Here is a 46740-nt window from a genome sequence, read left to right on the forward strand (position 1 = left end):
TCACAGGCCTCACTGGCCCGAAACAAACGTAGGAGCGAGCGCCAGCTCGCGATGCGCCGCGCGTGCGGCGCTCGATCTCCCAGGCGCTGAAGATGCCGTGGCGAGCAGCCCCGGTGTTCGGAAAGGCAGATCAGATCTTGTCGAACAGGCTTAGCTGCGAAATGCGCGCAAACGCCAGTTGCGAGGCTTCGAGCATGGCCTGCTGCAAGGTCAGCTGGATGGTCGCCGAGGCCATGTCAGTATCGCCAATGGCACTCTGGGTGCTCTTGTTGGCCAAACCCAGGCTTTCGTTTTCCTGCGCCTGGATCTCCAGCGAGTTGCCCCGTGCACCGATCGAACCGCGGGTGATGTCGATACGGTCTCGGGCACTGGCCAGGTTGGAGATCGCCGAGTCGGTCGCCGCCTTCAGCGCAGCCTGCGCCTCTGGCGAGTCGAGTGGCTTCTCCAGGGCGCTGCGCAACTGCCCCAGGGTGTCCAGCACGTTCTGCGTACGGTGGGTATTGGCATTCACCGAGAACTGGTCACCCTGCTTCGGCGCGCTGTCGAACTGGTAGGTAACGCCTGCCACCGTGACCGCGTCGCCAGCCCCTACCGTACCTGTGGCAATCGGCTTGCTGTCGGCACTGTACGGCTGCGCATACAGCGAATACTCGGTATCACTGGTGAAGCGGATGACCGCGCCGTTGCTGGGGAAAGTGCTGCGGTAGGCTTCAGGGTCGGTGACGCTGGTGCCAGTCACCTGCGCCGTCGACGGGTTGCCGGCGCTTCGCGTGGCGGTGAGGGTGTCCGGTTTGGCTTCGAGGGTGAATACATGGCCGGCCACGACCGCGTCGGCATCGTCACCTTCTGCCAGGTTCAGGTTGATCTCGAAGTCTACGCCACGCAGCGAAATCATCTTGCCGCCTTCGGTATTGACGTCGAACTTGCCCTTGCCGGCGGTTTCATTGGTGATGTCATTGCCGGCGGCATCCTGCACGCTGTACTCGGTGGCGCTGGTGAAGGTGATGGTGTAAGGCTGGCCAGCGGCGAACTGGTTGCTGTAGGTGGTGGCCGAGGTCAGCAGGCCACCAGACAGCAACACCTTGCCGTCATCCGGCAAGGGTGCCTGCAGGCTCGATTGGGTGCGGCTATTGTTGGTGGCCTGGTCGAAAATGCTGTAGCCGGTGTCGTTGGTGGCCAGGCGCAGGGTGTCGGACACCTGCAAGCTCAGCTGGGTCTGGTCGCCCTGGTAGCTGTAGGTGCCGTCGGCGTTGCGCACATAAGGTGGGTTGGCGTTCTTCGAGCCGCCGAACATGTACTCGCCATTGGCGTCACGCGAGTTGAGCAGGCCGAATACGTTGGCCTCGATTTCCTTGATCTCGCTGGCGATCGAGGTGCGGTCGGCATCGCTCAGGCCACCGTTACCGGCCTGGATGGCCAGTTCGCTGGCGCGCTGCAGGGCGTCGTTGATGGTAGAGAGCACGCTCTCCTCCTGCAGCAGGGCATTCTTGACCGTGGTCATGTTGCCGCTGTACTGATCCAGCAAGGCGCTTTGCTGCTGCAGCAACAGCAGACGGGCAGCACCGACCGGGTCGTCGCCAGCCGTCTGGATACGTGACTTCGAGGTGATCTGTTCGGTGGTCTTGGCCAGGTCCGAGTAGTTTTTGGAGTAGCTGTTGGCGCTGGTCTCATAGAACTGAGCAGTTGAAATACGCACGGTCCGCTACTCCTTACAGGGCGTTGATCAGGGTGGAGAAGGTTTCTTGCGCCGCCTTGATGATCTGCGACGACGCCGTGTAGTAATGCTGGAACTTCACCAGGCTGGCCGCCTCGTCATCGAGGTTCACGCCCGACACCGCACTGCGGCTTTCGGTGGCGGATTTAAGCACTGCCTGGGTCGCAGTGGTGTCGATGGTGGCCTGGCTGGCCTTGGCCCCTACCCGCTCGACCAGCGAGGCATAGGCGGAGGTAAAGCTGGTGCCAGTACCGGAGTTGGTGCCCACGGTCGACTTGGTCTGCAGGTCCAGCAGGGCGTTGGCGTTGCGGTTATCGGCCTTGCCGTCGGCATTGAACGACAGGGTGAAGCTGTCGTTGGCCGCCGGGCTGCCGCCGATGGTGGTTTCGACGGCGAAGGTACGCGGATTGCCGCTGGCATCGAGAATCGGATTGCCGGAAGCATCGAGCATCGGCACAGCCACCGACAGCTTGTTGTCCTGGCCAGGCACCACGCTGCCGGTGCCGATCTGGGTACCCTTGGCATCGTACAGCTTGTAGCCCTGGGAGCCGCCGCTGGCGGCATCGAACACCACGCGCACTGGCATCGAGTCGCGAATCGCCTGCTGTACCAGCACGGTGTCGGCGCCGCCGTAGATATCCAGCGTTTCGCCCAGCGATGGCTGAGTGATGGTACCGGTGCCGCTGTTGCCACTGCCCGCCGTAGCACTGATCGGCCCGGCGAAGGCAAGCTTGTTGGCATCGGTCAGGGTGGTGGTGATGCTGCCCGCCGCCGAACGGGTGGGGATCACTTTGAAGCTGTCCCCCGCCGCCAGGCCGCCGCCCTTCAGCGACAGGCTGAAGCCGTCGATCACCGGCGCCGGGTCGGCGTTGAGGTCGAAGCTCCCCATGTCGGTGCCGTCGGAGCGGCGTACGCTGTACTGGTTGGCGCTGGTGAACTTCACCTCGTAGTCATAGGTGGTCAGCGCGCCGCTGTTGGCGATGGTGACGTCAAGGTTGCCGGAGCCGGCGCTATTGCTGGACGAAGCCAGGCTGCGCTGGGCAATGGCGGTGGCGCTGTTGATGCTGGAGAACAACGAACTGCCGAACTGGCCATTGGCATCCAGACCCTGGCCCAGCTGACTGTTGATGCTGTCGGCCACTACCAGGGCGACGCGACCGAGCTCGTTCATCGACGGTGTCAGCACATCCTGGCGATAGCGCAACAGGCCGCCGATAGCGCCACCGGTAACCACCGAGGTCACGTCGGAACTGAACGACTCGTAGTTGATGCGCAGGCTGGCCTGGCTCTTGTCGGCAACGCCCGGCTGCACCGATAGGGTGTTGGCCTTGTTGCCGGTGACCAGCGACTGGCCGCTGCCCAGGTATACGTCGTAGTTGCCGTCACGCTCCTGCACGGTCACCCCGACCAACTCGTTGAGCTGGCGCACGGCTTCGTTGCGCGCATCCAGCAGGCTGTTGGGGGTGTTGCCAGTGGCGGTGGCAGCGGCGATCTGCTTGTTGTACTCAGCGATATTGGCGGTTAGCTTGTTGACCTGGCCGGCCATGGTGTCGAGCTGGGAGTTGATCGTTTCGTTCTGCTGGGTGAGCTGGGTGCTCACCGCATTGAAGCGGTTGCTCAGGGTCTGCGCCTGGGTCAGCAGCAGTTGCCGCGAGGCGACGTCGCCGGGCTTGGCCGCTGCGGTCTGCAGGGCCGAGAAGAATGCGGTGAGAACCGAGCTGATGCCGGTGTCGCGGTCGGCCAGCAGCTTGTCGACGCTGGTGATCTGGTCCTGGAAGGCGACCGAGTCTGCCTGCAGCGAGGTGGCGGTCTGCAATTGGTTGTCCAGGTAAGCGCTGTAGATGCGGCGCACGTCCGACAGCGTGGTCCCGGTACCCAGGAAGCCCGCGCCGATGTTGTGCGAAGGGCCAGCCGCCTGGATCGTCTGCTGGCGCGAATAGCCACTGGTCGCGGCGTTGGCGATGTTGTTACTGGTAACCGACAATGCCGCCTGGCTGGCATTCAGGCCGCTCAGGCCGATCGAAATCAGGCTCGACATGATTTAGTCCTTTTATAGATTCGTGGTTCTGCCAGCCATGGCGTACTGCGGGGTTGACTGCATTTGCTGGGCGATGCTGATGATCTTCTTCGCATAGCCCGGGTCGGTCGCATAACCTGCCTTTTGCAGCTCTCTTGCAAACTGCTCCGGGTTATCGGCCGAGTTCAGTGCTTCTTGATAGCGGGAATTGTTCTGCAACAGGCTCACCAGGTCGTGGAAGCTGTCCTGGTAGGAGTCGTAGCTGCGGAACGCCGCCGTTTCCTTGACGAACTGGCCATCGCGGAACTCGCTGGTGATCGCCCTCGCCTGCTCGCCCTGCCAATTGCCGGTGGCCTTGATGCCGAACAGGTTGTGGCTGCTGCTGCCGTCGCTGTTGCGCATCACCGACTTGCCCCAGCCGGTTTCCAGGGCGGCCTGGGCGACCAGGTAGCGTGGGTCGATACCAATGCGCTTGGCAGCCTGTTCGGCCATCGGCAGCATGGTGGCGACAAATTCGTCGCTGTCGGCGAAGGCCTTTTTCGGCGCCAGCGGTGGCTGGGCTACGGCACGGCCGAGAATGCGCAGGCCGTTGTCCGGCACGGCAAAGGCCTTGGCCACCTGCTGGCCATCGCGGGCAGGCACGGCAGCGCTGTTGGTGCTGGCCGCCGAGGGCACGATGCCGGCTAGCAGGCGGTCGGTGAGCTTGCTCGGCAAGGCCAGGCGCCGCGAGTTGAGCGCGGCGACATCATTGCGGGTAGCGGCCGTGCCGTCGGCATGCACCGGTTCAGCCACCTTGTTGCCCCACAATGCCGGGCCACCGGCCTCGCCCCGCGGGAACGGGCTGGTGTTGATCGACGCACTGCGGCCCTTGGTCAGCTGGCGCACCAGCACGTCCTGCAGGCCAATACCGCCACCTTCGCGGGACATGCTCACGGCCAACTGCTGGTCGTACATATCGCGGTACTGCTTGACCGTTTCGGTGTTCATCGGATTGTCGTCGGCCAGCACATCGCTGGCCTTGCGCGAGGCCTTGAGCATTTCGCTGACGAACAGCGACTCGAACTCCTGGGCCACCTTGCGCACGTTGGCGTCGCTGTCGCGATCCCCATGCTTGAGCGAGCTGAGGCGGTTGAGGTCGGTGTAGGCGCCGCTGTCGGCGCTGCCGGAAACCAGGCTTTTGCTGTTCATCCGCGCCGTCCTCAGATCACGATCAGGTCGGCCTGCAAGGCGCCGGCCTGTTTCAGGGCTTCGAGGATCGCCATCAGGTCGCTGGGCGCTGCGCCCACCTGGTTCACCGCACGGACGATTTCATCCAGCGTGGTGCCCGGGCCGAACTTGAACATCGGCTTGGCTTCCTGCTCGGCGTTGACCCGCGAGCGTGGCACCACGGCAGTCTGGCCGTTGGAGAACGGCCCCGGCTGGCTGACGATCGGGTCTTCGGTAATGGTCACGGTCAAGCTGCCGTGGGTCACCGCTGCCGGCGACACCTTGACGTTCTGGCCGATGACGATGGTGCCGGTACGCGAGTTGATGATGACCTTGGCCACCGCCTGGCCCGGGTCGATTTCGAGGTTTTCGAGGATCGACAGGTAGTCCACGCGCTGGCTTGGGTCCATCGGTGCACTGACCCGCACCGAGCCACCATCCACGGCCTGTGCCACACCTGGGCCGAGCAGGTCGTTGACCTTGTCGACGATGCGCTTGGCAGTGGTGAAGTCGGGGCGGTTGAGGTTCAGGGTCAGGGTATTGCCCTGGTTGAAGCCGCTCGGCACGGCACGCTCGACGCTGGCACCACCCGGGATGCGCCCGGCCGACGGAACGTTGACGGTGATCTTCGAGCCGTCACGGCCCTCGGCGTCAAAGCCCCCCACCACCAGGTTGCCCTGGGCGATGGCGTAGACGTTGCCGTCGATACCCTTGAGCGGGGTCATCAACAGGCTGCCACCGCGCAGGCTCTTGGAGTTGCCGATCGACGACACGGTAATGTCCACCACCTGGCCAGGCTTGGCGAACGCCGGCAGGTCGGCATGCACCGACACCGCCGCGACGTTTTTCAGCTGCACATTGCCGGAGCCGGCCGGCACCTTGATGCCAAACTGCGACAACATGTTGTTGAAGGTTTGCAGGGTGAACGGCGTCTGCGTGGTCTGGTCACCCGTGCCGTTCAGGCCCACCACCAGGCCGTAACCGATCAGCTGGTTGGAGCGCACGCCAGAGATGCTGGCGATGTCCTTCAGGCGTTCGGCCTGGGCAGCGAAGGCACAGGACAGGAGCAGGGTTGCGGCAATCAGCTGCCTCACGTTGAACATGGTCATCCGTACTCAGAAAGGCCAAAGCGGGCTGATGAAGAAGCGGTCCAGCCACCCGGGCTGGCTGGCATCGGCGAACGAGCCGGTACCGGAATAGGTGATGCGCGCGTCGGCCACGCGGGTGGACGGCACGGTGTTGTCGGTGGCGATGTCGTCGGCGCGGACCATGCCGGCGATGCGCACCAGCTCTTCGCCGGTGTTCAGGGTCAGCCACTTCTCGCCGCGCACGGCGATGATGCCGTTGGGCAGCACTTCGGCCACGGTCACGGTGATCGAACCGGTCAGGGTGTTGCCCTGGGTGGCCTTGCTGTCGCCCTTGGTGGCGCGCTCGCCGCTGTAGCCGGCTTCCAGCGACAGGTCACCACTACCGAACGGGTTGTTGGTGCTGGGCGTGCTGCCGAACAGCGAGCTCAGGCCGATGTTGGCGTTGCTGTTCTTCTGGATCTGGGAACCGGCGTTCTTGCTCGCCGAGGTTTTCTCGTTGAGGGTGATGGTGATGATGTCACCCACCCGGAACGCCTTGCGATCGCTGTACAGGTTCTGCTCGAAACCGGCCTGGTAGATCGAACCGTTGTTGGCCGCTGCCGGCAACGGGGTGCGCGGCAGAACCGGCGCGTAATACGGGTCGTTGGGCTTGGGCGTCGGCGCGACGCAACCTGCCAGCAACACCGCCCCCCCCAGGGCGAAAACGGACAACAGACGATTCATGACGCTTACCTCACGGGTGCAATAAAACTGCCAGGCTTAGAGCTGCCGGCCTTAGAGCTGTTGAGTAACGAACGACAGCATCTGGTCGGCGGTGGAGATGACCTTGGAGTTCATCTCGTAGGCGCGCTGGGTGGTGATCATGTTCACCAGCTCTTCCACGGTGCTGACGTTGGAGTTTTCCAGGGTCTGCTGCTGGGTGGTGCCGAAACCGTTCAGGCCCGGGGTGCCGACTTGTGGCGCGCCGCTGGCAGCGGTTTCCAGGAACAGGTTGTCGCCGATGGCCTGCAGGCCGGCCGGGTTGATGAAATCGGCGGTCTGAATGTTGCCTATCACCTGTGCTGCCGGGTTGCCGGCGGTAGTAATCGACACGGTGCCGTCCTGGCCGACGGTGAAGGTCTGCGCATCGTTCGGGACCACAATCGCAGGCTCCAGGGCAAAGCCCTGAGCGGTGACGATCTGGCCGTCGGAGTTCAGGTGGAAGGTACCATCACGGGTGTACGAAACCGTGCCGTCCGGCTGCAGGATCTGGAAGAAACCACGGCCGTTGACTGCCATGTCCAACGGGTTGTCGGTGGTCTGCAGGCTGCCGGCGGTGAAGCTCTTCTGGGTACCGACGACGCGCACACCGGTACCGACCTGCAGGCCCGAAGGCAACTCGCTGTCCTGGGTGGACTGGGCGCCGGGCTGACGCTTGACCTGGTACAGCAGGTCCTGGAACTCGGCACGGTCACGCTTGAAGCCGGTGGTGGAGACGTTGGCCAGGTTGTTGGAAATGACCGTCAGGTTGGTGTCCTGGGCGGACAGGCCGGTTTTAGCGACCCAAAGAGCCGGAAGCATGTAAGTTCTCCTCGTGCGCCTGTTTTACGGCACCCGTTCAAAAGTGATTAGCCGATTTGCAAAACCCGAGCCATGGCTTCGTCGCCTTCCTTGGCCGCGTTCATCATCTTGACGTGCAGTTCGAATTGACGGGACAGCGCCAGCACCGAGGTCATTTCCTCTACGGCGTTGACGTTGCTGCCCTCCAGGAAGCCTGCTACCACCCGCACGTTGACGTCGGCGTCGGCCGGCTGGCCGTCACGGGTATGGATCAGACCGTCCAGGCCCTTGGTCAGGCCTTTGGTATCGGGATTGACCAGCTTGATACGATCGACCTCGGCCATCACTCGCGGGTCTTCACCCATGGAGCGAATGCTGATGGTGCCGTCGGCACCCACTTCCACCTTTTGCTCTGGCGGAATGGCGATCGGGCCACCATTGCCGATCACCGGCATGCCGTTGCCGGCACGCAGCACGCCCAGGGCGTCGATATTCAGGCTGCCGGTACGCACGTAGGCTTCGCTGCCGTCCGGTGCCTGCACAGCAATGAAACCCTTGCCAGTCACGGCCACGTCCAGGTCGCGACCGGTTTCGACCATCGGCCCTTCACTGAAGTCGGTGGCCGGGCGTTCAGTCATCGCAAAGGCGCGCGCCGGAAAGCTGTCGCCGAACACCGGCATCGAACGCGCCTGCTCCAGGTCGCGCTGAAAACCGTTGGTGGAAACATTCGCCAGGTTGTTGGCGTGGGCCTTCTGCGCCAGCGCGTTCTGGCTGGCGCCGGTCATGGCCACATAAAGCAGTTTGTCCACAGCATCTCCTCTGCGCGTTCCTGCCGCGCTGTCACTGGGCAGATCCAAAGCAATAATCGAACCAAGTCTGAAACGCCCGGTTTACGGGGCTTGCAGCTCAGCCAGGGGCAATGACCGTCAGTTTGTCGGCGGATATTTGCCGCCTGCGGCAAGGGTTTGTTCAATGGCTGCGGCAGGCCGCGTTGTTGTAGGGGCCGGCATGGCGCACCCAGCCTTTGCCCGGGTTATGGGCCGAGCACATATAGCGGCCGGTGACCAGGCTTTGCCATTGGTAGAACGGGGCGGGCGCCGCGGGGGCCGGCAGAACCAGCGCCAGCAACGGGAAGAAGGCCAATAGTGACAGCCGTTTCATTAGCGTTAGCCTTTTAGAATTTGGGGCCGCTTTGCGGCCCTTCGCAGGCAAGCCAGCTCCTACACAAGCGAAGGGCTGCAAAGCAGCCCCTTTACACATTGAAAACAACCATCAGGTCATCTGGATGATGGTCTGCATGATGGTGCTTTCGGTGGAGATGGTCTTGGCGTTGGCCTGGTAGTTACTTTGCGCCTTGATCAGGTTGACCAGCTCGCCGGTCAGGTCGACGTTGGAATCTTCCAGCGCACCGCCGGCAATCTGGCCCAGGGTGCCGGTGTCCGGGGCGCCGATCACCGGCACGCCCGAGGCGTAGGACTCTTTCCAAGTGGTGCCACCCATCGGGGTCAGGCCCTGCAGGTTGGCGAAGTTGGCGATGGCCACCTGGCCGATAACTTTGTCCTGGCCGTTGGTGAAGTTGGCGAACAGATTACCGCTCTGATCGATGGTCAAGCCCGACAACTCACCAGTGGCAAAACCATCCTGGCTTTTGGCGGTGGTGGCGGAAGCGGCGTTGTACTGGGTGGTACCCAGCATATCCATGTTCACCCCGGAAGCATGCGCGATCGCGCCGTTGGCAGCCCATACGCCGGCGGCATTTTTTTGCGCCGGAATCCAGCCATCCAGGTTGAAGGACTTGTTGGCATTGATGGCCAGACCACCAGGCACCGGCCCCGCAGTCATCGCAGCGGTATCCAGGGTGCCATCGGACTTGAACGGCAGGGTATTGACCAGCGGCGTCGTCTGAGTCGGATCAGCCGGGTTGCGCCCATCGACGGTGGTATACATGGTCCAGGAGTTGCTGCCGGCATCCTTGACGAAATACTGATTCAGCTGGTGCGCATTGCCCTGGCTGTCATACACGTCGGTGTTGAATGTGTAGTTGTACGTGTTGACGTTGGTCGGGTCGAACGGCGTCTCGGTCGGCGCAGTTGCGCTGGAATTCAGGTTGACCGTCTCGGAAATACGCCCAGTCGGGTTCGGCGTCAGGTTCGAAGTATCGATCTGCAGGTCGGTGAGAACACCCTGGATGATCTTGCCGTTGCCATCTACTGCATAACCTTGCAGCTTGGCACCCGAGGAGCTGACCACATAACCATCTTTGTCACTGTAGAAGGCACCGGCACGGGTGTAGATTTTCGAGCCGTTGTCGTTCAGGGCAAAAAAGCCGTTGCCATCGATGGCCATGTCCAGCGCCTGGCCAGTGCCATTGATGTTGCCCGGGGTGAACAACTGCGACACCGCAGCGGTCTTCACGCCACTACCAATCACGGTCTTGCCCGCGCTGGTACCACGGACGGAGTTGGAATACTGATCAGCGAACTCGGCGCGCGACGATTTGAAACCGGTGGTGGCGACGTTGGCAATGTTGTTGCCGGTAACGTTCAGGGCCTTGTTCGCTGCGTAGAGGCCGCTAAGGCCGATGTTGAAAGACATGTGCTACTCCTGTCGGTGTGCTTGGGCCCTAGATGCCAATGCTCTGAATTTTGGAAAGCGCAATACTGCCCAGCCCTGCGAGGTTGAGCGTCATTTCCGAACCGTTGGTGCCCATGGTCACGCTGGTGACCGTGGCTGGCAGGTTGGTGGTCATGGTCGTGGCCGTGCCCTCGATCGAAGCGGTGGCCTTGAAGGTGTAAGTACCCGCGGCCAGCGCCTCGCCATCGTCATCCAGGCCATCCCAGGTAAAATCGATCTTGCCGGCCTTCTGGCTACCCAGGTCGATGGTGCGCACCAGCTTGTCGTCCTTGTCGTACACACCCACCGAGGTGGCAGTGCTGGACGAGGTCAGGTTGACCGAGCCTTGGAAGTCCTTGCTGGTGTCGACCACGGCCTTGTCGGTCTCGACGATCACATTGCGCCCGACCAGCGACGAGGCCTGCAGAGCCTGGGAAGATTGCAGCCCGGCAGCGATATACAGCACCGAATCATTGAGCGACTGCATGCTTTCGAGGCTGCTGAACTGCGCCAGCTGGGCCACGAACTCGCCGTTTTCCTGCGGATCGAGCGGGTTCTGGTTCTGCATCTGGGTAACCAGCAACTGCAGGAACGCATCCTTGCCCAAGGCACTGCCGGCAGCGCCGGTATTGTCATTGCTCTTGCTTTGCTGTTTCTGCAGCGAGGTCAGGTAAGCGCTACCGACATCGCTGGTGGAATTGGTGGTGGTCATGTCGGCTTCCTATCACTGCCCCAGGGTCAGCACTTTCTGCATCATGCTCTTGGCCGTGTTCATCAGCTCGGCGTTGGTCTGGAACGCACGGCTGGCGGAGATCATGTCGGCCATCTCCTCGACCACGTTGACGTTCGGGTAGTAGACGTAGCCGTCCTTGTTCGCCGCCGGGTGATTGGGCTCGTAGCGCGCTTCCAGGTTGCTCTGGTCCTCGACGATGCCTTTTACCTGCACGCCCTGCCCTGCTTCGCCCTGGTCTTCGAACAGCGACTGGCTGCTGCCGGCCTGGGTATTCTGGAAGGTGGTGGCGAACACCGGGTGGCGCGCGCGGTAGGTCTGGTCGATGCTCGAAGACACGGTCTCGGCGTTGGCGATGTTGGAAGCGACGGTGTTCAGGCGCGTGTTCTGCGCACTCATGCCGCTACCGGCAATGTTGAAGACACTGGAAAGGGACATGGTCATTCTCCCCGCAGGGCCGAAACCAGCCCTTTGAATTTACTGTTGAGCAAGGTGAAGCTGGCCTGGAAGCCGATGGCGTTTTCGGTGTAGTTCGATTGCTCGATCTGCGCGTCCACGGTGTTCTGGTCGATCGAAGGCTGCAGCGGCGTGCGGTACTTGAGGGTATCGTCGGCCATGGCCAGGCCATCGGCCTCGATGTGGCGGCTGTTGGTACGTTCAAGGCTGAAGCGGCCGCTCTGCTGCTTGTCGCTTTCGGCGGCGAGCACCGAGGCGAAGTCCATGTCACGCGCCTTGTAGTTGGGCGTGTCGGCGTTGGCGATGTTGTTGGCCAGCACTTCAGCGCGCTGGGCGCGGAAGCCCAGGGCCTTTTCGTGAATGCCAAGCGCCTTGTCGAAGCTGATGCTCATGTCGGGGAAACCTTCGGAGGTTGACCGGAATATCGTTGGGCAAGGTATAGCAAGGGCTGTGCCAACCAATGAAAAGCCCGTAAATACAGGGTTGCGAGACGGAATGCTGTCAGGGTGATGCCAGAAAAGCGGCAAAGGCCTTCCGCCTTGAGCGGCGAAAGCGGCAATTGATAGGCGGCAAAAGCGGCAAAACAAAAAATTGACGTCAGCTATTTTCCTCCACCGGCCTCTTCGCGGGCATGCCCGCTCCCACCTCGACCGCATCAGCCTCAAGCCCTGTGCAGTATCTGTGGGAGCTGGCTTGCCGGCGATGAGGCCAGCACAGGCAAACAAAAAGGCCGGCAACTTTCTCTGCCGGCCTTCTGCCCTACTTGGCCTGGTAGATGATCCCCGGGCTGCACTGCACCATCTGGTAATGGTCCGGCAACCCATTCAGCGCCTCCGAAGCCCCCAGAAACAGGTACCCCCCCGGCTTCAAGGTACTGTGAATGCGCAACAGGATGTCCTTCTTCACCTGTGCCGAGAAGTAGATCAGCACGTTGCGGCAGAACACGATGTCGAACTTGCCCAGGCTGGCATAGCTGTCCAGCAGGTTGAACGAGCGGAACTCGACGCGGCTGCGAATGGCCGGCTTGACCGCCCAGCGCCCCGGCCCCTTGGGGTCGAAGTAGCGCTGCAGGCGCTCCTGGGACAAGCCGCGGGCAATCGCCAGGCTGTCGTACTCGCCGGTCTTGCAGTTGGTCAGCATACTGCCGGACAGGTCGGTGGCGACGATCTGTGCACCCATCTTCAACTGGCCGAGGTTGCTGCGCTCGAACTCGTCGATGGCCATCGAGATGGAATACGGCTCTTGCCCCGACGAACAGGCCGCCGACCACATGCGCAGGCGCTGGCCGGGGTTGTTGCGGATGAACTCCGGAATCACCTTGTTCTTCAGCACTTCGAACGGGTAGGTGTCGCGAAACCACAAGGTCTCGTTGGTGGTCATGGCATCGACCACCTGCTCGCGCAAACCGCCGCGCGGTTGGGCCTGGATGCGCTGCACCAGCTCGCCCAGGCTCTTGATGCCCTGTTGCTCCATCAGCTTGTTGAGACGGCTGGAGACCAGGTACTGCTTATTCTCGCCCAGCAGGATGCCACAGGCTTTCTCCAGGAAGACCCGGAACTGTTCGAAATCCAAATTACCCGTAGACACTACTGCCGCCTCTTTTCAATCACTGGTGCCAGGGCCTGCCCCGGCTGCTTCAATGCGTTGCCTTGATCCGGTCGACCACCCGCTGGGCCAAGTCGTCCGGCTTGAACTTGGCCAGGAAGTCATCGGCACCGACCTTCTTGACCATCGCCTGGTTGAATACCCCGGAAAGCGAAGTATGCAGGCAGATGTGCAATTTTTGCATGCGCGGGTCGCTGCGGATCTCTGCCGTTAGCGTATAGCCGTCCATTTCCGGCATTTCAATGTCCGAGATCATCATCAGGAACTCTTCTTCCGGCTTTTTGCCCTCGTCCACCAGCTGACGCAGGTAGTTCAGGGCCTGGCGGCCGTCATTGAGCGCCACCACCTCGACCCCCACGGTCTGCAGGCAACGGCTGACCTGCTTGCGCGCCACCGACGAATCGTCGACGGTCAGCACCCGCAGCAGCACGGCCTTGTCCTGCACCTCGGCATCGATCACCCCGGCCGATACCGCCTCGGACGACGGCGACACTTCGGCCAGCACCTTTTCCACGTCGATGATCTCGACCATGCGGTTGTCCACCCGGGTGACCGCGGTCAGGTAGTGGTCACGGCCGGTGCCCTTGGGTGGCGGATGGATTTCTTCCCAGTTCATGTTGACGATGCGCTCCACCGAGTGCACCAGGAAGCCCTGGGTCTTGGTGTTGTACTCGGTGATGATCACGAAGCTGTTGCGCGTGTCTTCCTGCAGTGGCCGCAACCCGGTGGCCATCGACAAGTCGAGGATCGGGATGGTCGCCCCGCGAATATTGGCAACGCCACGCACCACCGGGTGCGCCTTGGGCAACAGGGTAAGCGCAGGGCATTGCAGCACTTCCCTGACCTTGAACACGTTGATGCCGTAAAGCTGCTCGCCATTGAGGCGGAACAGCAGCAATTCCAGGCGATTCTGCCCCACCAGTTGCGTGCGCTGGTTGACCGAATCCATAACACTCGCCATGCCAGACTCCTTTACATTTCAGCCTTTCGTTGCAACTCAGGTAGCGAGTCGGCACGGGCTTTGCTTTTTTGAGCGTCATGTACACGAAAACGACATTTTCCCGACGATTGACGCGCCTGCTGACTGGCTCGCTGGCCACGCTGTGCCTGCTGGCGCCCGGCGTTCGCACTGTAGCGGACGCGTTCACCATGCCTGAACAGCTTATCGGTGTCACCCAAGGGTTTCTTGAATTCACCGTCGAAGATTACCTTGCCAGCACCCAGACCGCCGGCCGCTACGAGATCCAGGTCAACCCGCTGGATCCGCGCCTGCGCATGCCACTGTGCAGCCAGCAACTGGACGCTTCGCTGGAAAGCCCGGCCCAACCACTGGGCCGGGTGACGGTACGGGTGCGCTGCAACGGCACGGCGCCATGGACCGTGTTCGTGCCGGCCACCGTGCGGCTGTTCCGCGACGTGGTGGTGGTGACCCGCCCGCTCAAGCGCGACAATGTGGTGGGCGAAGGCGACGTGGCCCTGCGCGAGCGCGATGTCGGCACGCTGGGCCAGGGCTTTCTGACCGAACTGGACCAGGCAGTGGGCATGAAGATGCTGCGCCCCACGGTGATCGACCAGGTGCTCACCCCGCAACATCTGGAACAGGCCGAAGTGGTGCGCAAGGGCGACCACGTGGTGATCATCGCCCGCAGTGGCAGCCTGAGCGTGCGCATGCCCGGCGAGGCCCTGAGCAAGGGCGGCCTGAGCGAGCAAATCCGGGTACGCAACCTGAATTCCAAACGGGTGGTCAAGGCCAGGGTAACCGGCCCCGGCCAGGTCGAGGTGAGTATGTAGCCAGCCGCCAGATTGCGCTGGCGATGAGGAACCGCTTTTCCTAAACTGTGTCAGAAAACGGGTTGGCGAGCTTGCTGACAGGCAGCGATGCATTTGTGCCTAAAGTTTTTTTCGGGTTGGCCGAAAACAAGGCAAGCGTCCAAATACCCAGAGGTTTCTGATCATGGTCATCGACTTTAGTCGTTTGAATAATTCTCCGTCCGTAACGGGCGGCGTGCGCGGCAACAACGCGCCTGGCAGCGCCGAAAAACCGGCAGCCAGCCAGGAAGCAGCCAGCGGCACCAGCGCCAGCGGAGAAGCGGTACACCTCAGCCAAGAGGCCCAGCAGTTGCAGAAGATCAGCGACAAGCTGCGCGACGAGCCAGTAGTCAACAGCGCCCGTGTGGCCCAGTTGAAACAGGCGATCGCCGATGGCAGCTACCAGGTCGATGCCGGCCGGGTCGCCAGCAAACTGCTCGATTTCGAAGCCCAGCGCTGACCGTACGGCGCGCTGACTTCACGGACGCTAGAAAAGCCAAGAGTTAGCCATGCACGACACCACCTTGCTGCAACTGATCGAAGATGACATCGCGCCGATGCAGGAACTGCTCGACCTTCTACATCAAGAAGCGATCGCCCTGCATGGCCGCGACATGCCGCTGCTGGAGCAGATCCTGGCGCGCAAGCAGTCGTTGATCATCTTGCTCGAGCAGCACGGCCAACGCCGCAGCCAACTGCTCGGCAGCCTGGGCCTGAGTGCCGACCGTGCCGGTGTGCAGGCGGTGGCCGCGCAATCGCCGCATGGCGAGGCGATGTTGCAGCGGCTGGACATGCTGTCGCAACTGATGGACAACTGCCAGCAGGTCAACCAGACCAATGGCCGGATCATCCAGGTGCAGCAGCACGTCACCAGCAACCAGATCAGAATCCTTCAGGGTGGCGATTCACCGTCGCTCTACGACAGCCGCGGCAGCACCTCGCCGCTGGCCAAGCCACGGGCCCTCAGCCAAGTGTGATTTTTTCTGTCAAGGCACGGAACATACTGGCAAAATGCCGTTAATTGCGTGTGTTGCTTTTGCCTGGAGAACGATAAGCCGTGTTCAATGAATCCGATGCCCCGCAGCCGCCAAAGGTGTTGAACACCCCCTTGGAAATTGCGGCCAACTTGCGGCAATTGCAGGAAAGCCACGACCCGCTGATCATCACCTTCCATGACCGCAGCCAGCGTTTCCAGAGCTACGTGGTGCACGTGGACCGCGAAAGCAACACCCTGGCGCTGGACGAGATGATCCCCCGCGATGGTGAGAAGTTCATCGAGAACGGCGAGCACTTCCGCGTCGAAGGCTTCCACGATGGCGTGCGCATCGCCTGGGACTGCAACCACGAGCTGAAGATTACCGAAGTCGACGGCCACCGCTGCTACCGCGGCGCCCTGCCGCAAGAGATGACCTACCACCAGCGCCGCAACGCCTTCCGTGCCGCGCTGAAGCTGTCGCAACTGGTCGATGTCATCCTCGATGGCACCCACCTCAAGGGCAACGGCGCCCTGCGTGGCAAGCTGCTGGACATCTCCGCCACCGGCTGCAAACTGCGCTTCGAAGGCAATGTAGGGGATCGCCTGCAACTGGGCCAGGTGTACGAGCGCTTCAAGGCGGGCAACCCGCTGGGCCTGGTCGATACCATGGTCGAGCTGCGCCACCTGCATTTCGAAGAACGCATCAACACCACCTTTGCCGGCGTGCGCTTCCACAACCTCAGCGGCCAGGGGCAGCGCAAGGTCGAGAGCTTTGTGTACCAGTTGCAGCGCGAGGCGCGGCGGTTCGACAAGGACGACTATTGATCGTTGGCTGAATGCAAAAACGCCACCTGTTCAGGTGGCGTTTTCATTTGTGTTTCTCCTGTGCTGGCCATTGGGGCCGCTACGCGCCCCATCGCCGCGGTTCGTCGCCACGACAAGCCAGCTCCCACAGGGACGGCGCCAGTCCTCAGGTTATGAGCTGCTCCTGTGGCAGCTGGCTTGCTAGTAAGGAAGCCAGCAACCTAACCCTTGCAGGAAGGATGCAAAGCCTGAGGCTGGCACTGTACCGGTGGGAGCTGGCTTGCCGGCGATGAGGCCAGTGCAGGCTTACACCGACTTGCTGACCTCGCCCTCCGCTTCAGCCGCCGGTTGCTCAGCCCCTTTCTCTTCCGCCTCGGTATCCTCCGCCGCCACCGGCGCCTGCATCACTTCCTGCACGGTCTGCTCATCCACCCGCGGGTCCAGTGCCGCCGACAACGGCGAACCGGCCGCCGGCATCGCCACGTGGCCCAACGGCGCGTCCTGCACCTGGTGCAGCCCGGTGACCGCTTTCGGCCGGATGCGCCATACCAGCACCAGGGCGAAGAACACGAAGAAGGCATACAGCATCTGCGCGCCCAGCACCTTCATCAGCACACCCGCCGCCAGCGGCCCGATGCACGCGCCCACGCCATAGGTCACCAGCAGCATCGCCGTCAGCGACACCCGCCGCTCGCTTTCCACATGGTCGTTGGAAAACGCCACCGCCAGCGGGTACAGGCAGAACTGCAGCAGCGAAATCAGGAAGCCGACGCCGAACAGCAACTCCAGCGGCACACTGGGCATTATCGCCAATGGCGCCGAGGCCAGCGCCAGGCCCACCGCCACGCTGCGGATCAGCACCGCCCGGTCGTAACGGTCGGACAACCAGCCCAGCGGCCACTGCACCAGCAGGCCGGCAAAAATGCAGCTACCCATGAACAAACCGATCTGCTCGGTGCTCAGCCCCTGGCCGGCGGCATACAGCGGCGCCAGGCCATAGAACGAGCCAACGATCAGCCCCGACCCCAGCACCGTGCTAAGCGACTGCGGTACGCGCTTGATGAAGAACTTCGGCTCCATCGGTGCCGGCCGCAGCGGCGCCGGGTGGATACGCCGGGTCATCGCCACCGGCACCAGGCACAGGGCAAAGCACATCGCCACCAGCATCAGCAGCTCAGGGCCAAGCTGGGGATGTACCACCAGGATCAGCTGGCCGAGCACCAGCCCCAGGTACGAGGCGATCATGTAGCCGCTGAAAACCGCGCCGCGGTGCTTCACGTCGGCCTGCTCATTCAGCCAGCTTTCGATGACCATGTACTGGCACATCATCCCCAGGCCGACGATCATCCGCAGCCCGACCCAGGCCGGTAGCCAGTTGGTCATGCCATGGCCGAGCACCGCCGCGCAGACGATGCCAGCGCAGGTGGCGTAAGCGCGGATGTGCCCTACTCGGCCGATCAACCGGTGGCCGACCTTGCCGCCAACGGCCAGGCCAAAGTAGTTGGCCGCCATCAACGCACCCACCCACAGGCTGTCGACATGGTCGGCCGCCAGGCGCAGGGCCAGGTAGGTACTGAGCAGGCCCGAGCCGATCAACATCATCAGCGCGGCGAAATACAACGACTGAAACGGCTTCCAGATATTTCGCATACGTCCCGTGAAGCTCCCTGGTCAACTGGCGGCTGGGTGCTAGAAGCATAAGGGCAAAAACCGCCTGGCGCAGGCCCCCAGTAACGAAATCGCGCTATGGGGGCGTGTCCGGTGCAGGTCGTGTCGCGATCAGGCCTGTGCCGCCAGCACCCGGCGCTCCCATGGGGTGATCTCGTCGAAGAAATCGGTCAGTTCCAAGGTCTTGCTGGCGATGTAGCCCTCGATGAACTCGCTGCCGAACAGTTCCCGCGCAAGCGTGCTGCGCTTGAGCCGTTCGAGGGCAGCATGCAGGGTGCAGGGCAGGCTCAGGTGCTCCGGGACCTCGAACTCACCCTGGATGGCCGGCGACGGCTGCAGGCGCTGCTCAATGCCGTGCAGCCCGGCGGCCAGGCTGGCGGCGATGGCCAGGTACGGGTTGGCGTCGGCACCGGGCAGGCGGTTTTCGACCCGCCGCGCCACTGGGGCACTGGCAGGGATACGCAGGCCTGCGGCACGGTTGTCCTCGGACCAGCAGGCGTTGTTCGGCGAAGCATAGGGGTGGCACAGACGCTGGTAGGAATTGACGTTGGGCGCGAACAGCGCAGTGAAGTCGGCCATGCATGCCTGCAGGCCGCCGATGAAATGGTGGAAGGTATCAGTCGGCAGGCCTTGCTTATCGCTGAACACGTTACGCCCGCTGCCGACCTCCACCAGGCTTTGGTGAATATGCATGGAACTGCCGGGTGTGTGCGCCAGCGGCTTGGCCATGCACACCACGCTCAAGCCGTGCTTGAGCGCCACTTCCTTGAGCAGGTGCTTGAACAGGAAAGTCTGGTCGGCCAACAGCAGCGGGTCGCCATGCAGCAGGTTGATCTCGAACTGGCTGACGCCCATTTCGTGCATGAAGGTGTCGCGCGGCAGGCCGAGCGCAGCCATGCACTGGTAGACCTCCTTGAAGAACGGGCGCAGGCCGTTGTTGGAGCTGACACTGAATGCCGAATGGCCGAGCTCGCGGCGGCCATCGCTGCCCACCGGCGGCTGGAATGGCTGTTGCGGGTCGCTGTTGGGGGCGAAGACGAAGAACTCGAGCTCGGTCGCCACCACCGGCGCCAGGCCCAGCGCCGCGTAGCGGGCGATCACCGCCTTGAGCTGGCCACGGGTGGACAGCGCCGAGGGCCGGCCATCCAGTTCATTGGCATCGCAAATGGCCAAGGCGCGGCCGTCGGTGCTCCAGGGCAAGCGGTGGACCTGGCTGGGGTCGGCCACCAGCGCCAGGTCGCCGTCGTCGCTGCCGTAGTATTTCGCCGGCGGGTAGCCGCCCATGATGCATTGCAACAGCACCCCTCGGGCCATCTGCAAGCGCCGGCCTTCGAGGAAGCCTTCGGCAGTCATCACCTTGCCGCGCGGGACGCCGTTGAGGTCGGGGGTGACGCATTCGATTTCATCTATGCCCTGGAGCTGAGCGGTGCTCATGACGCTTGTCCTTGTTGTTATAGGCTGACAACAACATAGGCTGGGGGTGTTTAAAATATCAAGCACCCTCTTTACCGCCTGTGCTGGCCTCTTCGCGGGTAAACCCGCTCCTACAGGGATGGCGCGATCGTTGTAGGAGCGGGTTTACCCGCGAAGAGGCCAGCACAGGCAACCACTATTCCCGCAAGGTCATGCCATTGGCCGGCAACGGCAAGGCGGTCTTGTAGCGCACCTGCTTGAGGGCAAAACTCGAGCGGATATTGGCCACCCCCGGCAACCGTGTCAGGTAATCGAGAAACCGCTCCAGCGCCTGGATGCTCGGCAACAGCACCCGCAACAGGTAATCCGGGTCGCCGGTCATCAGGTAGCACTCCATCACCTCGGGCCGTTCGGCAATTTCTTCCTCGAAGCGGTGCAACGACTGCTCCACCTGCTTTTCCAGGCTCACATGGATGAACACGTTCACATCCAGCCCCAATACCTCTGGCGACAACAAAGTCACCTGCTGGCGAATCACCCCCAGCTCTTCCATGGCCCGTACCCGGTTGAAACAGGGCGTGGGCGACAGGTTTACCGAGCGGGCCAGCTCGGCGTTGGTGATACGGGCGTTTTCCTGCAGGCTGTTGAGAATGCCGATATCGGTACGATCGAGTTTGCGCATGAGACAAAATCACCGGTTTTTTGTGTTTATGCGGAATGTTTATCTGGCCCGCTCGGCAAAGGCAATCAACTTGAGAGAAAAATTCTCCTGCCGGGCCACTAAGATGTAGATGACGCTGACCTACCAGTCACAAGCCGGTACTCAGCGGCGGCCGCTTCAGAGCTCACAAAAACAAATACCCGAGCGAGCGTAAAAAGCATGAACGAGTACGCCCCCCTGCGTTTGCATGTGCCCGAGCCCACCGGCCGGCCAGGCTGCCAGACCGATTTCTCCTACCTGCGCCTGAACGATGCAGGTCAAGTCCGTAAACCGCCTGTCGATGTCGACGCTGCCGACACCGCCGACCTGTCCTACAGCCTGGTCCGCGTGCTCGACGAGCAGGGCAACGCCCAAGGCCCCTGGGCCGAAGATATCGACCCGAAAATCCTCCGCCAGGGCATGCGAGCCATGCTCAAGACGCGGATTTTCGACAGCCGCATGGTGGTCGCCCAGCGCCAGAAGAAGATGTCCTTCTACATGCAGAGCCTGGGTGAAGAAGCCATCGGCAGCGCCCAGGCCCTGGCGCTGAACCGCACCGACATGTGCTTCCCTACCTACCGCCAGCAAAGCATCCTGATGGCCCGCGACGTGTCGCTGGTCGAGATGATCTGCCAGTTGCTGTCCAACGAGCGCGACCCGCTCAAGGGCCGCCAGCTGCCGATCATGTACTCGGTGCGCGAGGCCGGCTTCTTCACCATCAGCGGCAACCTGGCGACCCAGTTCGTGCAGGCGGTCGGCTGGGCCATGGCCTCGGCGATCAAGGGCGATACCAAGATCGCCTCGGCGTGGATCGGCGACGGCGCCACCGCCGAGTCGGACTTCCACACCGCCCTCACCTTCGCCCATGTGTACCGCGCCCCGGTGATCCTCAACGTGGTCAACAACCAGTGGGCCATCTCCACCTTCCAGGCCATCGCCGGTGGCGAATCGACCACCTTCGCCGGCCGTGGCGTGGGTTGCGGCATTGCTTCGCTGCGGGTTGACGGCAACGACTTCGTCGCCGTGTACGCGGCTTCGCGCTGGGCCGCCGAACGCGCCCGCCGCGGCCTGGGCCCGAGCCTGATCGAGTGGGTCACCTACCGTGCCGGCCCGCACTCGACCTCGGACGATCCGTCCAAGTACCGCCCTGCCGATGACTGGAGCCACTTCCCGCTGGGCGACCCGATCGCCCGCCTGAAGCAGCACCTGATCAAGATCGGCCACTGGTCCGAGGAAGAACACCAGGCCACCACTGCCGAGTTCGAAGCCGCGGTGATCGCCGCGCAGAAGGAAGCCGAGCAGTACGGCACCCTGGCCAACGGTCACATCCCGAGTGCCGCCTCGATGTTCGAGGACGTGTACAAGGAAATGCCCGAACACCTGCGCCGCCAACGCCAGGAACTGGGGGTTTGAGATGAACGACCACAACAACAGCATCAACCCGGAAACCGCCATGGCCACCACTACCATGACCATGATCCAGGCCCTGCGCTCGGCCATGGATATCATGCTTGAGCGCGACGACAACGTGGTGATCTACGGCCAGGACGTCGGTTATTTCGGCGGCGTGTTCCGTTGCACCGAGGGTTTGCAGAACAAGTACGGCAAATCCCGCGTGTTCGACGCGCCGATCTCCGAGAGCGGCATCGTCGGCACCGCCGTGGGCATGGGCGCCTATGGCCTGCGCCCGGTGGTGGAAATCCAGTTCGCCGACTACTTCTACCCGGCCTCCGACCAGATCGTTTCCGAGCTGGCCCGCCTGCGTTACCGTTCGGCCGGCGAGTTCATCGCCCCGCTGACCCTGCGCATGCCTTGCGGCGGCGGCATCTATGGTGGCCAGACCCACAGCCAGAGCCCGGAAGCGATGTTCACCCAGGTGTGCGGCCTGCGCACCGTCATGCCGTCCAACCCGTATGACGCCAAAGGCCTGCTGATCGCCTCGATCGAATGCGATGACCCGGTGATCTTCCTCGAGCCCAAGCGCCTGTACAACGGCCCGTTCGACGGCCACCACGACCGCCCTGTCACCCCTTGGGCCAAGCACCCGCAAAGCGCCGTGCCCGACGGCTACTACAACGTGCCGCTGGACAAGGCGGCCATTACCCGCCCCGGCAATGACGTGACCGTGCTGACCTACGGCACCACGGTGTACGTGGCCCAGGTGGCCGCCGAAGAGACCGGCGTCGATGCCGAAGTCATCGACCTGCGCAGCCTGTGGCCGCTGGACCTGGACACCATCGTCGAGTCGGTGAAGAAGACCGGCCGCTGCGTGGTGGTGCATGAAGCCACCCGTACCTGCGGCTTCGGCGCCGAACTGGTGTCGCTGGTGCAGGAGCACTGCTTCCACCACCTGGAGGCGCCAATCGAGCGCGTCACCGGCTGGGACACCCCCTATCCTCACGCACAGGAATGGGCTTACTTCCCAGGGCCTTCGCGGGTAGGCGCGGCATTGAAAAAGGTCATGGAGGTCTGAATGGGCACGCACGTCATCAAGATGCCGGACATTGGCGAAGGCATCGCGCAGGTCGAGTTGGTCGAGTGGTTCGTCAAGGTCGGCGACCTGATCGCCGAGGACCAGGTAGTGGCCGATGTCATGACCGACAAGGCCACCGTGGAAATCCCTTCGCCGGTCAGCGGCAAGGTGCTGGCCCTGGGTGGCCAGCCTGGTGAAGTGATGGCGGTCGGCAGCGAGCTGATCCGCATCGAAGTGGAAGGCAGTGGCAACCATGTCGATGTGCCGCAGGCCAAGCTGGTCGAAGCCCCGGCTGCCGTGACCGCCAAGCCGGAGCCAGCAGCAGCGCCACAACCGGCGGCGTACAAAGCCCCCGCCGAACACAGCGCAGCCCCGATCGTGGCGCGCCAGCCTGGCGACAAACCCCTGGCCTCGCCAGCGGTGCGCAAGCGCGCCCTGGATGCCGGTATCGAACTGCGTTACGTGCATGGCAGCGGCCCGGCCGGGCGCATCCTGCACGAAGACCTCGACGCTTTCATGAGCAAGCCGCAGAGCGCAGCCGGGCAAGCGCCGAATGGTTATGCCAAGCGCACCGACAGCGAGCAGGTGCCGGTGATCGGCCTGCGCCGCAAGATCGCCCAGCGCATGCAGGACGCCAAGCGCCGGGTCGCGCACTTCAGCTATGTGGAAGAAATCGACGTCACCGCCCTGGAGGCGCTGCGCCAGCAGCTCAACGGCAAGTACGGCGACAGCCGCGGCAAGCTGACCCTGCTGCCGTTCCTGGTACGCGCCCTGGTCGTGGCCCTGCGTGACTTCCCGCAGATCAACGCCACCTATGACGACGAAGCCCAGGTCATCACCCGCCATGGCGCGGTGCACGTGGGCATCGCCACCCAGGGTGACAACGGCCTGATGGTGCCGGTGCTGCGCCACGCCGAAGCCGGCAGCCTGTGGGCCAATGCCGGCGAAATCGGCCGCCTGGCCAACGCCGCGCGTAACAACAAGGCCAGCCGCGAGGAGCTGTCCGGCTCGACCATCACCCTGACCAGCCTGGGCGCCCTGGGCGGTATCGTCAGCACGCCGGTGGTTAACACCCCGGAAGTGGCGATCGTCGGCGTCAACCGCATGGTCGAACGGCCAGTGGTGATCGACGGCCAGATCGTCGTGCGCAAGATGATGAACCTGTCCAGCTCGTTCGACCACCGGGTGGTCGATGGCATGGATGCCGCCCTGTTCATCCAGGCCGTACGTGGCCTGCTCGAACAACCCGCCTGCCTGTTCGTGGAGTGAGCATGCAACAGACTATCCAAACTACCCTGCTGATTATCGGTGGCGGCCCTGGCGGCTATGTTGCCGCCATCCGCGCCGGGCAACTGGGCATCCCCACCGTGCTGGTGGAAGGCCAGGCACTGGGCGGTACCTGCCTTAACATCGGCTGCATCCCGTCCAAGGCACTGATCCACGTGGCCGAACAGTTCCACCAGACCTCGCGCTTTGCCGGGCCGTCGGAGCTGGGCATCAGCGTCGCTTCGCCACGCCTGGACATCGGCCAGAGCGTGGCCTGGAAGGACGGCATCGTCGACCGCCTGACCACCGGTGTCGCCGCCCTGCTGAAAAAACACGGGGTCAAGGTGGTGCATGGCTGGGCCAAGGTGCTCGACGGCAAGCAGGTCGAGGTCGATGGCCAGCGCATCCAGTGCGAGCACCTGTTGCTGGCCACCGGCTCCAGCAGTGTCGAACTGCCGATGCTGCCGCTGGGCGGGCCGGTCATTTCCTCGACCGAAGCCCTGGCGCCGAAAGCCCTGCCACAGCACTTGGTGGTGGTGGGCGGTGGTTATATTGGCCTGGAGTTGGGCATCGCCTACCGCAAGCTGGGTGCGCAGGTCAGTGTGGTGGAGGCGCGCGAGCGCATCCTGCCGACCTACGACAGCGAACTGACCGCCCCGGTGGCCGAGTCGCTGAAGAAGCTGGGTATTGCCCTGCACCTGGGCCATAGCGTCGAAGGTTACCAGGATGGCTGCCTGCTGGCCCGCGATGGCCAGGGCGGGCAACTGCGCCTGGAAGCCGACCAGGTACTGGTGGCCGTGGGTCGCAAGCCGCGCACCCAAGGCTTCAACCTGGAATGCCTGGACCTGAAGATGAACGGCGCTGCCGTTGCCATCGACGAGCACTGCCAGACCAGCATGCGCAATGTCTGGGCCATCGGCGACGTGGCCGGCGAACCGATGCTGGCGCACCGGGCCATGGCCCAGGGCGAGATGGTCGCCGAGATCATCGCCGGCAAGGCTCGGCGCTTCGAGCCGGCGGCGATTGCCGCGGTGTGCTTCACCGACCCGGAAGTGGTGGTGGTCGGCAAGACTCCGGAGCAAGCCAGCCAGCAAGGGCTGGACTGCATCGTCGCGCAGTTCCCGTTCGCCGCCAACGGCCGGGCCATGAGCCTGGAGTCGAAAAGTGGTTTCGTGCGTGTGGTGGCGCGGCGTGACAACCACCTGATCCTGGGTTGGCAAGCGGTTGGCGTGGCGGTTTCCGAGCTGTCCACGGCGTTTGCCCAATCGCTGGAAATGGGTGCGTGCCTGGAGGATGTGGCCGGTACCATCCACGCCCACCCGACGCTGGGAGAAGCGGTACAAGAAGCGGCATTGCGCGCCCTGGGCCACGCCCTGCATATCTGACACTGAAGCGGCCAAGGCCGATTTGGCCCGCTGCGCCGAGAGGCGCCGCGGGTCTTTTTTCATGCCGTCACCGAACCTGCACGATCCCTGTGGGAGCGGCCTTGTGTCGCGAAAGGGCTGCAAAGCAGCCCCAGGAACTCGGCATCATGCATAGATTGCTGGGGCCGCTTTGCGGCCCTTTCGCGACACAAGGCCGCTCCCACCTCGACCACACAGGCCTCAAGCCCTGTGCAGTACCTCCCACAATGATCGCGGTTTACTCCGCTATGGCATTCTTGCCAGCCCCCTTGGCCCGGTACAGCGCCTTGTCGGCACGTACCAGCAACGCCTGTTGGTCTTCCCCTTCCTGCCACTGCACCACGCCGTAGCTCATGGTCAACCGGCAATCACCCACCGGCTCCACCCGCTCCATCACCCGACGCAAGCGCGCCGCCACCTCCAGTGCTTCACCCAATGTGGTCTGCGGCAGCACGATGACGAACTCGTCCCCGCCCCAGCGCGCCAGCAGGTCCAGTTCACGCAGGCAGGTACGCAGGTTGTCGACCACCCGCACCAGCGCCGCATCGCCACGGGCATGGCCATAGCGGTCGTTGATCGGCTTGAAATCGTCCACGTCCATGGCAATCAGCGACAATGGCTGACGAAAGCGCTGGGCGCGCTCGCACTCCAGTTGCAACGCTTTCTCCAGCCGATAGCGGTTGGCAATGCGGGTCAATGCATCACGCTCGGCCAGCTCGCGGTTTTCGTCCAGTTGCCGCTGCAACTGCTGGTTCACCCAGGACAACTCGCGGGTGCGTTCGGCCACCAGGCTTTCCAGCGACTGGTTCTTCTGCTGTAGCTGCGCCACCAGGCGCTTGCCGGCGTCGATATTGCGGTGGGCGCCGAGCATGCGCGCCACCGAACCGTCCTCGTTACGGGCAATGATGTAGCCCTTGTCTTCGATCCACAGGTAGCTGCCATCCTCGCACCGGCACCGGTATTCGACGAGGTAGCGCTCATTGCGCTGGTTGATGTACGCCTCGAAATGCGCCATCACCCGCGGATAGTCCTCCGGATGGATCACGCTTTCCCAGGTCAGCACCGAATTGGCCATGGAGTGACTGGGGTAGCCGAGCATGGCGTACCAGCCCGGGTTGCGATAGACGTAGCCGGTGTTGGCGTTCCAGTCCCAGATGCCATCGCTGATCAACTCGAACAACATATGCAACTGCTGCTCACTGAAGCCGGGGGGTACCGGCCGGGTTTCCTGACTCATGGACGCTCTCCCTGATGCCCAGCAACTGCGCTCCGGTGAGGGGCTGCCGACAGTGGTGGTAATTGCCGCAGACGGCAAGGCAATGCCTCTGACGGCCAAGGATATGCCGGCCAGTTTGCAAGCGGAATAGCACCGGCGCTCTATATTTTCAAAGCCAGGTGTGAGGCAACGGCTCACGCCAACTGCAACAGCGCCTCCTCCACTGCGGCAACCACCTGGTTACCCTTGGCGCCAGGCAGCCGCCACGCGGCGATGGTCATGCCCAGTGGCACCGCGCGCTCGACCGGCGCGACCAGTTCGCCGCTGTCCAGGTAGCGTTGCACCAGGCTTCTACGCCCCATCAGTACCCCTGCGGCCAGCAAGGCTTGCTGCAGTGCGATCGAGTACAGGGAAAACCCCGGCCCGCGGGCGACGAACTTGTGCCCGGGCATCACCGCACCGGTCCACACCGCCCAGTCGTTCCAGCCCACGTCGGCGATGCAACGGACGTCGGCAAGGTCCTCGGGGCGGGTGATGTTCGCCGCCAGGGCAGGTATGCATACGGGCAGGATTTCTTCCGTGGCAATTCTGCGCTGCCAGCGCTCGGGCTTTTCGGTATAGAACAGGCACAGGTCGAACGGGCTGCGTTTCAGGTTGGGTGGCTCATCCACCGCCGTGACCGAGATCTCGATAGGTGCCAACAGCCGGGTCAGTTCCGGCAGGCGTGGCCCGATCCATAATTGCGCCAAGGCCGGCGAGGTGACGATATGCACCCGCTGCGGCGCCGCCAGGCGGCGAAGTGTGCGTGCAGCGGCCTCCACGGCATCGAACGCCTCGGTGAACTGGGTTTTCACGCTTTCGCCCAAGGGCGTCAGGCGCACCCCCTTGGCGTGGCGCTCGAACAAGGCCGCGCCGTATTGGTTTTCCAGGGTCTTGACCAACGCGGCGATAGCCCCTGGGGTCACCTTGAGTTCGAGTGCGGCACGGGCGAAGCCGCCCAAGCGGGCTGACGCCTCGAACGCGCGCAAGGCATTGAGCTGTAGCGAGTGGCGGGTAGGGGTATCGAGATACACGGTGTGAGGCCTATATTTTTTAGGCCTACTATTCCAGAAATCTGACGTTGTGGCCAATTGTCACGCGCATTAACGTGAAGGTGCTTCTCTTGCACCTGATGAATACCTTCAAGGAACTCGAATGCCGTACTCAAGCGCGACCCAAGCCTTCAAGCAGGGCGCCCACAGCGCTCTGCCGTTGACCTCCGGTATCGTGCCCTTCGGCCTGATCACCGGGGTGACGGCGATTGGGATGGGCCTGTCGCCTGCCGATGCCGTCGGCATGACCTTGCTGTTCTACTCCGGGTCGGCGCAGATGGTGGTGATGCAGTTGATGCAAAGCGCCGCCCTACCGGTGACCATGGTGGTCACCGCACTGGTGATCAACCTGCGCTTTCTGATGTACAGCGCCAGCCTGGCGCCGCACCTGGGCCATCTACCGCGTCGTCGAAAGTGGCTGATGGCCTTCCTGCTGTCGGATCAGTCCTTCGCCCTGTGCACGCTGAAAATGGGCTCGGGCGAGCTGGGCCGCCACGCCTATCCCTACTATGCCGGCACGGCGATCACCATGTGGTTCGGCTGGAACCTCTCGGTGCTGGCGGGCATGTACCTGGGGGCGGGTATCCCTGAAGACTGGTCGCTGGGCTTTGCCATCCCGCTGTCGTTCCTGGCCCTGCTGATACCCGGCATTCGCAATGCTGCCATGCTCGGCGCCGCGCTGACCGGCGGCGCGCTCGCCGTGCTGGCAGCCGATCTGCCCTACAACCTGGGCCTGCTGGTCGGCGCGCTGGGCGGCATCATTGCCGGGCTGACGATAGAGCACCGGCAAAAAGAGCAGTCCGTGCCTGAAGCCAACACCGAACAGGAAGCGTCATGAGCGAAATGACCCAGTGGATAACCTTCGTGCTGATTGGCCTGGGCACCTTCGCCATCCGGCTGTCGTTCATCGAGCTGCACACCGTGTTGCGCATTCCCCCACTGTTCCGCCGCGCATTGGCGTACGTGCCGGCCAGCGTACTGGCGGCGCTGGTGCTGCCGGCCGTGGTGTTCCCTGACCGACAAGCCGGGTTCGACTGGATGAACCCGCAGATACCGGCAGCGATACTGGCCGCGTTGGTAGCCTGGCGTACACGCAGCACGTTGCTGACGCTGATCGTAGGCATGGGGGCGTTGTGGGCGCTGAAGCACTGGGGGATGTAATGGAACATAGTCCGGCCTGGGGGGCTTGCCTGCGATGGGCCGGTAGTAATGAGAAAGGCGAAAAATGGCGTCCCAGGCAGGATTTGAACCTGCAACCTTCCCCTTAGGAGGGGGATGCTCTATCCAATTGAGCTACTGAGACGCAACAGCCGGCAGCGAGCGCTACACAGCGAGACGGCCAGCATGTTAACCAGCATGCTGGCATTTGTCATGCTTCAACCGGGCTTTTTCACGTAATCCTTTTCTGGCACTGCTACCGCCGCGGTAGCACACCTTCAGCATCAAGCAATGCGAACAACGCAGCAACCGCTGCCTCCAAGCTGGTGGAGTTATCCAGCACATGCACCGACGGATCGGCCAGCGTCTGCAACCGGGCATTGCGCGCCAGGCGCTGCTCGATTTGCGCTGCGGTTTCCCTGCCACGGGCCAGCAAGCGTTGGCGCAGCACCTCGGGCTTCACCTCGACCAGCACCGCCAACAAATCCGGGTAGCGCTGCCGCGCCTCTGCCAGATAGGCCCGCGAGCCATTCACCAACACTGCCCTGCCCGCTGCCAGCCACTGGTCTATCTGCACCGGGATGCCGTAGTCCAGGCCGTTGGCCCGCCAGTGCATGGCAAACGCGCCCTGCGCACTCAGGGTTTCGAACTGTTCGGGCGTGACCCCATGGGCGGCTTCGCCCTTGGCTTCGGCCGAGCGGGTAATGACGCGACGGGCGACTTCCACCCCGGCGGCCGCCAGCCGCTCACGTGAAGCATCGATCAGGGAATCTTTTCCGCAACCCGACGGTCCTATCAGAAATATCAGCCGGCCTGTCCCTGATCGGCGGTCGCTTGCGTCATGTTGCATAGCCACTATGCTCTATGGAGGGGAAACCGGCGCATTCTAGGTGTTTTCCTGGCCTTTTGCTGTGTTTTACCCGTTTTTGACGGCAAAAGTCTGACGGTCAAGCAAGCCGGAGCATGTAAAACTTTTCAAACCAGTACTCATTTCTGATAATTGGTACTGGCATAAAGCCTTTATCCGGCTCACTATTTGTCACAGAATTGACGCCAAGGAAACGGCGACCATGAGGCAAGATGAGCATCCATTTTTCACCGACGGTTGAACATTTTGTTGTCGCCACGGTCGTACTTCCACCCGTGCGGCCAATTTGAGAACCGCTTCCCCTGAACCAGAAAATCCGGTCAATTTATATGCGCCCAATGAAACAGGCTATTTATTCGAGCCGCACCGCTGACAAGTTTGTCGTCCGCCTGCCAGATGGGATGCGTGAGCGCATTGCCGAGGTAGCGCGCAACCACCACCGCAGCATGAACTCCGAGATCATCGCGCGCCTGGAACAGAGCCTTATCCAGGAAGGTGCGCTGGGTGACGAGTTGAGCATGCGCCTGGACAGCCCTGAACTGTCCCTGCATGAACGCGAATTGCTGCAACGCTTCCGCCAACTGTCCCACCGCCAGCAGAACGCCCTGGTCGCCCTCATCGCTCACGATGTGGAAATGGCCGCCGACGCTTCCTGAGGCATACTGCGAGCATGAAAAAGCCAGCGTAAGCTGGCTTTTTTGTGGCTGACGGCTGACACATCACGGCCCCCCCTGTGGGAGCGGCCTTGTGTCGCGAAAGGGCTGCGCAGCGGCCCCAGGATTTTAGCGGCGCTGCACAAATTTCTGGGGCTGCTGCGCAGCCCTTTCGCGACACAAGGCCGCTCCCACCTCGACCGCATAGGCCTCAAGCCCTGTGCAGTAGGCAATACAGGACAGTTGCTCCCACAGAGCAGACCGGTTACAGCAGGAACAACGTGGCCAAGCCGAGGAAGATGAAGAAGCCGCCACTGTCGGTCACTGCGGTAATCATCACGCTGGAGCCCATTGCCGGATCACGCCCCAGGCGCGTGAGGGTCATCGGGATCAACACACCCATCAATGCCGCCAACAACAGGTTCAAGGTCATTGCCGCCGTCATCACCAGGCCCAGCGACCAGCTGCCATACAGCCAGAACGCTACCACACCGATCACCCCACCCCAGATCAGGCCATTGAGCAGCGATACCGCCAACTCCTTGCGCATCAGGCGGCTGGTGTTGCCCGGCGATACTTGGTCCAAAGCCATGGCACGTACGATCATCGTGATGGTCTGGTTGCCAGAGTTGCCGCCAATGCCAGCCACGATCGGCATCAGCGCAGCCAGGGCCACCAGCTTCTCGATCGAGCCCTCGAACAGGCCGATCACCCGCGAAGCGACGAAGGCGGTGATCAGGTTGATGGCCAGCCAGGCCCAGCGGTTGCGCAGCGAACGCCAGACCGAGGCGAAGATGTCTTCCTCCTCGCGCAAACCGGCCATGTTCAGCACTTCGCTTTCGCTTTCTTCACGAATCAGGTCGACCATTTCGTCGATGGTCAAACGGCCAATCAGGCGCTCGCTCTTGTCCACCACCGGCGCGGACACCAGGTCGTAACGCTCGAAAGCTTGCGCCGCATCGTAGGCATCTTCCTCGGGGTGGAAGGTTACCGGGTCGGTCGCCATGACCTCCGCGACCTTCTTCTCCGGGTCGTTGACCAGCAGACGCTTGATTGGCAACACGCCTTTGAGCAGCCCGTCGTAGTCGACCACGAACAGTTTGTCGGTGTGGTTGGGCAGCTCTTTCAGGCGGCGCAGATAGCGCAGCACCACTTCCAGGCTGACGTCTTCGCGGATGGTGACCATCTCGAAGTCCATCAGCGCACCGACCTGCTCCTCGTCGTAGCTCAGCGCCGAACGCACGCGCTCGCGTTGCTGGGCATCGAGGGTTTCCATCAACTCGTGGACAACGTCACGCGGCAGCTCAGGGGCCAGGTCGGCCAGTTCGTCGGCGTCCATGTCCTTGGCAGCAGCGAGCAGCTCGTGATCGTCCATGTCGGCGATCAGCGATTGCCGCACGGCGTCGGAGACTTCCAGCAGGATGTCGCCATCGCGATCCGAGCGCACCAGTTGCCAGACCGTCAGGCGGTCTTCCAGGGGCAAGGCTTCGAGGATATAGGCGATGTCGGCAGGGTGCAGGTCATCGAGCTTGCGCTGCAGCTCGACAAGGTTCTGGCGGTGGACCAGGTTTTCCACCACGTCGTTGTGGGCGCCTTCCTGACGGTGGGTCAGATCTTCGACCACACGCTGCCGTTGCAGCAGTTCGACCACCTGGGCCAGGCGGTCCTGCAGGCTTTCTTGCGCTTTTTTTACTTCTACTTCAGTCATAGGCGAACTCCACTCCCAGCAGCGGAGCACGCCGGGAGAATCAATCGGTCAGATCTTTCTGTATGAATCTTGTTAGGGAGTAACTACTGGGTAAGTCCATGGTGGTTTTCCACAAGCCCCGGCGGGGCTGACGGGCGCAATCATACACTGCTCAAGCTGTCAGATCGCTTAATTTTTTGGCCAGAACAATCGTTTGCGTGATAAAGCTGGGACAACGCTCGAAGCTATCAGTGCGACGGTTGTTGTGGATGGGAAAGCACATTGATTTCAAGATATGTGGTGCCTGGGCGATCCTGGGGCCGCTGCGCGCCCCATCGCGACGTAAGGCCGCTCCCACAAGATACCGCGCTCTTCTGTATGGGCTGGGCCGCATGCCCCAAACTACACCACAATCATTACAGAAGAGCGTAGATCGACATCACCAACATTTCAGCGGCAATAACAAAAAGCCCGCTCAATTGAGCGGGCTTTTTGTTTAGGTGTGGCGGACTCAGGAGGATTCGAACCTCCGACCGCTCGGTTCGTAGCCGAGTACTCTATCCAGCTGAGCTATGAGTCCGTGGTGGTAGTTTTAGACCAGATTACCACTGGCTTATTGAACTAGCTTTGCAAGCAGAGCCACTTCAAGAAAGTGGCGGACTCAGCAGGATTCGAACCTGCGACCGCTCGGTTCGTAGCCGAGTACTCTATCCAGCTGAGCTATGAGTCCGCAATGGTAGTTTTAGACCAGGTTACCACTGGTTGTTTGAAGTAGCCTTGTAAGCAAAGCCACTTCAAAAGTGGCGGACTCAGGAGGATTCGAACCTCCGACCGCTCGGTTCGTAGCCGAGTACTCTATCCAGCTGAGCTATGAGTCCGTGTCTTGCCGCGCATTATAGGTCGCTGAAACATTTTTGCAAGAACTTTTTCGTTTAAAATCAACTACTTAGTGTTCTTACCGATTACAGCGCCCTAAGCGAATAATGGCGGTGAAGGGGGGATTCGAACCCCCGATACCCTTATGAGGTATACTCCCTTAGCAGGGGAGCGCCTTCGGCCACTCGGCCACCTCACCGCAACACGAGGCGAATATTAAACAGGCTCTTCCTCGTTTGCAACCCTTTTTTTGAAAAAAACTTCAAAAAAATTAAAGGCTTGGCTCCTCATCCTTCTCTTTCTTGATCCGCAGGTAGATTTCCTCGCGGTGAACGGCCACTTCTTTCGGGGCGCTGACGCCAATACGCACCTGGTTGCCTTTGACACCGAGCACCGTCACGGTGATCTCGCCGTCTCCAATGATCAGGCTCTCGGCGCACCGACGAGTCAGAATCAACATAGCTTTCTCCTTACGCAGAACATTCAGGGGTAACAGTCTTGGATATCAGGGCTGGGCCGTGGACGACGCCCCAGCCCTGGTTACTCACCACACAGGGCAGGACAGGGCCTGCGTGGCGAGCAGAAACGCGAAGGGCGCGGCAAGCCGCGCCCTTCCAGGCAGCGCCTTACTCGCCCTGTCGGGCAGGAGCATCCAGCTCGAACGCGGTGTGCAGCGCGCGTACGGCCAGCTCCAGGTACTTCTCTTCGATCACCACCGAAACCTTGATCTCGGAGGTAGAGATCATCTGGATGTTGATGCTCTCCTTGGCCAGGGCTTCGAACATGCGGCTGGCAACACCGGCGTGCGAACGCATGCCGACACCAACGATCGAGACCTTGGCAATCTTGGTGTCGCCGATCACTTCGCGGGCACCGATTTCGCGGGCGGTGTTTTCCAGCACGCTCTGCGCCTTCTCGTACTCGTTGCGGTGTACGGTGAAGGTGAAGTCGGTGGTGTTATCGTGGGCAACGTTCTGCACGATCATGTCCACCTCGATGTTCGAGGCGCTGATCGGGCCGAGGATCTTGAAGGCCACGCCCGGGGTGTCCGGCACGCCGCGAATGGTCAGCTTGGCTTCATCACGGTTGAAGGCGATACCGGAAATGATCGGCTGTTCCATGGATTCCTCTTCATCAATGGTAATGAGGGTACCCGGACCCTCCTTGAAGCTGTGCAGCACGCGCAGCGGAACGTTGTACTTGCCGGCGAACTCCACCGAACGGATCTGCAGCACCTTGGAACCGAGGCTGGCCATTTCCAGCATCTCTTCGAAGGTGATCTTCTCCAGGCGCTTGGCCTGTGGCACGACGCGCGGATCGGTGGTGTAGACACCATCGACATCGGTGTAGATCTGGCACTCGTCAGCCTTCAGCGCCGCCGCCAGGGCCACGCCAGTGGTGTCGGAGCCACCACGGCCCAAGGTAGTGATGCTGCCGTGCTCGTCGACGCCCTGGAAGCCCGCGACCACGACCACGCGGCCTTCCTTGAGGTCGGCACGAATCTTCTGGTCGTCGATCTGCAGGATGCGCGCCTTGTTGTGCGCGCTGTCGGTGAGAATGCGCACCTGGTTACCGGTGTAGGACACCGCTGGCACACCACGCTTGATCAAGGCCATGGTCAGCAGGGCAATGGTGACCTGCTCACCGGTCGACACGATCACGTCCAGTTCACGCGGAACCGGCTTATCGGTGATCTGCTTGGCCAGGTCGATCAGACGATTGGTTTCACCGCTCATGGCCGACAGTACAACCACCAGGTCGTCGCCCGCCTCACGGTGTTTCTTGACCTTTTCGGCTACCTGCTCGATCCGTTCGATGGAACCGACAGAGGTGCCGCCAAATTTCTGTACGATCAACGCCATTTCAATGGTGCCTCAGCCCATACAGGGCCCCAAAAAACAATCCAACATGGGGCAGCCGACGACTAGACCGTCGGCCGCCCCATCTCAAAGTCCCTGCTCTGCGAATGGCACGGCCAGCGCCAGGGCCTGGTCCAGCGCAGCGACGTCGACGCCACCACCCTGGGCCATGTCCGGACGGCCACCGCCCTTGCCACCCACTGCCGCAGCGGCTTGTTTCATCAGATCGCCAGCCTTGAGTTGGCCGGAGAGGTCCTTGGTCACACCGGCCACCAGCACGACCTTGCCCTCATGCTCGCTGCCCAGCAGGATCACTGCGTGGCCGAGCTTGTTCTTCAGCTGATCGACCAGGGCCAGCAGGGCCTTGCCGTCCTGCCCATCCAGGCGGGCGGCGAGGACCTTGGCACCCTTGACCTCAACGGCCGCGTTGGAGAGATCGTCCCCGGCGGCGCTGGCGGCCTTGGCCTGCAGCTGTTCCAGCTGCTTCTCCAGCTGGCGGTTGCGCTCGAGCACAGCCGACAGCTTGTCGATCAGGTTGTCACGGTTACCTTTCACCAGTTGCGCGGCTTCCTTGACCTGCTCTTCGGCAGCGTTCAGGTAAGCCAGCGCAGCGGCGCCGGTCACCGCTTCGATACGGCGCACGCCAGAGGCCACGCCGCCTTCGCTGATGATCTTGAACAGGCTGATGTCACCGGTGCGCTTGGCGTGGATACCGCCGCACAGCTCCACCGAGAAATCGCCGCCCATGCTCAGCACACGCACGGTGTCGCCGTACTTCTCGCCGAACAGCGCCATGGCGCCCTTGGCCTTGGCGGTTTCGATGTCGGTCAGTTCGGTTTCAACGGCAGTGTTCTTGCGCACTTCGCGGTTGACGATGTCTTCCAGGGCCTTGATCTGCTCCGGTTTCACCGCCTCGAAGTGGCTGAAGTCGAAACGCAGGCGCTGGCTGTCGACCAGCGAGCCCTTCTGCTGTACATGCTCGCCCAGCACCTGACGCAGCGCTTCGTGCAGCAGGTGAGTGGCGGAGTGGTTCAGCGAGGTGGCGTGCTGCACTTCGGCATCGACCTTGGCCTCGACTGGCGAACCGATCACCAGCGCACCGCTGGCGACCACGCCGTGGTGCAGGAATGCGCCGCCGGTCTTGGTGGTATCGCGCACGTCGAAGCGTGCAGCGCCAGCCTGCAGGAAGCCGGTGTCACCTACCTGGCCACCGGATTCGGCGTAGAACGGCGTACGGTCGAGCACCACTACGCCCTGCTCGCCTTCACCCAGCTGGTCGACCGCCTGGCCGTCCTTGTACAGGGCGATGATCTTGCCCTGGCCTTCGGTAGCGTCGTAGCCGAGGAATTCGGTGGCGCTGTCGACCTTGACCAGGCTGTTGTAGTCCATGCCGAAGGCACTGGCGGAACGGGCACGCTCACGCTGGGCGTCCATTTCGCGCTCGAAGCCGGCTTCGTCGATGGTCAGCTCGCGCTCACGGGCGATATCCGCAGTCAGGTCCATCGGGAAGCCGTAGGTGTCGTACAGCTTGAACACCACGTCGCCCGGCACCACGTCGCCTTTCAGCTGGGCCAGGTCCTGCTCGAGGATGCGCAGGCCCTGCTCCAGGGTCTTGGCGAACTGCTCCTCTTCAGCCTTGAGCACGCGCTCGATGTGCGCCTGCTGGCTTTTCAGCTCAGGGAAGGCCTCGCCCATTTCGGCGACCAGTGCAGCGACGATCTGGTAGAAGAAGCTACCCTTGGCGCCCAGCTTGTTGCCGTGGCGGCACGCACGGCGAATGATGCGGCGCAGCACATAGCCGCGGCCTTCGTTGGACGGCAGCACGCCATCAGCGATCAGGAAGCCGCACGAGCGGATGTGGTCGGCGACCACTTTCAGCGAGGCCTGGCCGTCATTGCTGCAACCGATGGCCTTGGCCGCGGCGGCCAGCAGGTTCTGGAACAGGTCGATCTCGTAGTTCGAGTGCACGTGCTGCAGCACGGCGCTGACGCGCTCCAGGCCCATGCCGGTGTCCACCGACGGCGCTGGCAGCGGGTGCAGCACGCCGTCGGCAGTGCGGTTGAACTGCATGAAGACGTTGTTCCAGATCTCGATGTAGCGGTCACCGTCTTCTTCCGGCGAGCCGGGTGGGCCGCCCCAGATGTCCGGGCCGTGGTCGTAGAAGATCTCGGTGCACGGGCCGCACGGGCCGGTGTCGCCCATGGTCCAGAAGTTGTCCGAGGCGTACGGGGCGCCCTTGTTGTCGCCGATGCGCACCATGCGCTCGGCTGGCACGCCGACTTCCTTGGTCCAGATGTCGTACGCTTCGTCGTCAGTGGCGTAAACCGTGACCCAGAGCTTTTCCTTGGGCAGGTTCAGCCATTTTTCCGAGGTCAGGAAGGTCCAGGCGAAGGTGATTGCGTCGCGCTTGAAATAGTCGCCGAAGCTGAAGTTGCCCAGCATTTCGAAGAAGGTGTGGTGACGCGCGGTGTAACCGACGTTTTCCAGGTCGTTGTGCTTGCCACCGGCGCGCACGCACTTCTGGCTGCTGACGGCACGGGTGTAGGCACGCTTCTCCGCGCCGAGGAAGCAGTCCTTGAACTGGTTCATGCCTGCGTTGGTGAACAGCAGGGTCGGGTCGTTGTTCGGAATCAGCGAACTGGAGGCGACTCGGGTATGGCCCTGCTCTTCGAAGAAGCGAAGGAAGGCTTCACGGATTTCTGCGCTTTTCATAGGTTCTTCCACGGAAACGGCGGCCCTGTTGGGCAAACGCGTCGACGAAACGACGGCAAAGGGCCGCATTATATCGGTCCTGCAATCTCGATGCAGTGTGTTTATACGATAGAAACCGTCGTTTGGGCGGTTTTTCGGGCTATGCAAACGAAAACGACATGACCGGATGCTAAATCCTGGGTTTCGCCACTGGCAAGCCAATTACCGCTCATGAGGAGGGAAAATGGAACAGGCGGTGCATTAAAGGGTTTTCATCATGGATGGGATCCGAAACCCCGTAGCACGATGGCTGATCATTGCACCCTACATATATGCAGCCTTGCAGGCTTTGCACCCACCTAATCTGGCCAACCACTCAACCAGCAGGTGATGCACATGGCAACCCCCGCAATAACTGCACAGCACATAGACGGAAATGACAAAAGCAAGTCGGCCGGCTTCGGCGAGATGGATGAGGCTATCGCCTATGATGATCCCGCCGAATCAGCGCTCGGGGCGTCTCGCGTCTACTTCAATTTCGAGCTCTTCGACCTCTACAAATCACCCGTCATACACATACAGCGTCGGCTAATCGATGCCATGGACGGCGAGGCAGTCGTCGGCAGCATTGACGAACTTCTTGTCTGGCTGAACACCACCGATGTGAAGTTGCGCCAAGACAGCAACATTACGCTCGAGGTCGACGGGCAACCCTTCACGATCCAGCCAGCCTCTTCTGAGCAACGGCTTCATTTACTGTTCGTGGCTGCAGAGGCCCCTGCAGGCATAGGCCAAGGCGTCGATTACCCTGTGCGCGTGGACGGTAACGCGAGCCGCGACAACCTTTTCGAGATCACCGCGTTCGAGCACCTGTTCCTCTATGGCACACCGCAGTTCCAGGCACGGGTATTCGAACAACTGGCGTTGCTGCCTGGCTATCCCGAGCTAAAACGGTTATTGGACAAGGCGCGCCAGCAGTACGCCAACGTGCCGGATATCGTACTCATGCAGTGCTATACCGGCCCGCTGCAACAGGGACCTGGCTTTGACCTGCAGGGCGTGATCCCGGCCAAGTATTCCCACCTGCTACCCGGCGACTATACCGCCGTACTTTACGACCCCTACGATGCAAACGGCCTCGACGGGCTGACCACGCTGACAAGAATGCTGCAAGAGGTTTACAACGCGCTAGCGCCAGACAGCTTGATCCCAACCCCGACGCCGGGCGATTGAACGCCTCATGACAAGCTGCGCCCTTCATCGGGCACGATGAGAATCCCCGCCCTGAGGCCATTCCTGACCTTGGGGTTGGGGAAGATGATGCGTGCGCCCTCTTCCTCGACCACCCAGCGCATCTCGGCCAGGTCTTCAGCCAGCAGGTAGCCCTTGCTCAGCTCGGAAAAGTTCTCGATGTCCGCCGGCAGGTGCAGGTGGAAGCTGTCGCTGTGCTTGATGATTTCACGGGAAACACTGAACAGCTGCAGGCCATCCAGCGAGATTTCATCCTCTGGCTCGGTAGCTTCGATGATGCTGATCAGGCGCTCTTCCAGCTTGTCGAGGTTGACCTGCTCGTTCTGGCCGAACGGGCGAGCCTTGCCCAGTTCCAGGGTGAAAGCCTCAGCATCCAGCTGTTCGTAGGTAAAGGCGCTGAAGGTGATGGAGGACTTGCTTTGCAGCAACACCGCTTCCATGCCCGCCGCCGCCAGGCGCGCCAGTTCGCGACGGGAATGCTTGCGCCCCTCTTTATAGGGATACAAGGCAAATTGCTCGATCTTCGAACCACGGATGGCAGTATGCAGGTCGTAATGCAGGCGGCTGCGCCCCGGTTGACTGAAGAACACCCGGGCGAACTGTTCCAGCTCGGCGGCACGCAATGCCTCGAAGCCACTGGACAGCTCGTGGCGACCGTTGAACAGGCGGTTGATGTCCTGCTCGATGAAGCGCTCACCCTTGCGGATCGCCACCGGGTTGCCGAACAGGAACAGCACCCGCGCCTTGGGTTTGATCTTGCCGTTGGCCACGCCATGCAGCAGCCGTTCGAGCAACTCGATCGGCGCGGTTTCGTTGCCGTGGATGCCGGCGGACAATAGCAAGTCCAGCCCACAATCGTCGTTTTCAGCCGGGCGCACTTCGAGCGCGCCCTCCCCCAGCCAGCGCAAACGCGCGCCCTTGGGTGTCACTTGGGTCTTCTCGGCCGGTTCGTGATCGGTGAGGGTCAGCTCAAGCAATTTGCCAAGGGCGAGCATAGGGACTTCCTTAGTGGTGGTGGCCGCAGTCGGGGCCATGGACGTGATCGTCGTCTTCGCCAACCTCGGCCGGCTCCATTTCCAGTTGCAGGCTGACCAGGTTGGTGGCCATCGGGCGCAGCAGCAGGTTGGCGTACTCGGTGTCGTCTTCCTCGACATCCACGCCAATCAGCAGCTGGCCACGGCCGTCCTGCTGAATCCACACTTCCTTGCCTTGCCAGACCACGGCAAAGCGAGTGCAGGAAGTTTCCAGCTGGGTGCCGTCTTCATCTTCGAGGATCAGGCGCAGGGCGTCGGTCATTGCAAAGTCTCTCTTCAAGGTTGGCGTTGGAACGGATACACCGAGCCCAACTTCAGGATCTGGGTCAATTCGTCCAGTGCTGTGCGGCACTCCAGCAGCAGTTGCGGGTCGGCCAGGTCCGCTTCGCCAAGGCGATCGCGGTAGTGCTTGTCGACCCACTGCAGCAGGGTGTCGTACAGCGAGGCGGTCATGATAACGCCTTGGTTGACCGCCGCCAGTTCCGTTTCCTTCAAGGCCACGCGCAAACGCAGGCAAGCCGGGCCACCGCCGTTCTGCATACTCTGCTTGAGGTCGAACACCTTGACCTCCTTCACCGGGCCGCCGTGGCTGGTCAGCTGGCCCAGGTAGGCCCAGACCCGCTCATTGTTGCGGCACTCTTCCGGCACCACCAGCAGCATGGAGCCGTCGTCGCGGCTGAGCAGTTGGCTGTTGAACAGGTAGGAACGCACCGCGTCCTCCACCGTCACCGCTGCCCGTGGCACGCAGATGGCCTGGAAGTTGCCACCCTTGCTGGCCAGTTTAGCTCGCAGCTGGCCAAGTACCGCGTCGGTCTCGAGGAACGCATCCTCGTGGTAGAACAGCACTTCACCGTTACCCACCGAAATCACGTCATTGTGGAACACGCCCTGATCGATCACCGCCGGGTTCTGTTGAGCGTAGACCACACCGTCATCGCTCAGGCCATGCAGCCGGGCCACGGCCTGCGAAGCCTCGAGGGTTTGCCGGGCCGGGTACTTCTGCGGCGCCGGGTAGCGGCTGTCGAAGGCACTGCGGCCGTAGACGAAGAATTCCACGCCAGCCTCGCCATAGGCGCGGCAGAAGCGCGTGTGGTTGGCCGCGCCCTCGTCACCGAACTGTGCCACGGCAGGCAGCGCCGCGTGGTGGGCAAAGTGTTTCTCGTTGTTGAACATGGCACCCAGCACACGGCTGGTGGTCGGGTGTTCGATGCTGCGGTGGTATTTGCAGTTGAGGTTGGCAGCGGTGAAGTGCACGCGGCCATCGGCAGTGTCGGCACTGGGGCTGACCGTAGCAGCGTTGGCCACCCACATGCTCGAGGCCGAGCAACTGGCCACCAGCAGCGGCATGGCCTCCTTGGCGGCGCGCTGGATCACTTCGGCATCGCTGCCGCTGAAGCCCAGACGGCGCAGTGCGGCCACGTCCGGGCGCTCCTGCGGCGCCAGCACACCCTGCTTGAAGCCCATGTCAGCCAGCGCTTTCATCTTCGCCAGGCCTTGGCGCGCGGCCTCACGCGGGTTGGATCCCTGCTGGCTGTTGCTCTGCGAAGCCACGTTGCCATAGGACAGGCCGCCGTAGTTGTGGGTAGGCCCCACCAGGCCATCAAAATTCACTTCATAGGATTTCATCGGCTAGGCTCCGTGACCTGTTGTTATAGGGTGACGCCCGGCGTCAGGGTCGCCGGCAAGGCAAGGCTGGCGGTCTCCAGCGAAGCCACGGGGTAAGCGCAGTAGTCAGCCGCGTAATAGGCACTGGCGCGGTGGTTGCCACTGGCACCCACGCCACCGAACGGCGCGCTGCTGGCGGCACCAGTCAGCTGCTTGTTCCAGTTGACGATGCCGGCCCGGCTGCGCAGCCAGAAGTACTGGTAGCGGGCGCGCGAGTCGGACAACAAGCCGGCAGCCAGGCCGTACTGGGTGCTGTTGGCCTCATCGATGGCGGCATCGAAGTCGGTGTAGCGGATTACCTGCAGCAGCGGGCCGAAGAACTCTTCGTCCGGGCGCTCGGCCACGGCGGTGACATCGACGATGCCCGGTGTCAGCAGCGCGGCATCGGCCTGCGGCTGGGTCATTTCCAGCAGCTTCACGCCACCTTTGGCGGCCAGTTCGGCCTGGGCCGCAATCAGCGCCCGCGCCGCCTGCAGGGAAATCACCGAGCCCATGAACGGCGCCGGCTGCTCATCGAACGCCCCGACCGTGATGGTTTTGCACACCTCGACCAGGCGCGCGATCAGCGCATCGCCCCAGGCACCTTGCGGCACCAGCAGGCGCCGGGCGCAGGTACAGCGCTGGCCGGCAGAAATGAACGCCGACTGGATAATGGTGTACACCGCCGCATCGATGTCCTTGACCTCGTCGACCACCAGCGGGTTGTTGCCGCCCATTTCCAGGGCCAGGATCTTGTCCGGCCGGCCAGCGAATTGCTGGTGCAGCAAGTTGCCGGTGCGGCTGGAACCGGTGAAGAACAGGCCATCGATACCTGGGTTGGCGGCCAGCGCCACACCGGTTTCACGTGCGCCCTGCACCAGGTTCAGCACGCCCGCCGGCAGGCCGGCGGCGATCCAGCAGTTGACGGTCAGCTCGGCGACCTTGGGGGTCAGCTCGCTGGGCTTGAACACCACGCAGTTGCCTGCCAGCAGCGCCGGCACAATGTGGCCGTTGGGCAGGTGGCCGGGGAAGTTGTAGGGGCCGAACACCGCCACCACGCCGTGGGGCTTGTGCCGTAGCACCGCCGTGGCATCGGCCAGCGGGCCGCTCTTTTCGCCGGTGCGCTCGCGGTAGCTTTGTACCGAGATCGCTACCTTGTTGATCATGCTGGTAACTTCGGTGGCCGACTCCCACAGCGGCTTGCCGGTTTCCTCGCCAATGCACTGGGCCATGGCTTCGGCATGCGCCTTGAGCTGCGCAGCGAACTTTTCCAGCACATCGATACGCGCTTCCAGGCTCAATTGCGCCCAGGCCGGGAAGGCTTGGCGCGCAGCCTGCACGGCGGCGTCCACCTGGCTGGCGTCAGCGCCCTGCCCTTGCCAGACCACGGCCTGCGTCACCGGGTTCAGCGACTGCAGCGCTTCGCCCTGGCCGGCCTGCCAACTGCCTGCGATGTAATGCGTGGTCATTTACAGGGCCTCCCGGCTAGCCGACAGCGGTACCGCGCGCACATTGTCGCCGGCGCCCATGCGCAGGCGCTTGGCGGTCAGCGGGTCGACCACCAGGGTGCCAGCGGCCAGCCGCGCAGGTGCAGCAGTGATGCGGCAGTCGTCGCGCTTGCGGTTGTGGATGATGTAAGGGGTGGCGTCATCGCCCGGCGTGCCTATCGCCAGCACCAGCGTCTGGCTCTCGCGCACAGCGCGGATCCTGGCGGTATCGCATTCGATGGCGGGGCCGGCGTCGAAAATGTCGACGTAGCCCTGATAACTGAAACCTTCCTGCTTGAGCATCGCCAGCGCAGGCTCGGTGTCGGTGTGCACGCGACCGATCACGTTACGTGCGGCCTCGGACAGGAAACAGGTGTACAACGGGAACTTCGGCATCAGCTCGGCGATGAACGACTTGTTGCCCACGCCGGTGAGGTAGTCGGCCTGGCTGAACTCCATCTTGAAGAAGTGCCGGCCCAGGCTTTCCCAGAACGGCGAGCGGCCCTGCTCGTCGGACATGCCGCGCATTTCGGCGATGATCTTCTTGCCGAACAGTTCGGGGAACTCGGCGATGAACAGCATGCGCGCGCGCGACAGCAGGCGGCCATTGAGGCCAGAGCGATAGTCGCTGCGCAGGAACAACGAGCACAGCTCGGAGTTGCCGGTCAGGTCGTTGGCCAGGAACAGGGTGGGGATTTCGCGGTAGATCTTCAGCTCCTGCGAAGCGCTGACGGTGAGGCCGACCCGGTAGTTGTACCAGGGCTCGCGCAGGCCGACGGCACCGGCGATGGCACTGATGCCCACCACCAGGCCTTCGTCGTTTTCCAGCACGAACAGGTAGTCGGTGTCGCCACGCTCGGCCTCGCCACGGAAGCTCTTTTCCGCCCAGCCAACGCGATGCCCCAGGCGTTCTTCGTTGGCAGGCAGCGTGGTCAGCCCGGTGGTGCCGGTGCTGCGTGCCAATTCGATCAGCGCAGGCAAATCGCTGCTGCGTACAGGACGAACGATCATGCTATCTCCTTGTGCGGCGGCGTCGGCCGGCGCGAAACTCTCTAACGCATCTATCCCGAAACGTCTGTTGCCAGACCTCAGACCGCGACCAGGCGCACGCTGGCACCCTCGCCCACGCCCAGCGCGTCGGCTGCAGCCACATTCAGGCTGACCGGTTTGCCAGGTACCCAGTCGAGCTCCAGCAGCACCGCACGGTAGTCCTGCAACTGGCCGTTGCACACCAGGTACGGGCGCCCGCCCTTGGCCGGAGCCTCTTCGATCTTCACCGGCACTACCCGGCTCTGAGCGATCGAGCGGATGCCCGAGGTGCGCGCATGCAGGGTCGGGCCGCCGTCGAAGATGTCGATGTAGTGCTCGGTCTCGAAGCCTTCGCGCATGAGGATGTCGAAGGTGATCTGCGCCCGCGGGTGTACTTGGCCCATGGCTTCCTGCGCTTCGTCAGGCAACAGCGGTACGTAGATCGGGTAATGCGGCATCAGCTCTGCGAGAAAGGTACGGCTCTTCAGGCCACACAGGCGCTCGGCGTCGGCATAGTTGAGGTCGAAGAAATTGCGGCCGATGGCATCCCAGAACGGCGATTCACCCTGCTCGTCGCTGTAGCCGACGATCTCGGTCACCACCGAGTCGGCGAAACGCTCCGGGTGCGCGGCCATGAACAGCAGGCGGCCGCGCGAATTGAGCTCGGCCCAGGCACTGTTCACCAGCTCTGGCAGCACGTAGAAGCTGGTCAGCAGGCTGTTGCCGGTCAGGTCATGGCACAGCGACAGCACGTGGATCTTGTTGTGGATCTTCAGCTCGCGCGAAGCGTGCACGAAGGTCTCGTTACGAAAGCTGTAGAACGGCTCGGAGTAGCCGGCCGAAGCGACGATGGCCGAGCAGCCGGCCAGCTTGCCGGTTTCGCTGTCTTCGAGCACGAAGAAGTAGCTTTCCTCGCCGTTGAAGCTGACCTCGGCGGCGAAGGAAGTCTCGGAGGCGGCAATCTTGTCGCCCAGGCGAGCAGCGTCGTCCGGCAGCGAGGTGACACCAATGGGGCTGTCTGCAGCCATGCGCTGCACTTCGTTCAGATCAGCCATTTGCGCGGGGCGCATCACCAGCATGGTGTCACTCCTTTGGAATACGGGCCGCTCACGGCGGCACGGAAAAACGGCAGGTGCACAGGCACCTGCACTGGATTCGGGTATCGCCGGCCCGGCCCAGGCATGGCCAGGGCCGGCGAAAGGACCGCCGGCGGATCAGCCTTGGGTCAGGGTGGCCACGGCGCGCTCGAAGCGGTCCAGGCCTTCGTCGATGTCGGCGTCTTCGACCACCAGGCTTGGCGCGAAGCGGACCACATCCGGGCCGGCCTGCAGCACCATCAAGCCTTCTTTCTCGGCGGCGTTGAGCACGTCCTTGGCCTTGCCTTGCCACGCCTCGGTCAGCACGCAGCCCAGCAGCAGGCCAACGCCACGCACCTGGCTGAACAGCTTGTACTGCTGGCCGATCTGCTCCAGGCGAGCCTTGAAGCGCTCATGCTTGGCCTTGATACCAGCCAGGGTTTCCGGGGTGTTGATCACGTCCAGCACGGCGCAGGCAACGGCGCAGCCCAGCGGGTTGCCGCCGTAGGTGGTGCCGTGGGTGCCGACGGCCAGGTGCTTGGCCAGCTCGGTGGTGGTCAGCATGGCGCCAATCGGGAAGCCGCCGCCCAGGCTCTTGGCGCTGGTCAGGATGTCGGGCGTCACGCCGTAGTGCTGGTAGGCATACAGCGAGCCGGTACGGCCCACACCGGTCTGCACTTCGTCGAAGATCAGCAGGGCGTTGTGCTCGTCACACAGTTTGCGCGCGCCTTCCAGGTAGGCCTTGTCGGCCGGCACTACGCCGCTCTCGCCCTGGATCGGCTCGATCACCACGGCGCAGGTCTTGGCGGAAATCTGCGCCTTCAGCGCTTCCAGGTCGTTGTATGGCACGTGGCTGATGCCGGTGATCTTCGGGCCGAAACCGTCGGAGTACTTCGGCTGGCCACCGACGCTGACGGTGAACAAGGTGCGGCCGTGGAAGCTGTTCACGGTGGCGATGATTTCGTGCTTTTCCGGGCCGAAGCGGTCATGGGCGACGCGACGGGCCAGCTTGAAGGCGGCCTCGTTGGCCTCGGCGCCGGAGTTGCAGAAGAACGCGCGGTCGGCAAAGGTGGCGTCCACCAGCTTGTGGGCCAGGCGCAGGGCCGGCTCGTTGGTGAACACGTTGGATACGTGCCAGAGGGTGTTGGCTTGCTCGGTCAGGGCCTTGACCAGTGCCGGGTGGCAGTGGCCCAGAGCGTTGACCGCGATGCCGCCGGCAAAGTCGATCAGCTCGCGACCCGACTGGTCCCAGACGCGGGAACCCTCGCCTCGCACAGGAATGAAGGCCGCCGGAGAATAGTTGGGAACCATGACCTGGTCGAAATCGGCACGTTGCACCGGGGCTTGCTCAACGGACATCTGAGTCTCCTGAAGAGGAACGCTGGCCTGGAAGTGGCGAGCGATGGGGGGATTGTAAGGACTGATCCGCGCCTGTCCTTGCGGCCAAGCGACAACTTGTTACAGCGCAAAACCCAGTTTTGACAAGGCTTTCGGCAATGCGACAAACACTGTCGCAATCGCGCAGTGTACGGGAGAGAGGGGGGCTGGGTGAACGGGTGTTCACACAGGTTTGTGAGGGGCGGGATGTTCGGCGACGTTGAGGTGGTGCCTGTGAGATCGAGCGCCGCCCGCGCGGCGCT

General features: G+C 62.6%; 44 protein-coding genes and 5 tRNA genes. 13 read left to right on the plus strand and 36 right to left on the minus strand.

The window, feature by feature from the left end:
- Nucleotides 1-130 precede the first annotated feature (130 nt).
- From TZ03_RS24240 to TZ03_RS24305, 14 genes are all read right to left on the minus strand, one after another.
- Nucleotides 131-1696 (minus strand): flagellar hook-associated protein 3, encoded by a 1566-nt coding sequence (locus TZ03_RS24240; protein WP_051100913.1) that lies wholly within the window; start codon nucleotides 1694-1696, stop codon nucleotides 131-133.
- A 13-nt stretch (nucleotides 1697-1709) separates the two neighbouring features.
- Nucleotides 1710-3752 (minus strand): flagellar hook-associated protein FlgK, encoded by a 2043-nt coding sequence (gene flgK, locus TZ03_RS24245; protein WP_051100915.1) that lies wholly within the window; start codon nucleotides 3750-3752, stop codon nucleotides 1710-1712.
- Between the two features lie 12 nt (nucleotides 3753-3764).
- Nucleotides 3765-4919 carry a flagellar assembly peptidoglycan hydrolase FlgJ gene (flgJ, locus tag TZ03_RS24250; RefSeq protein ID WP_051100918.1) on the minus strand — a complete coding sequence of 385 codons (1155 nt, stop codon included), beginning with the start codon at nucleotides 4917-4919 and terminating at the stop codon, nucleotides 3765-3767.
- 11 nt (nucleotides 4920-4930) lie between these two features.
- Nucleotides 4931-6040 (minus strand): flagellar basal body P-ring protein FlgI, encoded by a 1110-nt coding sequence (locus tag TZ03_RS24255; protein WP_051100970.1) that lies wholly within the window; start codon nucleotides 6038-6040, stop codon nucleotides 4931-4933.
- 12 nt (nucleotides 6041-6052) lie between these two features.
- Nucleotides 6053-6748, minus strand: coding sequence for a flagellar basal body L-ring protein FlgH (gene flgH, locus TZ03_RS24260; RefSeq protein ID WP_041505710.1), 696 nt, complete (start codon nucleotides 6746-6748; stop codon nucleotides 6053-6055).
- Between the two features lie 51 nt (nucleotides 6749-6799).
- A complete protein-coding gene (gene flgG, locus TZ03_RS24265) occupies nucleotides 6800-7585 on the minus strand; it encodes a flagellar basal-body rod protein FlgG (RefSeq protein WP_041505709.1) in 786 nt (261 codons plus the stop codon).
- 47 nt (nucleotides 7586-7632) lie between these two features.
- On the minus strand, nucleotides 7633-8373 hold the full coding sequence (gene flgF, locus TZ03_RS24270) for a flagellar basal-body rod protein FlgF (protein ID WP_041505708.1): 741 nt from the start codon (nucleotides 8371-8373) through the stop codon (nucleotides 7633-7635).
- A gap of 160 nt (nucleotides 8374-8533) precedes the next feature.
- A complete protein-coding gene (locus TZ03_RS24275; RefSeq protein WP_051100920.1) occupies nucleotides 8534-8725 on the minus strand; it encodes a hypothetical protein in 192 nt (63 codons plus the stop codon).
- 111 nt (nucleotides 8726-8836) lie between these two features.
- On the minus strand, nucleotides 8837-10159 hold the full coding sequence (gene flgE / locus TZ03_RS24280) for a flagellar hook protein FlgE (protein ID WP_051100922.1): 1323 nt from the start codon (nucleotides 10157-10159) through the stop codon (nucleotides 8837-8839).
- Nucleotides 10160-10187: 28 nt separating this feature from the next.
- Nucleotides 10188-10889 (minus strand): flagellar hook assembly protein FlgD, encoded by a 702-nt coding sequence (gene flgD, locus TZ03_RS24285; RefSeq protein WP_041505705.1) that lies wholly within the window; start codon nucleotides 10887-10889, stop codon nucleotides 10188-10190.
- A 12-nt stretch (nucleotides 10890-10901) separates the two neighbouring features.
- Nucleotides 10902-11345, minus strand: a complete 444-nt coding sequence (gene flgC, locus TZ03_RS24290; RefSeq protein ID WP_051100925.1) for a flagellar basal body rod protein FlgC — start codon at nucleotides 11343-11345, stop codon at nucleotides 10902-10904.
- Between the two features lie 2 nt (nucleotides 11346-11347).
- Nucleotides 11348-11755: a flagellar basal body rod protein FlgB gene (gene flgB / locus TZ03_RS24295; RefSeq protein WP_041505703.1), complete on the minus strand. Its 408-nt coding sequence runs from the start codon at nucleotides 11753-11755 to the stop codon at nucleotides 11348-11350.
- A gap of 367 nt (nucleotides 11756-12122) precedes the next feature.
- Nucleotides 12123-12950, minus strand: coding sequence for a protein-glutamate O-methyltransferase CheR (cheR, locus tag TZ03_RS24300; protein WP_051100928.1), 828 nt, complete (start codon nucleotides 12948-12950; stop codon nucleotides 12123-12125).
- A gap of 49 nt (nucleotides 12951-12999) precedes the next feature.
- Complete coding sequence (locus TZ03_RS24305; RefSeq protein WP_051100930.1) at nucleotides 13000-13929, minus strand: chemotaxis protein CheV; 930 nt, start codon at nucleotides 13927-13929, stop codon at nucleotides 13000-13002.
- Nucleotides 13930-14006: 77 nt separating this feature from the next.
- Here TZ03_RS24305 and flgA point away from each other — a divergent pair, with 77 nt between their 5' ends.
- The 4 genes from flgA to TZ03_RS24325 all read left to right on the plus strand — a co-directional run bounded on the left by flgA (nucleotide 14007) and on the right by TZ03_RS24325 (nucleotide 16578).
- Nucleotides 14007-14759: a flagellar basal body P-ring formation chaperone FlgA gene (flgA, locus tag TZ03_RS24310; RefSeq protein WP_051100932.1), complete on the plus strand. Its 753-nt coding sequence runs from the start codon at nucleotides 14007-14009 to the stop codon at nucleotides 14757-14759.
- A 163-nt stretch (nucleotides 14760-14922) separates the two neighbouring features.
- Nucleotides 14923-15237, plus strand: coding sequence for a flagellar biosynthesis anti-sigma factor FlgM (gene flgM, locus TZ03_RS24315; RefSeq protein ID WP_041505697.1), 315 nt, complete (start codon nucleotides 14923-14925; stop codon nucleotides 15235-15237).
- Between the two features lie 49 nt (nucleotides 15238-15286).
- Entirely contained in the window at nucleotides 15287-15754 is a 468-nt protein-coding gene (locus TZ03_RS24320; RefSeq protein WP_041505696.1) for a flagella synthesis protein FlgN, read from the plus strand.
- Between the two features lie 80 nt (nucleotides 15755-15834).
- A complete protein-coding gene (locus tag TZ03_RS24325) occupies nucleotides 15835-16578 on the plus strand; it encodes a flagellar brake protein (protein ID WP_051100935.1) in 744 nt (247 codons plus the stop codon).
- A gap of 285 nt (nucleotides 16579-16863) precedes the next feature.
- Here TZ03_RS24325 and TZ03_RS24330 read toward each other — a convergent pair whose 3' ends face one another.
- The 3 genes from TZ03_RS24330 to bkdR form a co-directional block, all read right to left on the minus strand.
- Nucleotides 16864-18207 (minus strand): MFS transporter, encoded by a 1344-nt coding sequence (locus TZ03_RS24330; RefSeq protein WP_051100937.1) that lies wholly within the window; start codon nucleotides 18205-18207, stop codon nucleotides 16864-16866.
- A 129-nt stretch (nucleotides 18208-18336) separates the two neighbouring features.
- Nucleotides 18337-19578 (minus strand): glutamine synthetase family protein, encoded by a 1242-nt coding sequence (locus tag TZ03_RS24335; protein WP_177328503.1) that lies wholly within the window; start codon nucleotides 19576-19578, stop codon nucleotides 18337-18339.
- A 256-nt stretch (nucleotides 19579-19834) separates the two neighbouring features.
- Nucleotides 19835-20320: a Bkd operon transcriptional regulator BkdR gene (gene bkdR / locus TZ03_RS24340; protein ID WP_003254485.1), complete on the minus strand. Its 486-nt coding sequence runs from the start codon at nucleotides 20318-20320 to the stop codon at nucleotides 19835-19837.
- Nucleotides 20321-20518: 198 nt separating this feature from the next.
- Between bkdR and TZ03_RS24345 the strand changes: the two genes are divergently transcribed.
- Genes TZ03_RS24345 through lpdA form a run of 4 tightly spaced genes read left to right on the plus strand, consistent with a single transcriptional unit; the run spans nucleotide 20519 to nucleotide 25462 of the window.
- Complete coding sequence (locus TZ03_RS24345; protein WP_051100942.1) at nucleotides 20519-21751, plus strand: 3-methyl-2-oxobutanoate dehydrogenase (2-methylpropanoyl-transferring) subunit alpha; 1233 nt, start codon at nucleotides 20519-20521, stop codon at nucleotides 21749-21751.
- A gap of 1 nt (nucleotide 21752) precedes the next feature.
- A complete protein-coding gene (locus tag TZ03_RS24350) occupies nucleotides 21753-22811 on the plus strand; it encodes an alpha-ketoacid dehydrogenase subunit beta (protein WP_051100945.1) in 1059 nt (352 codons plus the stop codon).
- Entirely contained in the window at nucleotides 22812-24080 is a 1269-nt protein-coding gene (locus tag TZ03_RS24355) for a dihydrolipoamide acetyltransferase family protein (RefSeq protein ID WP_051100947.1), read from the plus strand.
- Nucleotides 24081-24082: 2 nt separating this feature from the next.
- Nucleotides 24083-25462 carry a dihydrolipoyl dehydrogenase gene (gene lpdA / locus TZ03_RS24360; protein WP_051100949.1) on the plus strand — a complete coding sequence of 460 codons (1380 nt, stop codon included), beginning with the start codon at nucleotides 24083-24085 and terminating at the stop codon, nucleotides 25460-25462.
- Nucleotides 25463-25718: 256 nt separating this feature from the next.
- On the opposite strand, the gene TZ03_RS24365 is transcribed toward lpdA, so the two are convergent.
- Entirely contained in the window at nucleotides 25719-26717 is a 999-nt protein-coding gene (locus tag TZ03_RS24365; RefSeq protein WP_051100950.1) for a sensor domain-containing diguanylate cyclase, read from the minus strand.
- Between TZ03_RS24365 and TZ03_RS31770 the strand changes: the two genes are divergently transcribed.
- The gene (locus tag TZ03_RS31770) at nucleotides 26716-26847 is read left to right on the plus strand and encodes a hypothetical protein (RefSeq protein ID WP_269082576.1); all 132 of its coding nucleotides are present in this window, start codon (nucleotides 26716-26718) and stop codon (nucleotides 26845-26847) included. The genes TZ03_RS24365 and TZ03_RS31770 overlap by 2 nt on opposite strands.
- Nucleotides 26848-26890: 43 nt before the next feature.
- Here the strand turns inward: TZ03_RS31770 and TZ03_RS24370 are convergent, their stop codons facing one another.
- The gene (locus TZ03_RS24370; protein ID WP_051100953.1) at nucleotides 26891-27769 is read right to left on the minus strand and encodes a LysR family transcriptional regulator; all 879 of its coding nucleotides are present in this window, start codon (nucleotides 27767-27769) and stop codon (nucleotides 26891-26893) included.
- Nucleotides 27770-27890: 121 nt separating this feature from the next.
- Between TZ03_RS24370 and TZ03_RS24375 the strand changes: the two genes are divergently transcribed.
- Together TZ03_RS24375 and TZ03_RS24380 are read left to right on the plus strand one after the other, a co-directional pair.
- The gene (locus TZ03_RS24375; RefSeq protein WP_051100955.1) at nucleotides 27891-28625 is read left to right on the plus strand and encodes an AzlC family ABC transporter permease; all 735 of its coding nucleotides are present in this window, start codon (nucleotides 27891-27893) and stop codon (nucleotides 28623-28625) included.
- Nucleotides 28622-28948, plus strand: a complete 327-nt coding sequence (locus tag TZ03_RS24380) for an AzlD domain-containing protein (RefSeq protein WP_041505685.1) — start codon at nucleotides 28622-28624, stop codon at nucleotides 28946-28948. The genes TZ03_RS24375 and TZ03_RS24380 overlap by 4 nt, the downstream gene beginning before the upstream one ends.
- Nucleotides 28949-29013: 65 nt before the next feature.
- Here the strand turns inward: TZ03_RS24380 and TZ03_RS24385 are convergent.
- Nucleotides 29014-29090 (minus strand) — tRNA-Arg (locus TZ03_RS24385).
- Nucleotides 29091-29201: 111 nt separating this feature from the next.
- On the minus strand, nucleotides 29202-29795 hold the full coding sequence (gene phnN / locus TZ03_RS24390) for a phosphonate metabolism protein/1,5-bisphosphokinase (PRPP-forming) PhnN (protein ID WP_051100958.1): 594 nt from the start codon (nucleotides 29793-29795) through the stop codon (nucleotides 29202-29204).
- A gap of 347 nt (nucleotides 29796-30142) precedes the next feature.
- Here phnN and TZ03_RS24395 point away from each other — a divergent pair, with 347 nt between their 5' ends.
- Entirely contained in the window at nucleotides 30143-30469 is a 327-nt protein-coding gene (locus TZ03_RS24395) for an Arc family DNA-binding protein (RefSeq protein WP_003254499.1), read from the plus strand.
- Nucleotides 30470-30731: 262 nt separating this feature from the next.
- Here TZ03_RS24395 and mgtE read toward each other — a convergent pair whose 3' ends face one another.
- The 8 genes from mgtE to alaS all read right to left on the minus strand — a co-directional run bounded on the left by mgtE (nucleotide 30732) and on the right by alaS (nucleotide 37600).
- Nucleotides 30732-32174 (minus strand): magnesium transporter, encoded by a 1443-nt coding sequence (gene mgtE, locus TZ03_RS24400; RefSeq protein WP_041505683.1) that lies wholly within the window; start codon nucleotides 32172-32174, stop codon nucleotides 30732-30734.
- 482 nt (nucleotides 32175-32656) lie between these two features.
- Nucleotides 32657-32733: transfer RNA gene (locus TZ03_RS24405), tRNA-Arg, on the minus strand.
- 73 nt (nucleotides 32734-32806) lie between these two features.
- A tRNA-Arg gene (locus TZ03_RS24410) sits at nucleotides 32807-32883 on the minus strand.
- A 71-nt stretch (nucleotides 32884-32954) separates the two neighbouring features.
- Nucleotides 32955-33031, minus strand: a tRNA-Arg gene (locus TZ03_RS24415).
- A gap of 106 nt (nucleotides 33032-33137) precedes the next feature.
- Nucleotides 33138-33228, minus strand: a tRNA-Ser gene (locus tag TZ03_RS24420).
- A gap of 72 nt (nucleotides 33229-33300) precedes the next feature.
- On the minus strand, nucleotides 33301-33489 hold the full coding sequence (gene csrA, locus TZ03_RS24425; RefSeq protein ID WP_003254503.1) for a carbon storage regulator CsrA: 189 nt from the start codon (nucleotides 33487-33489) through the stop codon (nucleotides 33301-33303).
- A 166-nt stretch (nucleotides 33490-33655) separates the two neighbouring features.
- On the minus strand, nucleotides 33656-34891 hold the full coding sequence (locus tag TZ03_RS24430; RefSeq protein WP_051100961.1) for an aspartate kinase: 1236 nt from the start codon (nucleotides 34889-34891) through the stop codon (nucleotides 33656-33658).
- Nucleotides 34892-34975: 84 nt separating this feature from the next.
- Nucleotides 34976-37600, minus strand: a complete 2625-nt coding sequence (alaS, locus tag TZ03_RS24435; protein WP_051100962.1) for an alanine--tRNA ligase — start codon at nucleotides 37598-37600, stop codon at nucleotides 34976-34978.
- 375 nt (nucleotides 37601-37975) lie between these two features.
- Between alaS and TZ03_RS24440 the strand changes: the two genes are divergently transcribed.
- Nucleotides 37976-38812 (plus strand): hypothetical protein, encoded by an 837-nt coding sequence (locus tag TZ03_RS24440; protein WP_051100963.1) that lies wholly within the window; start codon nucleotides 37976-37978, stop codon nucleotides 38810-38812.
- A 5-nt stretch (nucleotides 38813-38817) separates the two neighbouring features.
- On the opposite strand, the gene astE is transcribed toward TZ03_RS24440, so the two are convergent.
- The 7 genes from astE to TZ03_RS24475 all read right to left on the minus strand — a co-directional run bounded on the left by astE (nucleotide 38818) and on the right by TZ03_RS24475 (nucleotide 46459).
- A complete protein-coding gene (gene astE, locus TZ03_RS24445) occupies nucleotides 38818-39825 on the minus strand; it encodes a succinylglutamate desuccinylase (protein WP_051100964.1) in 1008 nt (335 codons plus the stop codon).
- Between the two features lie 10 nt (nucleotides 39826-39835).
- On the minus strand, nucleotides 39836-40126 hold the full coding sequence (locus tag TZ03_RS24450; RefSeq protein WP_003256592.1) for a topoisomerase II: 291 nt from the start codon (nucleotides 40124-40126) through the stop codon (nucleotides 39836-39838).
- Between the two features lie 14 nt (nucleotides 40127-40140).
- Nucleotides 40141-41490, minus strand: a complete 1350-nt coding sequence (gene astB / locus TZ03_RS24455; RefSeq protein ID WP_051100965.1) for an N-succinylarginine dihydrolase — start codon at nucleotides 41488-41490, stop codon at nucleotides 40141-40143.
- A 23-nt stretch (nucleotides 41491-41513) separates the two neighbouring features.
- Nucleotides 41514-42977, minus strand: a complete 1464-nt coding sequence (astD, locus tag TZ03_RS24460; protein WP_051100966.1) for a succinylglutamate-semialdehyde dehydrogenase — start codon at nucleotides 42975-42977, stop codon at nucleotides 41514-41516.
- The gene (gene astA, locus TZ03_RS24465) at nucleotides 42978-44006 is read right to left on the minus strand and encodes an arginine N-succinyltransferase (protein WP_051100967.1); all 1029 of its coding nucleotides are present in this window, start codon (nucleotides 44004-44006) and stop codon (nucleotides 42978-42980) included.
- Between the two features lie 77 nt (nucleotides 44007-44083).
- Complete coding sequence (gene aruF / locus TZ03_RS24470; protein ID WP_051100968.1) at nucleotides 44084-45103, minus strand: arginine/ornithine succinyltransferase subunit alpha; 1020 nt, start codon at nucleotides 45101-45103, stop codon at nucleotides 44084-44086.
- Nucleotides 45104-45238: 135 nt separating this feature from the next.
- Nucleotides 45239-46459 carry an acetylornithine transaminase gene (locus TZ03_RS24475; protein ID WP_051100969.1) on the minus strand — a complete coding sequence of 407 codons (1221 nt, stop codon included), beginning with the start codon at nucleotides 46457-46459 and terminating at the stop codon, nucleotides 45239-45241.
- Nucleotides 46460-46740 lie beyond the last annotated feature (281 nt).

This window comes from Pseudomonas sp. 10-1B, from assembly GCF_000935045.1.
Taxonomy (GTDB): Bacteria; Pseudomonadota; Gammaproteobacteria; order Pseudomonadales; family Pseudomonadaceae; genus Aquipseudomonas.

What these genes read in the sequence shown, in the direction of transcription:
- TZ03_RS24475 (WP_051100969.1), bottom strand. Translation starts at nt 46,459, where the DNA reads ATGTCCGTTGAGCAAGCCCCGGTGCAACGTGCCGATTTCGACCAGGTC.
- TZ03_RS24355 (WP_051100947.1), top strand. Translation starts at nt 22,812, where the DNA reads ATGGGCACGCACGTCATCAAGATGCCGGACATTGGCGAAGGCATCGCG.
- phnN (WP_051100958.1), bottom strand. Translation starts at nt 29,795, where the DNA reads ATGCAACATGACGCAAGCGACCGCCGATCAGGGACAGGCCGGCTGATA.
- TZ03_RS24380 (WP_041505685.1), top strand. Translation starts at nt 28,622, where the DNA reads ATGAGCGAAATGACCCAGTGGATAACCTTCGTGCTGATTGGCCTGGGC.
- flgM (WP_041505697.1), top strand. Translation starts at nt 14,923, where the DNA reads ATGGTCATCGACTTTAGTCGTTTGAATAATTCTCCGTCCGTAACGGGC.
- TZ03_RS31770 (WP_269082576.1), top strand. Translation starts at nt 26,716, where the DNA reads ATGGACGCTCTCCCTGATGCCCAGCAACTGCGCTCCGGTGAGGGGCTG.
- astB (WP_051100965.1), bottom strand. Translation starts at nt 41,490, where the DNA reads ATGAAATCCTATGAAGTGAATTTTGATGGCCTGGTGGGGCCTACCCAC.
- aruF (WP_051100968.1), bottom strand. Translation starts at nt 45,103, where the DNA reads ATGCTGGTGATGCGCCCCGCGCAAATGGCTGATCTGAACGAAGTGCAG.
- mgtE (WP_041505683.1), bottom strand. Translation starts at nt 32,174, where the DNA reads ATGACTGAAGTAGAAGTAAAAAAAGCGCAAGAAAGCCTGCAGGACCGC.
- TZ03_RS24430 (WP_051100961.1), bottom strand. Translation starts at nt 34,891, where the DNA reads ATGGCGTTGATCGTACAGAAATTTGGCGGCACCTCTGTCGGTTCCATC.
- flgD (WP_041505705.1), bottom strand. Translation starts at nt 10,889, where the DNA reads ATGACCACCACCAATTCCACCAGCGATGTCGGTAGCGCTTACCTGACC.
- flgC (WP_051100925.1), bottom strand. Translation starts at nt 11,345, where the DNA reads ATGTCCCTTTCCAGTGTCTTCAACATTGCCGGTAGCGGCATGAGTGCG.
- bkdR (WP_003254485.1), bottom strand. Translation starts at nt 20,320, where the DNA reads ATGCGCAAACTCGATCGTACCGATATCGGCATTCTCAACAGCCTGCAG.
- flgE (WP_051100922.1), bottom strand. Translation starts at nt 10,159, where the DNA reads ATGTCTTTCAACATCGGCCTTAGCGGCCTCTACGCAGCGAACAAGGCC.
- TZ03_RS24255 (WP_051100970.1), bottom strand. Translation starts at nt 6,040, where the DNA reads ATGTTCAACGTGAGGCAGCTGATTGCCGCAACCCTGCTCCTGTCCTGT.
- astD (WP_051100966.1), bottom strand. Translation starts at nt 42,977, where the DNA reads ATGACCACGCATTACATCGCAGGCAGTTGGCAGGCCGGCCAGGGCGAA.
- TZ03_RS24440 (WP_051100963.1), top strand. Translation starts at nt 37,976, where the DNA reads ATGGCAACCCCCGCAATAACTGCACAGCACATAGACGGAAATGACAAA.
- csrA (WP_003254503.1), bottom strand. Translation starts at nt 33,489, where the DNA reads ATGTTGATTCTGACTCGTCGGTGCGCCGAGAGCCTGATCATTGGAGAC.
- astA (WP_051100967.1), bottom strand. Translation starts at nt 44,006, where the DNA reads ATGATCGTTCGTCCTGTACGCAGCAGCGATTTGCCTGCGCTGATCGAA.
- TZ03_RS24305 (WP_051100930.1), bottom strand. Translation starts at nt 13,929, where the DNA reads ATGGCGAGTGTTATGGATTCGGTCAACCAGCGCACGCAACTGGTGGGG.
- flgH (WP_041505710.1), bottom strand. Translation starts at nt 6,748, where the DNA reads ATGAATCGTCTGTTGTCCGTTTTCGCCCTGGGGGGGGCGGTGTTGCTG.
- lpdA (WP_051100949.1), top strand. Translation starts at nt 24,083, where the DNA reads ATGCAACAGACTATCCAAACTACCCTGCTGATTATCGGTGGCGGCCCT.
- TZ03_RS24320 (WP_041505696.1), top strand. Translation starts at nt 15,287, where the DNA reads ATGCACGACACCACCTTGCTGCAACTGATCGAAGATGACATCGCGCCG.
- TZ03_RS24345 (WP_051100942.1), top strand. Translation starts at nt 20,519, where the DNA reads ATGAACGAGTACGCCCCCCTGCGTTTGCATGTGCCCGAGCCCACCGGC.
- flgB (WP_041505703.1), bottom strand. Translation starts at nt 11,755, where the DNA reads ATGAGCATCAGCTTCGACAAGGCGCTTGGCATTCACGAAAAGGCCCTG.
- TZ03_RS24275 (WP_051100920.1), bottom strand. Translation starts at nt 8,725, where the DNA reads ATGAAACGGCTGTCACTATTGGCCTTCTTCCCGTTGCTGGCGCTGGTT.
- TZ03_RS24365 (WP_051100950.1), bottom strand. Translation starts at nt 26,717, where the DNA reads ATGAGTCAGGAAACCCGGCCGGTACCCCCCGGCTTCAGTGAGCAGCAG.
- flgA (WP_051100932.1), top strand. Translation starts at nt 14,007, where the DNA reads ATGTACACGAAAACGACATTTTCCCGACGATTGACGCGCCTGCTGACT.
- alaS (WP_051100962.1), bottom strand. Translation starts at nt 37,600, where the DNA reads ATGAAAAGCGCAGAAATCCGTGAAGCCTTCCTTCGCTTCTTCGAAGAG.
- flgJ (WP_051100918.1), bottom strand. Translation starts at nt 4,919, where the DNA reads ATGAACAGCAAAAGCCTGGTTTCCGGCAGCGCCGACAGCGGCGCCTAC.
- TZ03_RS24395 (WP_003254499.1), top strand. Translation starts at nt 30,143, where the DNA reads ATGCGCCCAATGAAACAGGCTATTTATTCGAGCCGCACCGCTGACAAG.
- TZ03_RS24375 (WP_051100955.1), top strand. Translation starts at nt 27,891, where the DNA reads ATGCCGTACTCAAGCGCGACCCAAGCCTTCAAGCAGGGCGCCCACAGC.
- flgK (WP_051100915.1), bottom strand. Translation starts at nt 3,752, where the DNA reads ATGTCGAGCCTGATTTCGATCGGCCTGAGCGGCCTGAATGCCAGCCAG.
- TZ03_RS24350 (WP_051100945.1), top strand. Translation starts at nt 21,753, where the DNA reads ATGAACGACCACAACAACAGCATCAACCCGGAAACCGCCATGGCCACC.
- flgG (WP_041505709.1), bottom strand. Translation starts at nt 7,585, where the DNA reads ATGCTTCCGGCTCTTTGGGTCGCTAAAACCGGCCTGTCCGCCCAGGAC.
- TZ03_RS24450 (WP_003256592.1), bottom strand. Translation starts at nt 40,126, where the DNA reads ATGACCGACGCCCTGCGCCTGATCCTCGAAGATGAAGACGGCACCCAG.
- TZ03_RS24335 (WP_177328503.1), bottom strand. Translation starts at nt 19,578, where the DNA reads ATGACTGCCGAAGGCTTCCTCGAAGGCCGGCGCTTGCAGATGGCCCGA.
- astE (WP_051100964.1), bottom strand. Translation starts at nt 39,825, where the DNA reads ATGCTCGCCCTTGGCAAATTGCTTGAGCTGACCCTCACCGATCACGAA.
- TZ03_RS24330 (WP_051100937.1), bottom strand. Translation starts at nt 18,207, where the DNA reads ATGCGAAATATCTGGAAGCCGTTTCAGTCGTTGTATTTCGCCGCGCTG.